The organism is Streptomyces sp. NPDC057565, assembly GCF_042801455.1.
Classification (GTDB): domain Bacteria; phylum Actinomycetota; class Actinomycetes; order Streptomycetales; family Streptomycetaceae; genus Streptomyces; species Streptomyces yanii.
The window spans coordinates 1-57671 of record NZ_JBHVFU010000009.1 but is presented as its reverse complement, the minus strand read 5'-3'; the positions used below and the strand labels follow the sequence as shown (position 1 = coordinate 57671).

Here is a 57671-nt window from a genome sequence, read left to right as displayed (position 1 = left end):
CAGCCCCAGGTCAGCGGGAAGGTGATCAGCGAGGCGAGGACGCAGCCCCAGAAGATCAACTGGTGGGCGGCCCAGCGGGCGTGGGAACGGGCGCCCAGGAACTTCTGGAAGCCCAGATAGGTGGCGATCATCTTCGGTAAAGCGGTGGGAGCCTTGCGGAAGTTGGCCACCGAGAAGAAGGCCCGCCAGCCCTGCCGGAACAGGCGCCGGGCGCCTGGCGCGGAGATCCAGACCGTGTAGCGGTAGGCGACGCCGAAGGCGAGGAAGACCGTGGCGACCGCGTACGGAAGGAGGGCGGAGTCGAAGTTCTCCAGAAGCCGGCTGCCGAAGACGATCGCGAGGATCAGCAGGACGGAGACGACGACGCCGGCCACGGTCGCACGGAAGGTGACGGACAGGGGAACGCCGGCACCGCCCGCGGCGGGCGGTGCCGGTGCACCTGTGGCTGCGGCTGCGGCTTCTGGTGGCTCGGTCACTCAGCCACCGTAGGGACGAATGGGGTTATTAGTCCTGTTTTAGCCAGCGGCAGGGTGAGCCCGTCGCCCGGACGGCGCGCAGCCGGGTTTTCGGGCGGCGCGCAGGCCGTGCGACGCGAAGGGACGAAGCGGACGGTGGACCTCCTTGGCCCGCGTCTTCCGACGTCGTCCGTACGCGACGTCGTCCGTACGCCTCTCCATCCGCCGCTGTCCACGGGTGAATGCATTCGCAAGAATCTCCGGGAGGCTTTCCCCGATCGGGCTGCGCGTCCCGGCGCCCGCCCTCGGGGCGGTCTGTTGTGCTGGGGCGCATGCCCCGGATGACCGCTCGCAGCCGCACCGAGGAACACCGCGCGTCGACCCCGCTGGAGCTCTTCTTCGACCTGTGCTTCGTCGTCGCCGTCGCCCAGGCGGGCGGGCGTCTCGTGCATGCCGTCGTCGAGGGGCACCCCGGCACCGGGGTCGCCGGCTACCTGGCGGTGTTCTTCGCGATCTGGTGGGCCTGGATCAACTTCTCCTGGTTCGCCTCCGCGTACGACACCGACGACGCGCTGTACCGCGTGGTGACGTTCGTCCAGATCACCGGCGTACTCATCTTCGCCGCCGGGGTGCCACGCGCCTTCGACAACGGGGACTGGACGCTCGGCGTCATCGGATATGTGGTGATGCGGCTCGCACTGACCAGCCAGTGGCTGCGGGTGGCCCACTACGCCGAGGGCGCGGAGCGCACGGTCGCTCGGCGGTACGCCGCCGGCATCGTCCTGCTCCAACTGGGCTGGATCGGCATGCTGTTCGTGCCCGCCGGTGCGAACGGCGCCCGTTCCGCGGTCTTCGTCGTACTCGCCCTGTGCGAGCTGGCGGTCCCGACGATCGCCGAGCGCGACCTCGGGACAAGCTGGCATCCGCACCACATCGGCGAGCGGTACGGGCTGTTCACCATCATCGTGCTCGGGGAGACGATCGCCGCCGCGACGGTCGCCGTCCAGGAGGCGGTCGACGAGCACGAAGCGCTCGACGAACTGCTGCCGGTCGCCGCGGGCGGGCTGCTGCTGGTCTTCGCCGCCTGGTGGATCTACTTCGCCGTGCCGATCCACAGCTATCTCCGCGGCAGCAGGCATGTGTTCGTCTGGGGATACGGCCACTACGTGATCTTCGGCTCCGCCGCCGCGATCGGCTCGGGCATCGAGGTCGCGGTGGAGGAGGCCATCGGCAAGGCGCACGTGTCGACGACGGTCGCCTCGGCCGCCGTGACGGTGCCCGCCGCGGTCTATCTGCTGACGGTGTGGCTGATCCACGCCCGCCACTTCAAGCGCGACCTCGCGGAGCAACTGCCCCTCCCCCTGGCCGCGGTGGCCGTCCTTGGCTGTACGTTCGCCGGGGAGTGGGCGGTCTTCGCGGCCGGTCTGGTGGCGGCCGCGACAGTGGCCGTCGGGGTGTCGCTGTCGCGGCGCCCGGCACCGGGCACACCGGGCGCCGTTGTTTCGCCGAACCGGATGTGAGGAGCACGCGATGACCGGACAGGATGCACAGTTCCCGCTTTCACCGGCGGCAGGGGCGATGGACGCGCTGACCGATGTCGCCGGGCTGCGCGTCGGTCATGCGCAGGTGCCGGGCGACGGCGCGCTGAGCGGCACCACTGTCGTCCTCGCCCCCGAGGGCGGCGCCGTCGCGGCTGTCGACGTACGCGGCGGTGGCCCAGGCACCCGGGAGACGGACGCACTCGACCCGCGCAATCTGGTGCAGCGGATCGACGCCGTCGTCCTGACCGGTGGCAGCGCCTACGGTCTGGACTCGGCGTCCGGTGTGATGGCCTGGCTGGAGGAGCAGCGGCGGGGTGTGCGGGTCGGCCCCGATCCGTCGCAGGTGGTACCGGTGGTCCCGGCCGCGTGCATCTTCGACCTGGGGCGGGGCGGCGACTGGCGGGCCCGCCCGGACGCCTCGACCGGCCGCGCCGCCGTGGAGGCCGCAGCCGGTACGGCGCCGGGGGCCCCGGTCGCCGAGGGCGGGGTCGGTGCGGGTACGGGCGCGGTCGCCGGTCAGCTCAAGGGCGGTGTGGGCACGGCGAGTGTGCGGCTGCCGTCCGGAATCACGGTCGGCGTGCTGGTCGTGGTGAATGCGGCGGGCTCCGTGGTCGATCCGGTGACCGGGGTGCTGTACGGGGAGTACGGCGCCGCGGAGCCGCCCGTGCACCCTGCGGCGGGGATCCACGAAACCGCCGTGCGCCGCCTGGCCGAAGCACGGGAAGCGAACGCGCTCCCCACGCTCAACACCACGCTCGCCGTCGTCGCCACCGACGCGGATCTCACCCGGGCGCAGGCACAGAAGCTCGCGGGCACGGCGCACGACGGGCTGGCCCGCGCCGTGCGGCCCGTACATCTGCTGACCGACGGGGACACGGTCTTCGCGCTGGCCACGGGCGAGCGCCCGCTGCCGCAGGAGAACCCGATCGCTCTGAACGAGCTCCTGGCAGCGGGCGCGGACACCCTGACCCGCGCCGTCGTGAAGGCCGTACGGGCGGCGGAGGGCGTCGACCTCCGCCCCGGAGCGGGCGTCCACCCCTCGTACAGCGATCTCTACGGCCCCCGCTGACCCACCTGCCGCAGCCGGGCGCCCACCGACTCGCCATCCGCAGAAGGAAGTTCGAACGAATCGCCAGGAACCTTCCGCCCGCGTCATACGTTTTCAGGAACCCCGGTCACGATGTCGGACCCAGGGACTACGTTAAGCACGCAGCAAGTAACACGCGGCGACGGCCTGGAGACAGCACCTTGAGCGATCCGTACGAGACAACCGAGCAGCATCTCGACCGACTCCTACGACGGGCACTCAACTCTTTCGACCTGCCCGACTGGACCGTCGAGCAACTCGGGACCGCGCTGGCCCACAGCAGTTCCCTGCACTCCTCGCACCACAGTTCCGTGCTGCATCGCGAGACCTACCAGCACACCTACCTGCTGGCCGACGGCTCCGCGCTCACCTTGTGGGAGCTGGTCCACAGCACCGCCAGGGGCGCGGCGGACCCCCGGTCGCGGAGGCAGCCCGTCCTCCAGCACCACGAGTTGTACGACGACGAGGCGGACGTCCAGGTCGCCGCCGCCCGGCTGTCCGGCAGCTTCTCCGACGTACCCGTGTTCGGCGAGGACGGCTCGCAGGCCGACCTGGAGACACTGACGGTCCTGATGGCCGCTCCACCGGCCCCGCTGCCCCGGATGTACGCGCCGGACAACTCCGCGGACCACGCCCGCCGGGTCCTGCGCCGCGCGGAGAACAACAACGGTCCGGGCGAGGAGACCGCGCGCCTCCTGCGGGCCGCCTTCGCCCACCACATCACCCAGATCTTCGGCAGGCAGTGCCGGGTCGACGGGCGGGACGCCGGATTCTCGCTGTACGAGCACGCGTTCCTGCTCCTCGACGGCAGTGAGACGAGCCTCTGGGAGGTCGAGCACACGGCTACGCCGGACGGTCGCCACATGTGCGAGGTGTACGGGGACGAGAAGACGGCACGCGAGGCGATGGAGAGCCGTACGCGCATCTGCTGACCGCTGCGCCGCCACCCGTTCGCCGAGGAAGGCTGCCGCCGAGCCGCACGCGAAGGTGCCCGCGCCCCCGAGGGGGTGCGGGCACCTTCGCGTGCGGGCATGCATCTTCAGGACGTCAGCACGGGCTCCTTGGCCACCTCGCCCGGCGCACCGTCGGCGTCCTGGACGTCCTCGCCGCCCTCCACGTGCAGGCGCGGCCGGGCGGGCAGCGCGAACATCACCAGGAAGATCACCACGAGCACTCCGGCCACCCACCACAGCGAGTGCTGGAACGCCTCGGCGAACGCCGGACCCACCGCCTCCGGCGCCAGCCGGTCGCTGATCGACCCGAAGAAGACGACCGAGACCAGGCCGAGCCCGAGCGCGTTGCCCATCTGCTGCACGGTGTTGATCAGCCCGGACGCCGCCCCCGAGTGCTCCTTCGGCACCTCGGACAGCACCGCGTCCGTCAGCGGGGCCACGATCAGCCCCATCCCGATCCCCATGACCACCAGCGGCAGAGCCATCTGCCAGGACTCGATGGACATGCCGTACCGGTCGGACTCCCAGATGTAGAGCAGCAGCCCGGCGACCATCAGCAGCGCGCCCGCCTGCAGGACCTTCCGGCCGAACCGGGGCACCAGCTTCTGTACGGAGATCCCGGCGGCGAACGAGACGGCGATCGAGAACGGGATGCCGGTCGTGCCGGCCCGCAACGCGCTCCAGCCGAGGCCGATCTGCATGTACAGCGTCCAGACCAGGAAGAAGATGCCGAGCCCGATGCCGAAGGTCAGCTGGACGGCGATACCCGCCGCGAAGCTCTTGACCCGGAACAGCGAGAGCTCGACGAGCGGCGAGCCGTCCTTGCGCGCCTTCTCCCGCTCGAACAGCACCAGGACCAGGAAGACCAGCGCGCTGCCGGCCATCAACGCGTACCCCCACAGCGGCCAGCCCAGCTCGCGCCCACGGGTCAGCGGGTAGAGCAGCATCAGCAGCCCCAGTGTCACCAGCGCGACACCGACCAGGTCGAGCCGGAGGGCCTTCGGAGCCTTGGACTCCGTGATGAACTTCCGGCCCAGGACCAGTCCCGCGATACCGACCGGCAGGTTGATCAGGAAGATCGGCCGCCACTCCAGACCGGCGATGTTCCACTCGGTGAGCAGTGCGCCCAGCAGCGGTCCCGAGACGGCGCCGAGGCCGACGATCGCACCGAAGAGGCCGAAGACCTTGCCGCGCTCGTGCGCGGGGAAGGTGGCGTGCACGATCGACAGCACCTGCGGGACCATCAGTGCGGCAGTGCCGCCCTGCAGGATGCGGGAAGCGACCAGCATCTCCGGGTTCGCGGCGAAGCCGCAGAGCGCCGAGGCCAGCGTGAAGCCGCCGATGCCGATGAGGAAGAGCCGCTTGCGGCCGTAGATGTCGCCGAGCCGACCGCCGGTGATCAGACCGGCCGCGAAGGCCAGGGCGTATCCGGCAGTGATCCACTGGATCGAGCTGAACGTGGCACCGGTGTCCTGCTGGATGCTCGGAATGGCGATGTTGACGATCGTGACGTCCACCAGGTCCATGAAGGCCGCGGTCATCACGATGGCGAGCGCGAACCACCGGCGCCGGTCCGACGGGTCCGAGGACACCGCGGGAGCGGCCGCCGTGGACGGCAGAAGGGATTCGGAAGAATTCATACGATGAAGCTAGAGGCCTATTAGGTCAGGTCATGACCCAATGGGCGGGCATCCTGGATCCATGACCGATACCCCGGCACGACTGCTGAATCTGCTGTCGCTCCTGCAGACGCCTCGCGAGTGGCCGGGCAGCGAGCTCGCCGAGCGGCTCCGGGTCAGCCCGCGAACCATCCGCCGCGACATCGACCGGCTCCGCGACCTCGGCTACCCCGTCGAGGCGTCGCGCGGCTCGGTGGGCGGCTACCGCCTGGTCGCGGGCGCCGCCATGCCGCCACTGCTCCTCGACGACGAGGAGGCGGTGGCCATCGCCGTGGGGCTGCGGGCGGGCGCCGGCCATGCCATCGAGGGGGTCGACGAGGCGTCCGTGCGGGCGCTGGCGAAGCTGGAGCAGGTGCTGCCGTCACGGCTGCGGCACCGGGTCTCGGTCCTGCAGAACGCGACGGTGCCGCTGGCCCGCGGCGACGGTGCGACCATCGACCCGCAGACACTGACGGTGATGGCGGCGACGGTCACCGGGCAGGAGCGGCTGCGGTTCACCTACCGGGCGGGGGACGGCGCCGAGACGAAGCGGCTGGTCGAGCCGTACCGGCTGGTGAGCACGGGGTGGCGGTGGTACCTCGTGGCGTACGACCTGGGGCGCGAGGCATGGCGTACGTTCCGCGTCGACCGGGTGAGCGAGCCGTTCGCCACGGGGGCCCGCTTCACCCCGCGCGAGCTGCCCACGGGCGACGCCGCGGAATTCCTCACCAGCTCCATCCAGCGCCGGCAGCCGGAGCTGGCCGTCGAAGTAAGCTTCGCGGCCCCGGCGGAGTTCGTCACCGCCCGGCTGCCCTCGGCGTTCGGCCCACTGGAGCCGACCGGCGAACACAGCTGCCGGCTGCATGTGGTCATGGCGGACTCACTGGAGTGGGTGGCGCTCCGGCTGGCGCTGGTCGACTGCGAGTTCACCGCTCACGCGCCGCCGGAGCTGGTGGCGCACCTGAGTGAGCTGGGTGCCCGTCTGACCCGCGCGGCCGTGCCGCCGAAGTCACCACCAGCGGAGCGGCCTGCACAGCCCGGCGCAAAAGAATGAGCCCCGGCGCCGGGGGGGGGTGGGCGCCGGGACTCAGCTCAGGGGGTCCGTACGAAGCGACCCATATCGGAGGCTACTGGACGCGGGGTCACGCCGCAGCGTCAAAACCCGTGTCGTGAGCCATTCGCTTCAGTTCGAGCAGCGCGTGCTTCTCGATCTGACGGATCCGCTCCCGGGTCAGCCCATGCTGCTTGCCCACCTCGGTGAGGGTCCGCTCACGGCCGTCCTCGATGCCGTACCGCATTCGGATGATCGACGCGGTGCGGTGGTCGAGCTTGCCGATCAGGTCCTCCAGTTCCTCGCTGCGCAGCAACGTCATGACGGACTGCTCGGGCGACACCGCGGAGGTGTCCTCCAGCAGATCGCCGAACTGGGTCTCGCCCTCGTCGTCCACGGACATGTTGAGGCTGACCGGGTCGCGGGCCCAGTCGAGGACGTCACCGACGCGCGTGGGCGTGGAGTCCAGCTCTGCGGCGATCTCCTCGTGCTCCGGGTCGCGCCCGTGCTCACGATTGAACTCGCGCTGCACACGGCGGATCCGGCCGAGCTCCTCCACCAGGTGGACGGGGAGCCGGATCGTACGGGACTGGTCGGCTATGGAGCGGGTGATGGCCTGACGGATCCACCACGTCGCATACGTGGAGAACTTGAAGCCCTTGGCGTAGTCGAACTTCTCGACCGCGCGCACCAGGCCCGCGTTTCCCTCCTGAATCAGGTCCAGCAGGGGAAGACCTGCCCGTGGGTAGCGGCGGGCGACAGCAACCACGAGTCGGAGGTTGGATCGGATGAAGATGTCCTTGGCACGCTCGCCCTCGGCGACCAGCGCCTCCAGCTCCTCACGCGTCGCCCCACCGGCTTCGCTCTCCACCGCACCGTCGAGGATCTGCCGCGCATAGACGCCCGCCTCGACGGTCTGCGACAGTTCGACTTCCTTGGCGGCATCGAGCAGCGGCGTGCGCGCGATCTCGTCCAGGTACATGCCGACCAGGTCGCGATCGGCGATCTCTCCGCCCACGGCGCGAACACTGCTTGCCCGGTTGGTCCCGCCACTGGCGGACGAACGACGGGCGACGGCACGGGTTGCCATGCGTGCTCCCTTGCTGAGTAGGTCGCGACACCCTTTCGGGTGCCCTGCATCCGATGGAAACAACGACTGGAATCCGGACAGAATTCCCATGGCGCGCACTCATTTTCGCGATCATGCAGTACCCTGTCCGGTCGCGAGGGGAGTGCACATGCCGGGATTCCGTACAGAAGTGCAGGTCAGGCCCGGCACCGAGGGCGATCTGGCGGCTCTCACGGAGATCTACAACCACTACGTACGTGAGACCGCGCTCACATTCGACACCGCCCCCTTCACACCCGAACAGCGGCTGCCGTGGCTACGCTCCCACCCTGAAGACGGCCCGCACCGCCTTCTGGTTGCTCAGGATGTCCGCATTGCCGGTCCCGCATCACTCCTGGGCTACGCCACCAGCAGCGCCTTCCGCCCCAAGGCGGCATACGCCACGTCGGTCGAGGTGAGCGTGTACTGCGCGCCGTGGGCCACCGCACGCGGGATCGGCACACTCCTCTACACGTCGCTCTTCGAGGCGCTCGCCGACGAGGACCTGAACCGCGCGTACGCGGGCATCACCCAGCCCAACGACGCCTCGGTCGCACTGCACAAACGGTTCGGCTTCCACCATGTCGGTACGTACACCGAGGTGGGCCGGAAGTTCGACACGTACTGGGACGTGGCCTGGTACGAGAAGCGGCTGGGACCGGAGGCCTAGGACCCGGTGGGGTCGCGGCGTAGGTCCGCAGCCCGTTACCAGCGGCGGGCCCCGCGCCTAGCGTGTTCCGGCATGACCGACACGACAGGCAGGGCAGACTCCACAAGCGCACCGGACACGGCGCCGGTCGACCCCACCGGCACGCTCGACGAGGCGCTGGACCGGCTCCACGCCGCGGGTCCCGAGCGCAACGGCTGGCTGAGCAACCATGGCCCGATGGCCGTCGAGGCGCTCGTACGGCACGGCCAGGCGCCGGCCGTCCACCGTTGGCTCGATAACTACAGCCACAAGCTGGAGGACATGCCGGCCCCCGCGACCCGGATCACCGCGGAGAACTGGCACGAGGCCCTGGGCGACCCGCGGAGGATCGCCGACTGGACGATGTACTTCGCGCAGGAGACGGCCGGGCGGCCCTGGCAGGACGTCCTCACCGAATGGTGGCCGCGGCTGCTGCCGGGCATCGTCGCAGGCGCCACCCACCCCGTGATCCGGGTCGGCCACGCCGTGCGCACCCTGCTCGCCGGTGGAGCGAACGCGCCCCGGGTCACCGAGCTCGCGCACGGCCTCGGCTACTGGGCCGCGCGCCACCAGCCGCTGCCCGCGCTGAACCCACCGGCCTCGCTCGTGCCCGCGACGAGTGCCGCGGCCGCGCTGGACGCCGTACCGCCGGTGGCCGACCAGAGCGGCGGCATCCGCGACCGGCTGGCGCAGCTCACCGCGTTCCCGCTGTGGCCGCAGCAGTTCGCGGACGACCCGGACGTGGCACGCGCACGGCTGGCGGAACTGGTCGGAGCCGCGACCCACCGCTACGCCACCCACGGCCATGGCGAACCGATCATGCTGGTGCACGCCGCGACCGCACCCAACGCCGTGCTGCGTACCCTGCCCGCCCTCCCCCGTGAACTGTGGCCGCAGAGCCTGGCCGCCGCCTGGGCCGCAAGCGCCGCGGTCACCGCCGCGTACAGCCCGGCCGACCCCGTCCCGTGCACCGCATCGCCGTCGACATCCTCCGCCGACGAGATTTTCGCTCGGGCGGCGCAGCACGGTGACGACCACACCATCAAGTTCACCGACACCGCACTGGACGTCGGCGACCCGACGGCCCTGGCCGCCGCGCTCCGCTCGATCGAACTGAACCCCCCGGCCCTCTGACCACTCAGCCGAACTGCACCGACCGCTTCGCGAGCCCCATCCAGAACCCGTCGATGATGCTGCGCCCTTGATCCAGCTGGCCCTCCGAGGCACCCAGCGTCACGAAGAGCGGCGCGAAGTGCTCGGTGCGGGGGTGGGCCAGCCGCCCGGCCGGGGACTTGCGCTCGAAGTCCAGCAGCGCGTCGATGTCCTGCGCCTGCAGCGCCCGGTGCCCCCAGTCGTCGAACTCCACCGACCAGCCGGGGTTGCCGCCGCCCGCGTGCCGCAGGGCTGCGAGGTTGTGGGTGAAGAAGCCGCTGCCGACGATCAGGACGCCCTCGTCGCGCAGGGGCGCGAGCTTGCGGCCGATGTCCATCAGCTTCTGCGGGTCCAGCGTCGGCATGGAGATCTGGAGTACCGGGATGTCGGCGCCCGGGAACATCTCCACCAGCGGAACGTACGCCCCGTGGTCGAGCCCGCGGTCCGGAATGTCCTGGACCGGCGTACCGGCGCCGCGCAGCAGCTTGCGTACGCTCTCCGCCAGCTGCGGGGCACCCGGAGCCGCGTACTGCACGCGATAGTAGTGCTCCGGGAAGCCCCAGAAGTCGTAGACGAGCGGGACGGTCTCGGTCGCACCGACAGCGAGCGGAGCCTCCTCCCAGTGGGCGGAGACCATGAGGATCGCGGTGGGGCGCGGCAGCTCGGCGGACCAGGCGGCCAGCTGACCGGGCCAGACCGGGTCGTCGGCCAGCGGCGGCGCACCGTGGGAGAGATAGAGGGCGGGCATGCGCTCCGCGGTGACAGTCATGACACTCCCCATCCACTACTACTCAAGCTAAGTCTTTGCGGCGGCGGGATCCAGCTCATTGAAGCTTCAAGTTCCCATCCCAAGAGACCTTAGCTCTATCTAGTTCAACTTTCAAGAAAAGGTCGTACAGTGGAGTACATGACCACGGCATCCACCGGCGGGACCCGCTGGCTCTCCGACGAAGAGCAGAGCGTTTGGCGCGCCTACCTCCACGCAACCACGCTCCTGGAGGACCACCTCGACCGCCAGCTGCAACGCGACGCCGGCATGCCGCACATCTATTACGGACTGCTCGTCCAGCTCTCCCAGGCGCCCCGCCGCCAGATGCGGATGACCGAGCTGGCCAAGGACGCCAAGATCACCCGCTCCCGCCTCTCGCACGCCGTCGCCCGGCTGGAGCGGAACGGCTGGGTGCGCCGCGAGGACTGCCCGTCCGACAAGCGCGGCCAGAACGCGGTCCTCACCGACGAGGGGTACGAGATGCTCCGCCGATCCGCGCCGGGTCATGTCCGCGCCGTACGCCAGGCGATGTTCGACCGGCTCACACCGGAGCAGGTGCGCTCGTTCGGCGAGATCATGCAGGTCATCGCCACCGGCCTGGAGCCCGAGGGTACGGACGCCGACCTGCCCTGGCTCCGCTGAGCCGCGCTCGCGCACCGATACGGGTCTGCCCCGGTTCCGCCGAGCGGAACCGGGGCAGACCCGTGTTCACATCACTTCACCTCGCGCGTCCCGCGTCAGTGCGCGACGACCGGCACCCTGAACTCGTCCTCGACGCCATCGGCGTCACCGGAGCCGGCCGGGGCGGTCGACGGACGCCCGGCGTTGATGAACGTCACCGCGATCGCGGAGGCCACCACCAGGATGCCGACCGCCCACCAGATGGCGCCGGTGAAGCCGTGCACCATCGACTGCAGCTTCAGCAGCTGCGGGTCGGTGGCGCCGAGCGCGGCATGCGAGGTGGCGTATGCCGTCGCGGCCGAGGCGGCGATCGTGTTCAGCAGCGCGGTACCGATCGCGCCGCCGACCTGCTGCGAGGTGTTGACCATCGCGGACGCGACACCCGAGTCCCGCGGCTCGACCCCGTGCGTGGCCAGCGACATGGCCGGCATGAACGCCGTACCCATGCCCAGCCCCAGCAGGAGCTGCGCCGGGAGGATGAGCGCCGCGTACGAGGAGTCGATCTCCAGCTGCGTCAGCAGCAGCATGCCCACGGCGGCGGTCAGGAAGCCCGGACCCATCAGCTTGCGGGCCGGGACCCGCGTCATCAGCCGTGCGCCGATCTGCGTCGAACCGGTGATCATGCCCGCGATCATCGGGAGGAAGGCGAAGCCCGTCCTGATCGGCGAGTAGCCCTTCACGACCTGCAGGTAGTACGTCAGGAAGAGGAACAGCCCGAACATCGCGATGATGGCCAGACCCAGCGAGAGGTAGACGCCACCGCGGTTACGGTCCATCACCACGCGGAGCGGCAGCAGCGGCGACGCGACCTTGGCCTCGGTCAGGACGAACGACAGGAGCAGCACACCGGAGGCGACGAACATGCCGATGGTCAGCGGGTCCGACCAGCCGGAGGACTCGGCACGGGTGAATCCGTACACCAGCGAGACCAGACCCAGCGCGGAGAGGACCACACCCGGGATGTCGAGCGGGGAGCGGTTGCGGCTGCCGACCGGCTCACGGATCACGAAGTACGCGCCCGCGGCGGCGATGACGGCGAACGGGATGTTGACGAAGAACGTCCAGCGCCAGTTCAGCGCCTGGGTGAGGAAGCCGCCGAGGATCAGGCCGACGGCGCCACCGCCACCGGCGATCGCCCCGTAGATGCCGAACGCCTTGGCGCGCTCCTTGGCGTCGGTGAACATCACGGCGAGCAACGAGAGTGCGGCCGGGGCGAGCAGGGCGCCGAAGACACCCTGGAGCGCACGCGAGCCGAACAGCATGCCCTGGTTCTGCGCCGCGCCACCGAGTGCGGAGGCCAGCGCGAAGCCGATCAGACCGACGACAAAGGTGCGCTTACGGCCCCAGAGGTCGGCGATCCGGCCTCCGAAGAGCAGCAGTCCGCCGAAGGCGAGGGCGTAGGCCGTGATGACCCACTGCTTGTTGGCGTCGGTGATGCCGAGTGCCGTCTGGGCGTGCGGCAGCGCGATGTTCACGATCGTGGCATCGAGCACGACCATCAGCTGCGCGAGCGCGATGAAGGCCAGCGCTTTCCAGCGACTGGGGTCGGGAAGTCGGACATCAGCTGTTTTTGACATGGGGGTAGCCACCTAAGGACGCGCATGGACGCGAGGAGTCGTGATCCGTGACCGTGAAGACGTGCACCCGGTCAGCGGTGAAAGCGGGAGAGGTGAGGGTGAGGGGAGTGGACGTGAGGTAGGTCGGGTGGTGAGGGCATGGCGGACAGACGGCCCGGAGCCTGTCTCAGGAGCCGGGCACGGGCGTCATGAGCGATGCCGCAGATCCTCCAAGGTCGCCGCCGTCCCGGGCAGTTCGGACCGGGCCGGAGCCTCCAGGCCGTCCAGGAAGAGCTGGAGATGACGGTGGGTGAAGCGGTCGATGTCCAGGCAGACGATGCCGGGCAGCGGCCGGGTGAGCTGGGAGAGGCCGACCAGTACGTCACCGACGGCGATGTCGGTGCGCAGGCGCCCCGCGGACATGGCGCGCGCCACGAGCCCTTCGACGGCTTCTTCGAGGCGGCGACGCTCGGCGAGCAGTTCGGGATGGTCCTTGTCGAAGCCGCCGGACAGCATCGGGCAGAGCGCGCCTATGCGTTCGTCGGCCGCCGCGTGCACGAAGCGGCAGAGCGCGGCGAAGGGGTCGGCCTCCTCGGCCACCGCCTCCTCCGCACGGTCAGTGGTGCGGGAGGTGACCGAGAGGACGACCTCATGGGTCAGCGCTGCCCGGTCGGGGAAGTTCCGGTAGAGCGTGGCGTTGCCGACGCCTGCGCGGCGAGCCACCTCGTCGAGCGGCACATCCGGACCGAACTCGACGAACATCTCGCGCGCGGCCACGACGATCCGCTCCCGATTGCGCAGCGCGTCGGCCCGCGGGCGGGGCGTACGGCGCGACACGGTTCCGGCGGCGGTGCGGGCAGCGGTTTCCACGAGACAGTCCTTCTCTTCCTCTTCCGGATCTTCCTGGTCGTTCCTGCGAAGGCCCCTGTGCGCACAGCTTCACGCAACCGGGGACCGCCTCCCCGTTTAGCGGGGGACACCAGGTTCAAACGGGGAATCCATCCCCGGTTATTTCCCACCCCAATGTGACCTGCGCCACATCTCATGGCAGGGAAATTACACCGATCGGCGCACCCAACGGGCGGCGCCGTACCGCCCGCCCGAGGGTGATCAGAGAGGGCAGTCAGGGTCGGCCGACTGCCGCGGACCCCGAAGGCGCCTCTATGCAGCAGCCCCGCCGCCGGATACGCAGCCAGCGCCACCCGGTCGCACTGGCGGGGGCAAGTGCCCTGGTCATCGGGGCACTGGCCTCGGCCAGCAGCACGCTCCCGCCGCCCGGCCGCGCCAGCGCGGGGCCAGTGGGCAGCACCGAGGTGGCAGGGGTCGGACCGTGCCGGATATCCGCGACGATGGGCGTGCAGATGTCGGAGGGGATGCCGACACCGACGGGGTACGCCCATTCCACGGGCCAGATCCACGCACTGAACCTGATGATCGACTTCCCGGACGCGCCGGGAGCGGGGTCGGCGATGAAACGGCTCGCCGAATTCTTCCCGCAGACCACCAACTGGTTCCGGACCAGTTCGTACGGCCGGCTCGTCTACCGGCCCGAGGCCCCTGTGAAGAGCTGGCTTCGGATGCCTCTGCCGTTCTCGGCCTACGGGATAGACCGCGGCTCACCGTACGAGCCGGGCTACCGGCACCTGGTCCGCGACATCGTGGCCGTCGCCGACCGGAAGGTGGACTTCGGCGCGTACGACCTGGTCAACATCCTCGTCACACCGAACGCCGGGCCCTCCGCCCTGGACACCGTCCTGTCCGTGACCTTCTCCGGCAACGACGACGCGCCGCTCGCGGACGGCGCCCCGCTCTCCAACACGTCCTTCATCTACAGCCGCCAGGACGACGGCTCGGGCTCGTACGCACAGACCGGCTACCGCGTCCTGCCGCACGAGAACGGCCATATCTTCGGCCTGCCCGACCTCTACACCACGGAGGGCGGCGGTTCGGTCGGGCACTGGGACATCATGTCCGAGGACTGGGGGGCCAACAACGACTTCCTCGGCTGGCACAAGTGGAAGCTCGGCTGGCTCGACAAGAACCAGGTCAGCTGCGCGTCCAAGCCAGGCACCACCGACCACGTCCTCACGCCCCTTGCCACCCGCGGCGGCCGGAAGCTGGCCTTCGTGCCCCTGACCGCGGAATCCGGCTACGCGATGGAGGTACGGACCCAGGCGGGCAATGACCAGGCGATCTGCCGACCCGGCGTGCTGATCTACAAGGTCAGCTCCGACGTCGACACGGGGCAGGGTCCGATCTCCGTCGCGGACAGCACCAAGGACAGCGGCGGCTGCACGCGGCTGCCCAATGTGCATGCCGAGCTCTCCGACGCCCCGTTCCAGCCCGGCCAGACCTTCACCGACCGGACCAACGGAATACACATATCCGTCGTCGACAAGGACTCCAGGGGGAACTACCGGGTCCGCGTCACCCGCTCCTGATCACGCCCCCTCCTCGCTGCGCCTGAGGGCGCCGACCTCCTCGTCGACCACCCCGCGCAGCTCACGCTTGAGGATCTTCCCGGTCGGGTTCCGGGGCAGTTGCGCGTCCCGCACGAGGACATGGGCCGGAACCTTGAAGGCGGCCAGGCTCCGCCCGACGTGCGCCCGCAGCTCGTCGGCCGTGACGGTGGCACCGGGCCGCAGCCGGACGACCGCGGCGACCTCCTCTCCCAGGGCCGGATGCGCCACCCCCAGCACCGCCGCGTCCTCGACGTCCGGGTGCTCGTGGAGCGCGGCCTCGACCTCCACGCAGTACACGTTCTCGCCGCCTCGGATCACCATGTCCTTGATCCGGTCGACGATGCTGACCCGCCCGTCGCGCACCAGCGCGAGATCGCCGCTCCGGAACCAGCCGTCCGTGAACGCCTCGGCAGTCGCCACCTCATCGCGCCAGTAGCCACGGACCAGCGACTGGCCGCGCAGCCACAGCTCGCCGATCTCCCCCTCGGGCAGCGCCTCGCCCGCGGGACCTGTGATCCGCACCTCGGTGACGGGTGTCGGCCGGCCGACACTGCCCGGATGGAGCCGGTAGTCGGCGCCGAAGTTGGCCAGGACGCCGCCGCTGGTCTCGGTCAGGCCGTAGCCGTTGCGCGGCTCGATCCGCTCGCCGTAGCGGGCGGTGAGCCGTGCGACCAGGTCGGGCGGGGCGGCGGCGCCACCGGTGTTCAGCATCTGGAGGCTCTCCAGCCGGTCGTCCGCCCGCTCGGCGGCGGCAAGCAACTGAAGGGCGGTGACCGGGACGCCGGCGTAGTGCGTGACGCCGTGCTCCCGGATCAGCCGGAGCGCCTCCTCGGCGTCCCACTTCCGCATGACCACGAGCGAGCCGCCCGCCGCCATCGCCGCGTAGAAACTGGTGAACGCGGCGACATGGAAGAACGGGAAGGTCATCAACGTGACCGGGGCGGGCCCCTGTCCCGGAATGACCCCGCGGCCCAGCGCGGAAGCGGCCGCGTGGAACCGCGGGTTGAGTGCGGCCCCCACCTGGGCGAGCTGGGTGGCCACAGCGCCCTTGGGCCGCCCGGTGGTGCCCGAGGTGTACATGATCGTCGCGTCGTCCTCGGGCCGGATCTCGACCTCGGGCGGTGCAGCAAGCGGGTCGGGCGCGGGCAGGTCCTCGTACCGCTCGGCCCCCACCGGCATCGCGCCGTCCCGGTGGTGGAAGACGACGACGCGCGCCCCGGCCTTCTCCGCCCAGGCGGCGACCCGCGGCAGCCGCTCACCGTCCACCAGCAGCACCCGCGGCTCGCAGTCGTCGAGCGCGTACACGAACTCGCCCTCCGTCCACCAGGCGTTGACCGGTACGGCGACCAGACCGGCCAACTGCGCGGCCCAGAAGGCGATCTGCCACTCGGGGTGATTGCGCATCGCGACGACGGCCCGGTCGCCGGGGCGAAGCCCGTACTCCTCGGTCATCCGGCATGCCAGTGCGGATGCGGCGGCGAAGAACTCCCCGTACGAGTAGCTGCGCTCGGCACCGATCAGGAACGCCTGGTCCCCGAAGGCCCAGGTGGTCTCGGCGAACTCCCGGAGGGTCCTGGGCCCGCTCGCGTAGACGAGAGAGCCCGCCTGCGCGCCGTCCTGGGCCCGCACGACAGCGAACGGCGCGCCGGGTCCGGTGAGCGCGGCGTCGATCCGCGCGGCGGATGCTGCGGCAGCGGAGGGCGAGTCGCTGGAGGACGGGGAAGCCGCCGAAGCGGCGGCGGGGGTCGGATCGGTGTGCGGCACGAACGACCTTTCCAAGCGCCTGCTCAGGACTCCGCGACGCTATGCCCGCCCCCACCCCCCGTCAAGACACCGCCCCGCCCCGCGCTCCCCCTCGATCGGACCGCACGTGAGCGGCGACAGCCTGGAGAAGACAACGAAGCGCAGACGCCCGAATCGCCGACACTGGAGCTGGGGATCAACCAAGCCGCCGCCCGATCTGCTCCTGATCCACCAGCTCACCCTCGCCGGGAGCAGGCACCCGACAACCCCAAGTGCAGACCACACCCCACCCGCTACACTGTCCGCGGCGGCTCAGCCCTCTTCAGCTGCGCCACCGCAACCCTGTGGGAATCTGCATGACTCGTTCATCAGTTCGATCGAGTTGAGACACAGTTTCCAACAGATCCCTGCCTTCGTAGCTCAGGGGATAGAGCACCGCTCTCCTAAAGCGGGTGTCGCAGGTTCGAATCCTGCCGGGGGCACAAGCGTGACCAGGGGAAACGCCCCGGGCCGGGATGGTCCGGGGCGTTTTGACGGCAACGACCCACAGCTGGCAAGCAGGCGACCGCTACGCGACACGGGTTGACTGACACCCGAATCCTTCGGCACCACAACGCGCTTCGGCCGATGGACTACGGCCACGGCGTCCTTGACGCGTCCGCGCTCGGGTAGGCCCGCTCCCGGAGCCGATCGCAAATGATGGACACCGCCTCCCGGGGCAGGCACCGAACGCGCACAAGGCGGGGACCCAATCCTCAAGGCCCGCACGCCGGTCGATCAGCGTGTTGTCGAGGTCGAAAAGTGCCGGCACGCAGCGAAACCACGGGGCGGGCCATCCGTCACGCACTACAGCCTCGAGGCCGCCGGCATTCGACGCGGGACCCGGACAACTGGGTCATGGATCACAGACTTTCCCTACGTTCATCGAGCAGCGCGAGCGCCTGTCGAGGGTCAGGCACCGTCGCGGGGTCCAGCTCCTCTTCCACCTGCTCAGGCGCCTTCCACTGGACCTGGGGGGGGAGGGTTCTGGGGCAGAAGCCCGGCGTCGACCGCGTAGCCGAGCGCGTTGTGGAAGATCGCTCGCTTCCTGCGAATGGTCGAAGCGGATGCCGTGGCGCCGCGACCACAGCCACGGCGGCCATGAGTCCGGCCAGCGGCAGGAACGCTGTGAACCGGTGGGGGATCAGGACTTGGTCGACCAGGTTCTTGAAGAGCCACACCGAAGCGACTTCACCCGCGGACCCCGCGATGAGGAGGACGACACTCGCGGCGAGCCAGTACCGGTCGGGGCGTGCCCACGGCCAGAAGCGGCGGAACGCGTCGGCCGAAGACACGGCCGCCGCAAGGGGCACTGGACTGTCCTCGGCTGCCGGGGCCACGGGCTTGATGTGAGCCGAGTCGGCATGTGTCGCGTCCACCAAGCGGGGTCACCTTCTCGGGAAGGGAGCCGGGTGGGGGCATGCGGCGGAAGGGGGGCGACGGACGGGACGCGCCGTCGCCCCCCGATGACGATCCTCGGGTGAGGCGGCGATGCTTAGTAGCCGCCGCCGAAGCCGCCGCCGTAGCCGCCGCCGAAGCCGCCGCCGTAGCCGCCGCCGAAGCCGCCGCCGTAGCGGCCACGGCCGCCACGGCCGCCACGTCCGCCACGTCCGCCGTAGCCGCCACGGCCGCCGTAGCCGCCGTAGCCGCCACGGCCACCACCGCGGCCACCACCTCGGCCACCGAAGCCGTTGAAGATCGAGAAAGCGCTCATGACGTACCTCCTGTGTGACTGGATGTGCCGGAAGGACTTCGCAGCCCATTGGTTGCCTGAGATCGGCCCCAACGGCACCGAAGACATTCATGCAGCTGGGGTGGGACCCCTTGGGCAATCCGGCGTGGACTGGGGTGATCGATCAGAACCCTCTATGAACGTACCTAGATCAGCCTAAGAGTGCTCGTTCATGCACAAACAGTGACAGCCCTCGTGTGGGTGTGTGACACCTCGGCGGATGTCTCCCGAGGGCGGTAGAGAAGCGACCCAGTTCGCGGCGCCGCCACACGGCTGCCGAACCTGCCTTTGAGGCCGTGAGATCAATGCCTGACGTGAACTCAGTAGCCCTGCGCCAAATACAGGCTGACGCCACATCATGTGTCGTCGGACGGGATGCGCCGTTGACCGCCGCCCGCTATGGGACCGCGCTCGGGCAGCATCGGAGCAGGGTGCCACGACCCTTGGGCAGCGTCGGAGCGGGGGCCACGACCCTCGGGCACGTGATCGGAATGGTCGGGAATCGCGGCAGCCATTCAGGTGACGTGACCACCTGAAGAACTCTGTCGCCGGAGGACATCGAGACCGCTGGTCTGACTGCAGTCTTTGACGGCAACACCGGTGCACCCTGCCGTACCAGGAAAGTCGATGCCGGACGCTGCGCAGGACGCCAGCGAGCCGCATACCCGGCCCTTGGGCCGCCGGAAGGAACTCCTAAAGCGGGTGTCGCAGGTTCGAATCCTGCCGGGGGCACCAGGCAAAAGGCCCCGGACCGATCATGGTCCGGGGCCTTTGACATGAGCTTCTGACGGCAACCGCCCAGGTGTCCGAGTCGATGACGGTCAGGGCCGAGGTCGTGACGCCAACCGAGGGGTTTCCGGACGCGCAGTGCTCGTGATCGTCGCCCGGCCCACCTGGTGGCGAATCTGCCTCGTCGCCGCGATGGGCGTGGCGTTCCTGATGGTGCTCGCCGTGCCCTGGCTTCAGGACTTCTTCGCGCTGAAGCTGGTCGGAGTGACAATGCCGTGGGTCGCGGTGGATATCGCCGTGGTGGCGGCGGCCACCCTGAGCTCGTGTGGAGGTGGGTCGACCGCCGCTTTCCCGCGTAAATCCGTTAATCCGTTACGGGCCCCGCGTCTACGGGACCATGGGCTACTTCACGTCGGCTTGCCTCGCGCCGACATACTTCACGCCGACTTACTTCACGTCGATGTAGTCACCCGCGGCGCTGACCGTCGCGGTGGACGCGATACCCGCGTAGGTGAAGCGGTAATAGCCATCGGTGGACGCCGTGACCGTGGTCTTCAGCGCGCCGCCCGTGGTCGACTTGATGCCCTTGACGTTGGTGTAGTTGGTGGTGCCCGCCTTGCGGAACTGCAGCACCACCGACTGGCCGCTGAGGCCCACGTACTTGTTCGACTCCCAGTCGGCACGGGTCAGCGCGCCGGTGACCGTGATGGTCTTGCCCTTCACCACCGGCTCCGGGGACGCGTTGACCGTCAGCTTCGACATGCGCTGCAGGCTGAAGCCCTTGGCGTTGTCCTTCTGGACGTAGTCGGCGTCCGTGCCCTGAGCGATCGCCCAGACCTTCCAGCCGCCGGCCAGCTTGTTCAGCAGGTCGTAGTTGGCGTCGACAGTGAAGGTGTGCTTGCAGGTGGAGGTCGTGTCGTTGACCTTGGTGCAGACGGCCTCGTCCTCGTTGGGCACCACGCCGCCGTCGAGGCTGTCGAAGGTCGAACCGTGCCACAGCACCGCGGTCGCCCATTCGATGCCCGAGTCGTCCGTGGCGGTGAAGCTGACCGTGAAGGTCTTCTTCGTGGTCGCACCCATGACGACGGCCTTGCCGCCGTTTACGACCACGTTCGAGATCGTGGTGTCTCCGCTGACGTCGTCGGCCGGGTCGACCGCCGCGTCGGCCTCGACGCTCTGCGTGAACGAGGAGACGGTGTTGCTGTCATCCGCCTGCGCCGCCGGAACGGCGAGGGCGGAGAGGGCCAGGGCGCCTGTCACTGCGGCGACAGAGGCACGAATGCGCATGTGTTTCCCCACGTCTGAAAAAGGGGCGCACGGGACAGCTCTGTTGCATGCTTCCGCGGCGCCCGATCCAGTCAGTCTCTGAAGTCTGCTGACTCCACTGATCAGACATGGGGCACCAGTGAATGGTTGTGCGACTCCGTGAAATTTTTTCGAGTAAGCATTTATGCGGGTTATTACGGAGTCCGCCACCCATAGCCATTAACCGACTATGGGTAACGGATCGGGAATTACAGATTACGGGTTACGGAATACTGCACGTCGAATTACTCGGTGGCGACGTCCCGCCGACGGAGCGAGGGGCACCGGCTCCGGGGTCTTCGCCCCGGCCGTCGCAGCCGTCGCCTTCGGTTTCGGCCCGCTGCGCGCCGCCCCTGCCCGCCGCTCCGCCCTCTACGCCCTCATGACCGGGCCGGCAGCCCTTCCGGTGGACATCGATCTGTACTGAACCGCCATGAGCCGGTGCCGTCCTCACTTCGTGGAGGCCGTCGGGGGGTGCGGGACGGCGTTGCTCGCCTCAGGCATCAGCGGGGCCGGGTGACCATGCCGTCGGCGTAGCCAGACGTACAGCACCAGGGTCGGCAGCAGCAGTCCGACGACCGTGAGGTCGAGGAACGCTGTGAAGCTGTCGATGTGCCTGACCAGCCAGGCGAAGTTCTGCCCGAAGAAGCCGACCACGAAGGACAACGGAAGGAACACGGTCGCGACGATCGTGAGCCGCTCCATCGTGGCGCTCTGCTGGAGGTTGATCTTGTTCTGCTCGACGGAGACCACCGCGATGTTCGCCTCCAGGACGGTGGTCAGCAGGTCGCGCTGAGCGGCGACCTCCTCGTTGACCAGCAGCAGGTGATCGTGAACGTTGTGGAAGTACGGCAGGAGCTCGGCCGGGTACTTGCCGGGCTGCAGCTGCCGGGAGAGCACGGCAAGCAGCGGGTGCACGGCGCGGTAGAAGTCGGTGACCTCACGACGCAGGAAGTAGATCCGTTCGGTCGGTGCCACCACCCCGGAGAACACCGTGGCCTCGATCTGCTCGATGTCGCGGTCGAGTTCCGCGACGACCGGCGCGTAGCTGTCGACGACCTGGTCGAGGATCGCCCACAGGGTTGAGGCGGTACCGGCCCGCAGCAGCTCGGAGCGGCGCTCGAGCCGGGCACGGGCGCCGTGCAGCTCGCTGGCGATGCCCTGGCGAACGGTGATCACGAAGTGTTCCGCGAGGAAGACGCTGATCTCGCCGGTGTCGATCTCCTCGCGCTCGTCGTCGTAGCGAGCGGTGCGCAGGATGATCAGCTCGGTGCCGTCCTCATACCGCTCCGCCTTCGGCCGGAGGTGGGAGGTCCGGGCATCCTCGACGGCGAGTTCGTGCAGTCCGAAGCACTTGCGCACGTTGTCCATTTCCTCCTGGCCGGGCTCGAAGAGGCCCAGCCAGACGAAGCCGCCCTGCCTGCAGCGGGCGGCGGCCTGCTCCAGTGGCATCGAGCCCTCCTGCTGCCGACGCCCGTCGCGGTAGTGCGCGCAGTCGACGATCATGGCGTTCCTCCTCGCGTCCGGCCGACGTGCACCACCGCTCGCCCACCGACGGCGCCCGCCGCGGCTGCCCTACATCCATGGTTGCCTCCGACCGGTCACGGCGCAGGACAGAAGGCGGGCGCAGGCGGTGTCACCTCGACGGGATCCGCGTCCTTCGGCTCGCTCTCGGTCGGCGGGCCCGGCGGCTTCGGTGGCTTCGGGGAGGTGCCGGCCGGGGGATCAAGCGGGGCCGGGCGGACGGTCACGTGCTGAGGTTCTGTACCTGTGCGTACGTCGGTACGTCTCCGCTCACCGCCCGGCCCGCCCTGATCTCCGCCGCCGCCCCCAGCGCCGCGCCCAGCGCCGCCCGGTACAGCAGCGATCCCAGGCTCACCCTGCTCACCCCCAGGTCGCCGAGTTGCGCAACCGTGGGGCCGGACGGGGAGTAGAGGATGTTGAGCGGCGCGTCGAGGTCCTTGACCAGCGCGGCGATCGCCGCCGCGTCGGTCAGGCCGGGGACGAACACTCCGTCGGCGCCCGCCTGTTGATAGGCGTCGAGCCGGTGCATCGTCCCGGCCGTCAGCTCTGCGCCCAGCCAGTGCGTGTCGGTGCGCGCGTTGACGAAGAGGTGCGGCACGGCGGCTTTCACCGCCGCGATCTTCGCCGCGTGCAGGTCCACGGGGGCGAGCGTGCCGTCGGCCCTGCCGTCCTCCAGATTGATGCCGACCGCCCCCGCGTCCGCCAGGTCCCGGGCCAGCTCGGCCACCTCCGACGGATCGTCGCCGAACCCGCCCTCGGCGTCCACCGAGAGGAAGTACGGGCCTGCGCCCAGCCGCCGGGCCAGGAGCAGGGTGTCCGCTCGCGTCACCCCTGTGCCGTCCGGCAGTCCGGCCGCCGCGGCCACCGCGAGGCTGGTGGTGCCGATGGCGGGGAAGCCCTGTTCGGCCAGGGCCGTCGCGGAGGCGTGGTCCCAGGCGTTGGGCAGCAGCAGTGGCGCCGCCTCCGGCGTGCGGTGCAGAGCGGTGAACGCCGTGAAGGCGGCGGAGGCGGTGATGTCGCCGGAGTCGGTCATGGTTCAACGCTAGGGGGGCGACTCTTCGGCCGTCGCCGAAGTGTGTCGCGACGCGCCGCTCAGGACGACGTCATGCGTCTCGCTCCCGGGCGGCGGCCCGGGAGCGATGCAGGCCGGGCACCAGTGGCCCTCCTGCTGGATGTGGACCCGGCCGAGCTCCGCGATGCACGGGGAGGTGGCCTTCGCGCTGTGCAGCACGTGGCCCCCGCTCTCCCGGTCGCGCCGGGACGAGCCGTCGCCACGCTGTGCGGGAATCGCCCGTCGGGCCCCCTCGGCGCTCCTGCGCGCCGACCGGTTCGGGCCGCGCCTCACCGGCCGCGTTCGACCTGCGGGCGGGTGTGGGCTCAGCAGCCCCGTGCCCTCAGCGGCAGGCCACCTTCATCTGCGCGGCGGCGTGGTGTGCGCCCACCAGTTCCTCGTCGCCCCAGTCGCGCCCCCGGTCGACCAGCTGCACCGCGAAGGTGTTGCCCTTGACCGGGTAGCTGCTGACGTCGACGGGTCTGCCGCGGTGCGCGGTCTGGCGTACGGCGAAGCCGGTGTAGGCGGAGTCCGCGTCGTCGGGGTCCGAGAGCACCCGGTACACGGTGGGGTTGCCCGCGACATCGCGGTCGCGGCCGCTGCTCGGTACGAAGACCGTCAGCGCGCACTCCCGGTAGCCGCTGCCCAGGTGCCAGGACCAGGTGGCGGTGTTGCCCCGGTCCTCGGTCGGGCTGCCGGACATCGGCAGGGCGCTGAACCGTCCGTCGCACGAACTCCCCCGGTATCCACCCGAGTCGACCGTGTACCAGCCGTCGTCATCGTCCTCGTACCGGCCGTGTTCGCGGTACGCGCCCGTCGTGCAGCCGGGGCCCGCCCAGGCGGTGTACGCGTAACCCGCCTTCCCGGGCGACGGCTCGGGGGGACGGGAGGGACTCGGTGACGGGCTCGGCGATGCCGGGGAGCCGGAGGGTGCCGGGGTCGGGTCCGGGTCCGGGCTCTCCGTGCCCGACGGGCCGATCCGGGTGGGGGCGCCGCCCCCGAGGCCGTCCTGCGGTTCTCCGACGCGGCCCATCGCCCCTGTACGCGTGCCGCCGCCGTCCGACGCGAGGAGCGAGCCACCCGTGACGAGTGACCCCGCCACCACGACAACTCCTGCCGCCAGCAGGGCCTTTCTGCGTCGCGGCAGCGTGGATATCCGGCCCGCGAGTGTCTCGCGGGCGATCCAGGAACCGTCTCCGCCGACGGAGCGGGCCACCGATCCGCAGTCCGGACAGACCAATCCCGGCAGCGAACCTCGCTGTTCGCCACCGCACTGTTGGCACCTCATGGCAGCACACCATGCCAGGGCACGGGACCCAGAGGGAGAGACCGTGCACGATCTGCCTGCCGTCTTCCTGTCTGTGCCCTCGTCCGCGCCCGCTCAGCGCAGCTCTTCCGGGCACGGGGTGCCGGGCGAGAGCTGGTACGGCGCCGCCAGCCGGTACACCCCGGCGCGCGGCGCGAGCAGTTCCGTCCACTCGTCGCCGTCCGCGTCCTCGTCCACCTTGATCAGGCAGCCGTTGGTGTTGACGAAGGTCCGCGGGCTGTCCTGGTCCGTGCGCTGCTTGGACGCCTCGGTCTCCTGCGGGCGTTCCACGCTCTTGCCCTCGTCGTCGACCAGGGCGAGCCAGCGCGAGTACGGAATCCGGATCAGCACCCGGCCCGCCCGCTTCACATGGATGGTCAGCTCGCCCGCACCGGCCCGGTCGACGGTCGCCGGCGGATCGGCCAGCGGCACCGGGCTGTCGACCTCGAAGAGCTGCCAGTTGGAGTCGGACCAGACCTTGCGCAGATACGGCTGCCCCTTCCGGACGAGCTCCGCCTCCTGCACCGCGCCGGTGGCGTCCGGTTCTCCCTTGGGCAGCACCACGTAGTGCACGGCCCAGCGGTCGAGCCACTGGCGGTAGTTCACAGGGTTCAGGGTGTCGTCGTAGAAGAGCGGGTTGCGCTCCATGTCGGCCTGCCGGTTCCAGCCGCGGGCCAGGTTGACGTACGGCGCGAGCGCGGACGCCTCCCGGTGGCTGCTGGCGGGCACCACCTCGACCCTGCCCCGCTCCGCGCCGATGGTCTGGAGCTCGTTGACGAGCGGCGCCAATTCGCGCGTCCAGGAGGCGGCGGGGGCGGTGCGGACGATGTCGTCGGCACCCTTGATACCGATCCAGACGTTCATGCCGACGAACGCGAGGAGGAGCGCGTACCAGCGGCGGGATCGCGGCACCGCGTACGGCAGCGCGGCAAGCAGCGCCACCCCGGCGAACAGCATCGCCATCCGCGTGACGTTCGACCCTATCTGCGAATCGATCACATAGGTCAGCAGCGTCCCGACCCCGTAGACGGCAGCGGCGGTACGGACCGTGCTCCACTCGCGGGGCACGAGGAAGAAGACGAGGACGGCGAAGAGGAACGGCAACGACAGCGTCGCGATCGACATCGGCTGTGTACCCGAGAACGGGAACAGCCATGAGGACAGCGCCACCACCGCGACCGGTGCCAGTCCCAGCGCGTACGCCCCCGGGCGCCGCTTGTTCAGGAACAGCGCCGCCGCCACCACGCCGAGGAAAAGTCCCGCGACAGGGCTGCCCGCGGTGGCGAGACCGGCGAGCGGCGCGGTGACGGCCGCCTTCGCCCAGCGCTTGTGGCGCCACCGGTACGGCCAGCAGAACACCGCGGCCACCGCGCCCAGGGCGAACATCATGCCGAGCCCGAACGTCACCCGCCCGGACATTGCGTTGCACAGGAACGCGAACACCCCGGCGAGCGAGCAGGCGAGCGGGTTACGGACGGCCGGGACCCGGACCAGGATCAGCGCGGTCAGCCCCGCCGACACCGTCCCGGCGATCATCATCGTCGTACGGACGCCGAGCACCGACATCAGATACGGCGACACGACGCTGTACGAGACGGGGTGCATGCCCCCGTACCAGGCGAGGTTGTACGCGGTGCCCGGATGCCGGCCGACGAACTCGGCCCAGGCATCCTGCGCCGCGAGGTCGCCGCCGCTGTTCGCGAAGAAGAAGAACCAGAGGATGTGGGTGACCGCGGCGGCCGCCGTCGCGATGGTGACGGGGTGACGCAGCAGCCGCTGGGCGCGGGTCCGCCGCGGCACCTCGGCCCGGGGTTCGGGGGTACGCGGGGCCGGCAGCCGGACGCCTGTGTCCCCGCCACCGCTGCCGCTCGTCACGTCGCCTCGCACATCGCTGCTCCCGGCCGCTGTACGGCCGGATCTCGGCTCCGCGGTGGTCACTACGGTCTCTCCCCGTCTCCGCCGGCCCCGTACCCCTGTCCCCGTACTTCGTGCCCGTGCCCCCCGTGCCCCCATTCGGTACACGTGTGAGGACGCGGTCCGGCGCTGCCCGGTTGTCCGGGGACGCTAACACGTGCGCAACGGGAAAGGGGGTGCCGGGATCGGCACCCCCTTCCCCGGCCCGCGTCAGCTGATGCGGGTCAGCTTCTGGCCGAAGCCGGGCTCCGCCAGATCGCTCTGCAGCGCCACCGCGACCTTCACCTGACTGGTCCCCTCACCGACGGTGAGCGTGCCCACATGGGTTCCGGCGGCCGCCGAGTGCGGGATCGTCCCCCCGTCGTCGGTCAGTTCGATCCTGACCGTCAGACCGGGCCAGCCGACCGCCTCCACGTCCTCGGTCGCGACGACCGGGACCGTACCTCCGAGCCCGTCGTCGACCCTGCCGACGACATCGCCCTTCTTGACGACCTTCCCGCTCTTCAGCAGGTCCTCCGTCGCGACCATCACTTCCTTGCTGACCGCGTTGACCGTGTCGATGATGGGCGGCCTGTGCTGGCCCAGCACCGCGCCGACGATCAGCTGATCGGTGTCGCCGATCATTTTGTGCGCGGCGAAGAGCAGGTTGCCGCCGGCCTTGGTGGTGGAGCCGGTCTTGATGCCGAGCGCGCCGTTGTACGGGACGAGGGTGTTGTAGTTCCGCCAGTTCCTGCCCGACGGGTCGGTCCACGAGGGCAGCTGCGTGATCGCCATCAACGCCGGGATCTCCACCAGCTTCTGACCGAGCTTCACCTGGTCCTCGGCCGAACTCACCGTCGTCTCCTTGAGCCCGGACGGGTCGGTGTATGTGGTGTTCTTCATGCCGAGCGACTTGGCGGTGTCGTTCATCTTCTTGACGAACGCCTGCTCGGAACCCGCGTCCCAGCGCGCGAGCAGCCGCGCGATGTTGTTGGCGGACGGGATCATTATGGCGGCCAGGGCCTGCTGCTCGGTGAGTTTGTCGCCGGCCTTCACGGTGTTGAGGGTCGACTCGCCCGCCGAGTCCAGCTTGCCGTCCGACTCCGCCTTGGCGTCGACCGTGATGGACGGACCCGCCTTGCCCTTCTTCAGCGGGTGGTCCTTGAGGACGACGTACGCGGTCATCGCCTTGGCCACACTGCCGATCGGCACGGCCTTCTGCTCGCCGAACGAGTCCACTGTGCCGAGACCGGTCGCCGCCATGTAGCCCTGGCCCTCGCTCGGCCACGGCAGCGACGGCTTCCCGCCCTCGAAGGTGTACGTCGGCTTCGCCGTCAGCTGCAGCTCGGGGGCCGGCAACGGGCGCACGGCCTGCACGATCGCAAATACGACCAGGAGGAGCAGGACCAGCGGGGTCCAGATCTTGACCCGGCGAACGGCGGTACGGACCGGCGTCTCCGGGGGCGGGGGCGTGTTCGTCAGCTCGGCCAGCAGGTCGAGCGGCGGCCTGGGCGGCATCGGCTGCTGCCGGGTGCGCTCGGCTCCGCTGAGCGAGGGAGCGGGGGCCGAGGCAGAGCTCGGCCGGGCGGCCGGGGCGGCTGCGGATCCAGTCGTCTCGGGCTTGCGGGGCGCCGGGGCGGGGCGGGCGTCGTCGCGGCGGAGCGGTACGAACTGGCTGGTGCGCTCGGCGGGGCTCTCGGACTCCGGCTTCTCCTCGGGCTTCGCCGAGGGGCGGGTGACCTTCAGCGCGGTCGTCGGCTGGTCGATCCGGTCGCGCCGGATCGCCTTGAAGACGGCCGTGGGCTGATCGATTCCGCGCTTGTCCGCAGGGGGCTCGGTGCCGTCGGCGTCCTCGGCAGGGTCCGCGACGTCCGCGCCGGTGACCTCGGCGCCCTTGGCCGCGTCGTCATCGGCGTCGTCATCGGCGTCGTCGGCCGCCGCGGGTTCGCTGTCACCGGCGTCGCCGGCGTCCTCGGCGGGGTCCACGACGTCGGCGTCCGCACCCTTGGCCGCGTCGCCACCGGCGTCGTCGGCCGCCGCGGGCTCGCTGTCACCGGCGCTCTTGTTGCCCTCGGAGTCCGTCGCGTCTTCGGAGACCTCGGAGTCCGAGGCACGGTTCTCCTCGCGCCCCTCGGAGACACGGGTCTCGTCGGAGGCGTCGCCGGAGACCGCAGGCTCGTCCTCGTCCTCGTCCTCGCCCTCGCCCTCGTCCGCATCAGTGGTTGCGGCTGCGTCCTCGTCAGCGGCTGCGGCTGCGGCTGCGGCATCACCGGACGCCGCAGGCTTGTCGGCGGCCTCGTCATCCGCATCGTGATGGGTGTCGGCGTCTGCTTCCGCGGCGTCGTCCGCCACTTCAGCCGCATCCGCCGCGTCCGCGCTCGATGCAGCCGCTTCGTCCGCGGTCGCGTCGGCGGAGTCCGTCGCGCTCTCGCCCGCCTCGTCCGCCGGCGCGGGCGTGTCGCTCTCCGCGACCGTCTCGGGCTTCGCAGCGTCATCGGCGTCATCGTCGGCCTCGGCGGCCTCGGGTTCCTCGGCAGCAGCGCCTGCGGCGTCCTCGTCACCCTTCCCCACCCACGCAGCCACCGCCGCACGCAGCCGCGCGTCGCCCTCCTCGGGCTCGGCGGGCCCGGATGGCGTGGAGGCCGCCTCGGGGCCCTCAGAGGCGTTCTCCGTGCCCTCGACGCCCTCGGCGTGCTCCGCGTCCTCACCGTTCTCGACCGGCTTCGTACGGAAGACCGCCGTCGCCGTGTCCTGCTTGCCGCCGGACTCCGCCGGGGAGGCCGGTTCACGGAAGACGGCAAGCCGCGGATCGCCTTCGCTCCGAGCCGTTCCCGACGACTTCTGCTGCTCCGACTTGTCGGGGGACTCGCCCGCCACCGATGCCTCCTCCTGCGCTGCGGGGTCCCCCCCGCGCTGTCCGAACCATCTACCAGTGTCCTGTGTGAACCCTCGGCCGCGCTGCTAGACGAGAACGACATACCTACTGGTTCCCGTACGAAGCACCCAGGCACTCTCGACAGACCAATGTGAGAGGGGTCACCCTGTCATTCATCCACGCGGGGAGGCATGGATGGGCAGGAGCCGCAGAACAATTCCGGAGGAGCTTCTGCTGCTCGCTCTGGACCCGACCACGGGTACCACAGCGCAGCCGCAGTCGCTCGACCTCGGCCTCGCCGGAGCTCAGCTAGTGGAGCTGGCTCTGGCAGGACGGATAGCCCCTGACGGGGATCGTATCGCCGTGGTGATGCCACGGCCGACAGGAGATCCGACACTGGACTCCGCACTGGAACTGCTGCGCCGACGCGGCAGCCCGGTTCGGGCCGTCCACTGGATAGGCGGGCCCCGACTGGGGTTGCGCCAGACCTATCTCTCGCATCTGGAGCGGTGCGGCATGGTGCATGCCGTGGCGGGCCAGATGTGCGGGGTTCTGCCGACGACTCGCTACCAGGCGACGGACACGGCGATCAGCCGGGAGATCAGATCCCGGCTGGACAGTGCGATCCGCACCGGTGTACCGCCGGACCCGCGGACCGCGGCGCTCGCCGCACTGGCCCACGCGGTCGGACTCGGCAAGCACCTCTACCCCGGGAACGAGGGGCGCTCATCGCGCTCCCGGCTCCGGGACCTGATCAGACACGACCCGATGGGCGGTCTCGTGGCGCACGCCGTGATGGACGTCCAGAACGGGGCGATCGCCCAGCCGCGCCGCAACCAGGCGGCGGGAGGGCCGTTGCAACCGCAAGTGCAGTCGCAGTCCCGTCGCGACAGCATGGTGCACACCGTTGCCCACTAGGGCAGCGCACCGCACCACCGCACCAACAGAACCGCATACCGCCGCACCGACGTCCCCAAGACCCGGTTCGGGAGCCGCACCACGCGCGGGGCAGCCGTCCACCGGCTGCCCCGCGCGCCTGCGTGTGGCCATTTCCCAGCGCAACCGGCCCCACGGGTGGCAATCTGCTGAGCAGTAGATACGCACAGCTACACAGCCGGAGGTGCCGTTTCCGTGCCGTCCAACGTCAATCCCACCGTCAGGCGACGCCGGTTGGGCCAGGAATTGCGCCGACTGCGCGAACTCAAGGGCATGACGGCCGAGGAGGTGGCGGAGCGACTGCTGGTCTCGCAGTCGAAAATCAGCCGCCTGGAGAACGGCCGCCGTTCGATCAGCCAGCGCGATGTCCGCGATCTCTGCGGGGTGTACGAGGTCGAGGACCACCGGATCGTCGACTCGCTCATGCAGATGGCCAAGGACTCCCGCCAGCAGGGCTGGTGGCATGCCTTCGGCGACATCCCGTACAGCGTCTACATCGGTCTGGAGACCGACGCCGAGTCACTGCGGGTGTACGAACCGCAGGTGGTCCCCGGCCTGTTGCAGACCCGGAGTTACGCCGAGGCACTGATCAACGGCGCGCTGCCGGAGGCACCGCAGACCGACATCGACAAGCGCGTCAGCGTCCGTGCGCGCCGCCAGGACCGGATCACCACCCAGGAGGGGCCGCTGCGGCTCTGGGCGGTCGTCGACGAGGCCGCGCTGCGCCGGATGGTCGGTGGCAGGCAGGTCATGATCGAGCAGCTGGAACAGCTCGTCGAGCTGTCGCACCTGCCCCATGTGACGATTCAGGTGCTGCCGTTCGACATGGGCGCCCACCCGGGCATCAACGGGCAGTACGCCATTCTGGAATTCCCGGATACCGCGGACTCCAGCGTCGTCTATATCGAGGGCGTCACCAGCGACCTCTATCTGGAGAAAGCCAATGATGTGCATCGGTACAGCGTCATGTACGAGCACTTGCGGGCGCAGGCACTGAACGTGGAGCAGACCCGGCACTACATCGCCGACATCGCGAAGACGTACGCCCAGCTCAGCACCGACTGACCGACTGAACCAGAAATTCCGCAAAGTCCGGTATGCGGGAAAAGGAACGATGTTAAGGGTGAGGCGACGGCACGGTACACCGTCGCCGCATCAAAGCGGAAGACCCGTATGGAATATGCCATCCGGTCGAGTGAACACCCCTCTCACCCAGCGATGTTGGCGAGTAGCGTCGATCACGCCAACAGATGCGCAGTTGGTGCGAGTCACACAACTCTCTGAATCCGAACCGGAGTGAACATGGCTATTCGTCAGGGCGCCACGGACAATTGGACGAAGTCGTCGTATTCCGGGGGCAACGGCGCTTGCGTCGAGGTCAAGTCCCCCCTCGTCCAGTCGATTGCGGTCCGCGACTCGAAGGCCCCCGAGGGCCCTTCGATCACCTTCGTGCCCGGTGCGTGGAATGCCTTTGTGTCCGACATCGCCAAGGGCTCCGTCGACGTCTGACCCATGCCCACCCACAGAATGCGGTGCGGCACCGAAACGGTGCCGCAGGAGGCCCTCTCGACCGGTCCGCCGTCCTGGCCGAGGGGGCCCACCGCCGGACGGTCCGTTCAGCGCAGCTGATTCACGTACCTGTCCGTGCCGGGCACGGTCGGGATGAACGGCGCCACCAACTCCACCCGCCCCAGGCCGGATTCCGCAACCGCCGCGTCGAGACCGGTGAAGTGCTCCGCCCAGCACTCCCGCGGGTCCTCCTGGAGGAACCAGAGCAGGGTGAGCCGGGTGTCGACGCCCTCGACCTGCTTCACATAGGTCATCCGGTCACCCGGCAGCGGCGTGGGGCGGAAGACGGTCACCATCGCCGCCGGTGAGCCGCCGAGCCGCTTCGGCAGATGCCGGGAGCGCAGCCATTCCAGCAGCTCCGACCGCTGCCCGGCCCCTTCGGCGTCGATCACCTGCAGCACGAGCCCGCGGTACGGGTGGTCGAGGGCGTGATGGTCCCGGGGGCCGGCGGCGCCGTCCCGGTAGACCGTCGCCTCGTGGTCCTGGAACGCGGTGAACACATGCGTGCGGTCCTGATAGACCCGGCCGTCCCGGTTCAGCCGCTTGTTGATCCCGACAGTCCACTTCATGTGGTCGTCGTAGCGCCCGTCCGTCACCCAGTACGTGGACAGATAGCACCCGGCGCCGACCGGCTGCGCGACCGCGGACTTCTCCGGATAACGCAGCTCCTGGAGCTCCCGGGTGGCCACCCAGCGCCGCCCGGCGAACATCCAGGGCATCGCCATGGCGCCCGCGTAGTAGTGGTCGTCCTCGTACCAGCGGTTGTACGCGTACTCATGGCCCGGGTGCGGTTCCACCATGGTGATCAGCGCGTGGCCGGGATGGACTCCGTACGGCCCCAGCGCGGCCAGTTCGGCGTACGTATCGCTGCGCGTCTCGTCGCTCATGCCGTTCCCCTTCCGTACTCCGCTGCAGCGTCCTACTCTGACGCCCCGTCAGAAGAACTGCCAGAGCCGGGAGGCACCCGATGCTGCTCGCGGGGAAGACCGTCATCGTGTCCGGTGTGGGCGCCGGGCTGGGTCATCAGATCGCAGCGACGGTGGTACGGGACGGCGGGAGCGCCGTCCTCGGAGCGCGTACCGCGGCCAATCTCGCCAAGTCGGCCGCCGAGATCGATCCCGGGGGCCGGCACACGGCCCATCAGGCCACCGACATCACCGACGAGGCGCAGTGCGAGGCGCTCGCCGGGCTGGCGCTGAGGCGGTTCGGGCGGATCGACGCGGTGGTCCATGTCGCGGCCTGGGACAGCTACTTCGGCGGGGTCGAGGACGCGGACCTCGCCACCTGGCAGTCGGTGATCGACGTCAATCTGCTCGGCACGCTGCGGATGACGCGCGCCTGCCTGCCCGGACTGAAGGAGCGGGGAGGCTCCGTCGTCGTCATCGGCACGCAGTCGTCGGTCGCCGCGCCCTCCCAGGTGCAGCAGGCGGCGTACGCGGCGTCGAAGGGCGCGCTCACCTCGGCGATGTACTCCATGGCGCGGGAATTCGGTCCGCACCGGATCCGCGTGAACACCGTGCTGCCCGGCTGGATGTGGGGTCCGCCGGTGCAGGCGTACGTGCAGTTCACCGCGCACACCGAGGGCGTGCCGGAGGCCGAGGTGCTGGGCAGGCTCACCGAACGGATGGCGCTGCCGGAGCTGGCCACGGACGGCGATGTGGCGGAGGCGGCGGTGTTCCTGGCCTCCGACCGGGCCCGGGCGATCACCGGGCAGTCCCTACTGGTCAACGCCGGCGAACTGATGCGCTGAGGCGCCGCGGCGACGAGGGCGCTGATGCGCCGATACCGGCAGCGGCGATCGGCGACAGTCCCGGTTCCCCTCGGTCCCTCCTGTTCTCCCGCTCTCCTCCTCTCGGCCGCACGGGACCCGCATCCCGTGCGGTCTTTCTGCGCTCTCCAGTGCTCGTGATTGCTCTGCACAGCCTGACGAAGTGCCCGCTCATCGTGTGGCCGCCGTCACGTTCACGACAACGCCCCATTAGGTCAAGAACGAGTAAAATCGTTCGACTTACTGATTGATGTTCACATCCCTGATCGCCGAAGACCTTGACCGAGGGACCGAGCAGGCGGTTCAATCCCCAATGTCCCCGCTCCCGCACGGGGCCCCGCTGGGCGGCCGTACTGACGAAGTGCGCACCCCGTTCACAAGGCGGACCCCAGGAGGGGGCACATGAACAGTCTCGACTGGGTCGTGCTCATCGGCTACTTCGGCGTGATGATCGCGATCGGACTCTGGTCCCACAAGCGTGTGGACAACGTCAGCGACTTCTTCACGGCCGGCGGCAAGATGCCGTGGTGGCTGTCCGGCATCTCGCACCACATGTCCGGCTACAGCGCCGTGATGTTCACCGGGTACGCCGGTATCGCCTACCAGTACGGCGTCACGTCGTTCGTGACCTGGTCGCTGCCGATCGCCATCGGCATCGGCATCGGCGCCCAGCTCTTCGCGCCCCGGCTCAACCGGCTGCGCTCGCGGCTGCATGTCGCGTCGCCGCTCGAATACCTGAAGAACCGCTACAACATCCAGACGCAGCAGGCGCTCGCCTGGTCCGGTCTGCTGCTGAAGATCGTGGACGTCGGCGCCAAGTGGGCGGCCATCGCCACCCTGCTCTCCGTCTTCACGGGTATCACGATCACCCAGGGCATCTTCATCACCGGCTGCATCACGGCCGTCTACTGCACGGTCGGCGGCCTGTGGGCCGATGCCCTCACGGAGCTGGGACAGTTCGTCATCCAGCTCTTCGCCGGTATCGCGATGCTCGTCACCGCGATGATCAAGCTCGACGGCGTCAGCACCCTGTGGACGGTCTGGGACAAGCTGCCCGAGGGCCACACGAACCCGACGGCCGGCCCGTACACGGTGACCTTCCTGCTGGCGTACCTCTTCATCAAGACCTTCGAGTACAACGGCGGCATGTGGAACCAGGCCCAGCGCTACATGGCCACGGACTCCGCCGCCTCCGCGACCCGCTCGGCCCGGCTCTCCGCCGTGCTGTGGCTGGTCTGGCCGACGGTCCTGTTCTTCCCGATGTGGTGCGCCCCGCTGCTGGTCCACGCACAGAAGCCGGACGCCTCCGACAGCTACGCCCTGATGACCGAGCAGCTGCTGCCGCACGGTCTGCTGGGCCTGGTCGTCGTCGGCTTCTTCTCGCACACGATGGCCATGTGCTCCTCGGACGCCAACGCCATCTCGGCGGTCTTCACACGGGACATCGCCCCGGTCATCTCGAAGGCGGCCCGCAGCTGGAGCAGCCGTACGGGTCTGCTGGCGGCCCGAGTGTCCACGCTCGGCTTCCTCGGTCTGTCGATGGCGCTCGCCACCCAGATCAACTCGCCGACGTTCAAGGACATCATCTCCGTCGTCATCAAGTGGGTGGCCGGTCTGATGGGTCCGATCGCGATCCCGTTCATGCTGGGCCTGCTGCGCAGGTTCCGTAAGTCGGGCCCGACGGCCGCGCTCGTCAGCTGGGCGGCGGGTCTGCTGGCGTTCTACTTCACCAACTACAACTTCGACGGTTCGGTGAAGACGGATGTCGCGCTCCAGTACCAGGTGGCACTGCCGCTGGCGATCTCGCTGGTGCTCTACGTCCTGATCGGCTTCATCAAGCCCGAGGACACCCCGGAGCGCGACGCGCTGATCGAGAAGATCAACACGGACGGCGACGGGGACGCCGCGGGCGCAACGCTTCCGGCGCAGGCCGGTTCCGGCGACGCCGCGGTCGCGGAGGGTGTGAAGGACTGATCCCCTCAGCCAGGTGCGAGGGGCGGGGTACGGACGCGGCGGCGCCCGCACCCCGCCCCTTTCCCGTGCCGTCCGTACGCGGTCAGCCGCGCGGGTAGCGGGTCAGCCAGCCATGGGCGGCAGCCGACGGGCTGTGGAGCGCCGGTCCCTGGGTCATCTCCATGGCGAAGTCGTCGGCGAGTTCCAGGAGCGTGGCCCGGCCCTCCAGTTCGGCGAGCCAGGCGGGCGGCAGTGCGGTCTCGCCGTGCAGCACACCGAGCAGTACCCCGCAGAGCGCCCCGGTGGCCGCGGACGGGCCGCTGTGGTTCACCGCGAGCCGCAGCCCGTGTCGGACGTCCTCGCCGACCAGTGCGCAGTACACGGCGACGGCGAGGACCTCCTCGGCGGAGTCCGTGTCACCCAGCGCCTCGATGAGGGCCGGGCCCGGGATGCCCTGGCGCACGGAGCCGAGGGCCTGCTGCAGGGCGTCGGTGACCTGTTCGTGGCCGGGGCGCTCGGCGAGCAGCGCCAGGGCCTGCTGGACGGCGCCGTCCAGCGTCTCGCCGCGGGCCAGCCCGTGCACCACGACGGCGAGGGCGCCCGCGGACAGGAGGGCGGTGGGGTGGCCGTGGGTCTGGGCGGCGCATTCGACGGCCAGTTGCAGGACGAGCTGCGGTTCCCAGCCCACCAGCAGGCCGAAGGGGGCGGAGCGGGTGAGTGCGGCCGAGTCGCGCGCGGCAGGGTTCTTGGGCTGGTCGAGGGTGCCCATGGTGGTGTCGCCGAAGCCGTTGAGGCATTCGCGGGTGGGGGCACGGCGGGCGTAGAGCCACTCCTCCTGGGCGAGCCAGCCGTTCTCCGTGCGCCGCTCGTCCGGACCCCAGTCGCTCTGGGTGGCGGCCCAGCGCAGATGGGCACGGTGCACATCGGTGGGCGGGTGCCAGGCGCCGGTGTCGCGGCGGACCTGGGCGCGGATCAGTCCGTCGACGGTGAACAGGGTGAGCTGGGTGACGGCGGTGACCGCACCTCGTCTGCCGTGGACGGGCACGAAGTCGGTGACGGCCTCGACGCCATGGGCCGCGCGGATCTCTTCGAGCGAGAGTCCGCTGACGGCCGCGCCGAGCGCGTCGCCGATGGCACCGCCCAGCAGACAGCCGCGCACCCGGCTGCGGAAGTCCTGCTGTTCGGCGCGGCCCCAGATGGCTGTGGCTCCTGTGCTCACCGCGCCCCTTCCCCCGTCCGCGTACGACTGCGCAGCACTGTAATCGAACGGGAACGGCTGGTTCAGGGGCGGAACGGTATGTACGGAGTGGCTCCGGCGGTCACTTTTGAACAGCTATCTCCGAGGTCCCGGCCACGGTCGCGGACGCGGGACATCCGTGACCTGAAGCGGAACCTGCCCGGCGGCCGACGGCCACCCGCAGGCGTCCCCGGACGGCCGGGTGTCTCCGCCCGCTGCCCGGCCGGCGAACGCGGCCGGGCAGCGCGCGAACGGATCAGTCCGGCAGCACCGGCAGCAGCTCGGGGAGGTGTCCGTCGGACGTGGCTGCCGCCCGCTGCCGTTCCTCGGGGACTTCCCCGTACAGCGTGTTGCGCGGCTTCGCCGGCCGGCCCGCCAGTTCGGCGATGGCGACCAGGTCCTGGATCGAGCGGTACGAGCCGTAACTCGACCCCGCCATGCGGGAGATGGTCTCCTCCATCAGCGTGCCGCCCAGGTCGTTCGCACCGGAGCGGAGCATTTCGGCCGCGCCCTCCGTGCCGAGCTTGACCCAGCTGGTCTGGATGTTGGTGATGTGCGGGTGCAGCAGGAGCCGGGCCATGGCGGTGACGGCCCGGTTGTCACGGTCGGTCGGGCCCGGGCGGGCGATGCCCGCGAGGTAGACCGGCGCATTGGTGTGGATGAACGGCAGCGTCACGAACTCCGTGAAGCCACCGGTCTCCTGCTGGAGGCGGGCCAGGGTCCGCAGATGGCCGAGCCAGTGGCGGGGCTGGTCGACATGCCCGTACATCATGGTCGACGAGGAGCGCAGCCCCACCTCGTGGGCCGTCCTGATGACTTCCAGCCAGGTCGCCGTCGGCAGCTTCCCCTTGGTGAGGACCCAGCGGACCTCGTCGTCCAGGATCTCCGCCGCCGTGCCCGGGATCGAATCGAGCCCGGCCTCCTTCGCGGCGGTCAGCCAGTCGCGGATGGACATGCCGGTCCGGGTCGCGCCGTTGACGACCTCCATCGGGGAGAAGGCGTGCACATGCATGCCGGGGACGCGCTCCTTCACCGCCCGCGCGATGTCGAAGTACGCCGTGCCGGGCAGGTCCGGGTGGATGCCGCCCTGCATGCAGACCTCGACGGCACCGACGTCCCACGCCTGCGCGGCCCGGTCGGCGACCTGGTCCAGGGAGAGCGTGTACGCGTCGGCGTCGGTGCGCCGCTGGGCGAAGGCGCAAAACCGGCAGCCGGTGTAGCAGACGTTGGTGAAGTTGATGTTCCTGGTGACGATGTACGTGACGTCGTCACCGACCACGTCACGACGCAGCGTGTCCGCGATCCGGCACAGTTCGTCGAGCGCCGGGCCGTCCGCGTGGAGCAGGGCGAGGGCCTGGTCGTCGGTGAGCTTCGTCGGGTCGTCGGCGGCCCGGCCGAGCGCCGCCTTCACGTCGGTGTCGATCCTGGACGGGACCATTCCGGGGGCGGCGGCCTCGCGGAGTGCCTCCCAGTCCCCGTAGACCTCGTCGAAGTCGTCGCGGCGGTCGCCGGTTCGGCCCTCGGTGTCGATGGTGCGGTGCAGATCGGTGCGGCCGGAGGCGTTGAAGCCCTCGTCCGGCTCCTGCCACGGCAGACCGGCGGGGATCGCCTCTTCCTTCGCCAGCCCGGTCTCCGGGTCGGCGAGCGCCCGGACGTGCGGGAGGAGGCGGGGGTCGAGCCAGGGCTCGCCGCGCTGGATGAACTCCGGGTAGATGGTGAGCCGTTCACGGAGTTCGAAGCCCGACTCGGCCGTCTTCGCGGCGAGTTCGTCGATGTGCGGCCATGGACGCTCGGGGTTCACATGGTCCGGGGTGAGCGGTGAGACGCCGCCCCAGTCGTCGATCCCGGCGCCGATGAGCAGTGCGTACTCCGCGTCGACGAGGTTCGGCGGGGCCTGGATGCGGGCGGACGGGCCGAGAATGTGCCGGGCCACGGCAATGGCGGCGGCCAGTTCCTCCAGTTCGGCGTCCGGCATCCCGCGCATCGCCGTGTCCGGCTTGGCGCGGAAGTTCTGGACGATGACCTCCTGGATGCCGTGGTAGGCGCGGGCGGTCTTGCGCAGCTCGAAGAGGGAGTCGGCGCGCTCCTCGTACGACTCGCCGATCCCGATCAGGATGCCGGTCGTGAACGGGACGTTGGACCGGCCCGCGTCCTCCAGCACCCGCAGCCGTACCGCCGGCTCCTTGTCCGGGGAACCGTGGTGCGGGCCGCCCGGCTCGGACCACAGGCGGGTCGCCGTCGTCTCCAGCATCATGCCCATGGACGGGGCGACGGGCTTGAGGCGCTGGAGGTCGGTCCAGGTCAGCACGCCGGGGTTGAGGTGCGGAAGGAGTCCGGTCTCTTCGAGTACCCGGATCGCCATGGCGCGTACGTACGCGAGGGTGTCGTCGTATCCCTCGGCCTCAAGCCACTCCCGCGCCTCGGGCCAGCGGTCCTCGGGGCGGTCGCCGAGCGTGAACAGTGCTTCCTTGCAGCCCATGGCCGCGCCCTTGCGGGCGATGTCGAGAACCTCGTCGGGCGACAGGAACATCCCGTGCCCGGCCTTGCGGAGCTTGCCGGGGACAGTGACAAAGGTGCAGTAGTGGCACTTGTCGCGACAGAGCCGGGTCAGCGGGATGAAGACCTTGCGCGAGTACGTGATGACGCCCGGCCGACCCGCGGCTTCGAGGCCCGCGTCCCTCACCCGGGCGGCGGACGCGGCAAGGTCCGTCAGATCCTCGCCGCGTGCCTGGAGCAGGACGGCCGCCTCGGTCACATCGAGGGCGACACCGTCACGGGCCCGTTTGAGCGCGCGCCGCATGGAGTTGGTGGTCGGGCGTGCGCGCTGAGGATCGGTCATGACCCGAGCATACGAGCGAGGTGGGCGGGCCGATGAAGCCCGTCCGGGGTTCGGGGGCGAAACGAACGCCGCCGCCGTGGCCCGTCCGGCGACGCCCCGGCCCCGGGGCGCCCCCAGCCCGTCCGACTGAACGTCCCACCCGAGCAACGGTTCCGTCGTCGAACGCCGGACAGGCCGAAAAGGGCCTCCGGGCGCGCGCCCGGAGGCGAGGACCGGTTGTCAGTCCTCTTGGTCGGCGCGGAGCGACAGGTTCAGCCGGTCGCTCGCCAACCGCATGTGTTCGGCCATCGCCGCGTCCGCCGCCTCGGGATCGCCCGCCCGGATCGCGTCGAGCACCGCCCCGTGCTCATGGAGCGTCCCGCTCACCGTGCCCTCGATGTCGCCCGCCCGTTCCATCCAGACCTGGAGCAGCGCCCGGATGGAGTGCAGGATGTCGCTCAGCACCGTGTTGCGGGCGATGTTCGCGGTCTCCAGGTGGAACGCGATGTCGGCGTCGACGAACGCCTTGACGTCCGTGCCCGCCTCCCGCATCCGCGCCAGATGCCCTTCGAGCCGTTCGACGTCCGCCTGCTCCGCCCGTTCCGCGGCAAGGCGTGCGGACATGCCCTCCATGAACGTACGGACCTCCACGAGGTCCTGCGTACGGCGCTGACCGAGCATCAGGCCCCAGTTGATCGCCCGCGGCAGGAACTCCGACGTGCCGTCGCGCACGTACGACCCCGAGCCCGGCCGGATCTCGATGATGCCGAGCACGTCCAGTGCGGAGAGGGCGCCCCGGACGCTGGACCGGGCGACGCCGAGCGCCTCGGCGAGCTGCCGTTCGGCGGGCAGTCGAGTGCCTGGCTTCAGGTTGCCCTCGGAGAGGTGGTCGAGGAGCCGCTTGGCCACCTCGCTGACCGAGGACTCGCGTACGACGGGGCGCAGGAGCGAGGTGAAATCGGGCTCTTCGGGCTGCGTGGACACGTCGTCCAGTACATCAGACGTCTCCCGATGATCACGGGCCGGGCGGACCATATCGCGCTCATCGGTCCTTTTGGTGTGCTCGTCGGAGCGACGTACGTCACTTTGGTTAATTGGTGACCAATTTTGTTTTCAGGTCTAGCGTGTGAGCTGTTCGCCGGTCGGACCCGCCGCGGCTACTGCCGGCCCCGCCCGCTGCCGACAGTGACCAGAGCCGGACAAAGCTGTCCGGGAAGCGAGGAGTCTCCATGGGCGCCACTGCGCATTCAGTCGAGAGATCTGCCGTCGAGCGGTCGACGATCAAGAAGGTCTCGATCCGGCTCGTCCCCTTCGTGGCCCTGATGTTCTTCGTGAACTATCTGGACCGCACGGCCGTGTCCTTCGCCGAGCCGAACGGCATGGGCCAGGACCTCGCGCTCACGGCGGCCCAGTTCGGCTTCGCCTCGGGCGTCTTCTTCATCGGCTACATCATTCTCGAAGTGCCGAGCAACATGGCCCTGCACAAGTTCGGCGCCCGCCGCTGGCTCGCCAGGATCATGGTCTCCTGGGGCATCGTCGCCCTGCTCTTCACCTGGGTGCAGAACAGCGAGCAGCTGTACACGCTCCGCTTCCTGCTCGGTGTCGCCGAGGCCGGATTCTTCCCCGGCGCGATCCTCTTCCTGAGCCAGTGGGTGCCGTCCCGGCACCGGACGAAGGTGCTCGGCCTCTTCTACCTGGCCCAGCCGCTGACCACCGTGATCGGCGCCCCGCTGGCCGGCTGGTTCATCAATCAGCACGGGCTGTTCGGCCTCGAGGGCTGGCGCGTGATGTTCCTCGGCGTGTCCGTCCCCGCGATCCTGCTGGGCGTCATCGCCTGGTTCTACCTGATCGACAAGCCGGCCGACGCGAAGTGGCTGACCGCCCCGGAGAAGGAGTGGCTGACCGCCGAGCTGGCCGCCGAGAACGCCACGAAGACCGGCGCCGACGAGAAGTCCGGGCACGGGCGCGAGGCGCTGAAGGCCGCGTTCACCAACAGCCGTGTCTGGACCCTCGCGCTCATCTACTTCGGTTTCATCTACGGCCTGTACGCCCTCGCCTTCTTCCTGCCGACGATCATCAACGGCTTCCAGGAGCAGTTCGACACCTCGTTCAGCGTCATGGACAAGGCCCTGATCACGGCGATCCCGTATCTCCCGGCGGCGATAGTCCTCTTCTTCTGGTCGCGTCACGCCACCAGGCACGGCGTCGGCAAGTGGCACATCGCCGGCCCGGCCGTCGTGGGTGGTATCTCCATCCCGATCGCCCTCTACATGGGCTCGCCCGCCGCGACGGTCGCCGTCATCACCGTCACCGCGTGTGCGATCTTCGCCGCGCTGCCGGTCTTCTGGTCCGTGCCGTCCCAGTTCCTGACCGGCGCCGCCGCTGCGGCCGGTATCGCTCTGATCAACACCGCGGGCAATGTGGCCGGTTTCGCCGCCGGCTACGTCACCGGCTGGCTGAAGGACTTCAGCGGCGACTACTACCTGCCGCTGTTCCTGGTCGGCGCCTTCATGCTCATGTCCGCCGCACTGATGCTGTGGCTCGCCGGCCGGTCCAAGGACCGCGACGCGGGTCAGGGCCGGTCCCTCGTGGAGGCCCACTGATGACCCGCCTGTTCAACGACCCCGCCGCCTTCGCCGACGAGGCACTCGAGGGGTTCGTCGCCGCCCACCCCCACCGGGTCCGTCAGGTCCCCGGCGGGGTGGTCCGGGCCACCCGTACCGCCCCCGGCCAGGTCGCGGTCGTCGTCGGCGGCGGATCCGGCCACTACCCGGCCTTCTCCGGCCTGGTCGGCCAGGGCCTCGCGCACGGCGCCGCGGTCGGCAATGTCTTCGCCTCGCCCTCCGCCCACCAGGTGCGGCAGGTCGCGAAGGCCGCGCAGACCGGCGGTGGTGTCCTTCTCGCGTACGGGAACTACGCGGGCGACGTCCTGCACTTCGGGCAGGCGGCCGAGCAGCTGACCACCGAGGGCATACCCGCCCGGACGCTCGGCGTCACCGACGACATATCGAGCGCCTCCGCGGCCGAGGCGCACAAGCGCCGCGGGGTCGCGGGCGACCTGGTGGTCTTCAAGGCGGCCGCGGCCGCCGCCGAGGCGGGACACGATCTCGCCGAGGTGACCCGGATCGCCGAGCTGGCCAATGCCCGCACGCGTTCCTTCGGTGTCGCGTTCTCCGGCTGCACGCTGCCGGGCGCGGACCACCCGCTGTTCACCGTCCCCGAGGACCGGATGGCAGTCGGGCTCGGCATCCACGGCGAGCCGGGCATGGGCGAGCAGCCGGTCCCGAGCGCGGACGAGGCCGCCGAACTGCTGGTGAGCACGGTGCTGGGTGAGCTGCCCGAGGGTGTCGACTCCCCGTGCGGGCAGCGGGCAGCCGTCATTCTCAACGGCCTCGGCTCGGTGAAGTACGAGGAGCTGTTCGTCGTCTACCGCCGGGTCGCCCAGCTGCTTCATGAAGCCGGTGTGGAGTCCGTCGACCCCGAGGTCGGCGAGCTGGTGACCAGCTTCGACATGGCGGGCGTCTCGCTCACCCTGTGCTGGCTGACGGACGAACTGGAACCGCTGTGGACAGCTCCGGCGGATGCCCCCGCGTACCGCAAGGGCACGGTCGAGGCTGCGGACCTGATCTCCGAAGGTCCTGCCGAGCAAGCCGTCGAGGAGCCGGTCCCGGCCGCCACCGAGGAGTCCCGCGCCGCCGCCCGTACCGTCCTCGCCGCCCTGCGCACCCTGAAGTCCACCGTCGACACGCACGCCGACGAGCTCGGCCGGATCGACGCGGTCGCCGGTGACGGCGATCACGGCATCGGCATGCAGCGCGGATCCACGGGTGCGTACGAGGCAGCCGTCCGCGCGGAACAGCTCGGCGCCGGTGCCGAAACGCTCCTGCACCGGGCCGCCGACGCCTGGGCCGACAAGGCGGGCGGCACCTCGGGCGCCCTGTGGGGCGTCATCCTCCGCGCCATCGGCACCGCCCTCGGCGACACCGGCCGGCCCACCGCCCCCGTGGTCGCCGCCGGAGTCGCGGAGGCGGCGGCGGGCGTGATGCGCCTGGGCGGGGCGGAGGTCGGCGACAAGACGATGGTCGACGTCCTCGTCCCGTTCGCCGAGGCACTGACCACCGCCACCGCCGACGGGCAGTCGCTGTCCATCGCCTGGGACACAGCGGCGAGCACCGCAGCCGCCGCCGCGGCCGCCACCGCCGACCTGCTGCCCCGCATGGGCCGGGCCCGTCCGCACGCCGAGAAGAGTCTCGGCACCCCGGACGCCGGGGCGCACTCCCTCGCCCTGATCGTCCGCGCCGTCCACCCCGTTCTCGCACCCACCCTGGAGATCCGCTGATGTCCGACAAGCTCCGCATCGTCGTCGGTTCCGACGACGCCGGTTACGCGTACAAGGAAGCCCTCAAGAAGGACCTGGAGGCCAGTGACCTCGTCGTCACCGTCACCGATGTGGGCGTCGACGCCGACGGACACACCGCGTACCCGAAGGTGGCCATCGCCGCCGCCGAGTTGGTCGCCCGCGGCGAGGCGGACCGCGCCCTGCTGGTCTGCGGCACCGGTCTCGGTGTCGCCATCGCCGCCAACAAGGTCAAGGGCATCCGTGCGGTGACCGCCCACGACTCGTTCTCCGTCGAGCGCGCGGTCCTCTCCAACAACGCCCAGGTCCTCACGTTCGGGCAGCGCGTCGTCGGTCTCGAACTGGCCCGTCGGCTGGCCGCCGAGTGGCTGACGTACCGCTTCGACGAGACGTCCGCGTCCGCCGCCAAGGTCGCCCTCATGCAGGACTACGAGAACCAGCAGGAAGCAGCAGCCTGATGCCCGCCGCTTCCACCGCTCCGACGCCGATCACGATCGGGGTGAGCCTGAAGATGTACTTCGGCCACCACCAGACCCTGAACTGGGCGCGCCGGATCGCCGACACCGCCGCCCGGCACCCGGCCGTGACGACCGGCGTCGCCGAACTGTTCGTGCTGCCCGCGTTCCCCGCGCTCGTCCCCGTCACCGGCATCCTCGCCGGCACGGGGGTGCGGACCGGAGCGCAGGACCTGGCGACCGAGGACACCGGCCCCTACACCGGCGAGGTCAGCGGCGCCCATCTCAAGGAGATCGGCGCGAGCTACGCCGAGGTCGGCCACGCCGAACGCCGCCGGCTCTTCGGCGAGGGCGACACGGTGGTCGCGGCCAAGACGGCCGCCGCCCTGCGCAACGGCCTCACACCGGTCCTGTGCGTCGGTGAACTCGACCGGGTCTCCCCCGCCGAGGCGGCTGCCCGTACGGTCGCCGAGGCAGAGCGCGTCCTGGCCACGGCAGCCCATGACGGCGCCCCGGCCCCGGTCGTCCTCGCATACGAACCGCAGTGGGCGATCGGCGCCCCCGAACCGGCGTCGTCCGAGCACATCCGTACCGTCTGCGCGGCCCTGGCCGACTGGCTGTCCACGCAGCCCGCCCTCGTCGGCAGCAGGGTCATCTACGGCGGCAGCGCGGGCCCGGGACTGCTCACCGAACTCGGCACCGGGGTCGGCGGCCTCTTCCTCGGCCGGTTCGCCCACGACCCGGCGGCGGTGGAACGCATCCTCGACGAGGTCCTGGCCCTGCACGCCGAATCGCCGGCAGGAGTGTCCTGATGGCCTACGGACTAAGCACCTACGCCTTCTTCTGGCGGATCTCCGAGCGCGCCCCGCAGCCGCTCACCGTGCACGACATGCTCGCGCAGACCCGTGACCTGGGCGGCGAGGTCTTCCAGATCTGCGACTACCCGCTGATCGAGACGTTCGACGACACGCAGCTGGACGCGGTACGCGCCACGGCGGCGGAGTACGGCATCACGCTGGAGCTCGGCACCCGGGGGGTGCGCCCCGCGCACCTGGCCACGTATCTCCGTATCGCGCAGCGTCTGGGCGTCACCCTGGTCCGCTCGATGATGAACACGGCCGACCACCGGCCGAGCGTGCCCGAGGCGACGGCCCTGCTCCGCGAGGCCGTCCCCGGCTACGCCGCGGCGGGTGTGACGCTCGGCCTGGAGACGTACGAACAGGTCTCCACCGACGACCTGCTGTCCGTCGTGCGCGGCGTCGACAGCCCGTACCTCGGCGTCGTCCTCGACCCGGGCAACAGCGTCGCCCGGCTCGAACGCCCGGTGGACGTCGTCGACGCCACCGCCCCCTACGTGGTGAACATCCACGTCAAGGACTTCTCGTTCTCCCGCCGTGACGGCTGGGTCGGCTTCACGTTCGCCGGCTGCCTCCTCGGCGAGGGCCTCCTCGACTACGACCACATGATCGACAAGGTCCGGCCGGCCGAGAAGGGCATCAACCAGATCGTGGAGCACTGGCTCCCCTGGCAGGGCGACTTCACCGAGACCGCCCGCCTGGAGGACCAGTGGACCCGGCACAGCATCAACACCCTTATGAGGAGCAAGTAATGGCCACCGAAACCACGACCGCATCCACCACCGTTGCCGTCATCGGGGCCGCCGGCAAGATGGGCCAGCGCGTCTCCAACAACCTGGTCAAGAGCGACTTCACCACCCTCTTCGCCGAGAACTCGCCGAAGGGCCAGGAGCTGATCCGCGAGCTCGGCCGCGAACTGACCGACGGTGCCGAGGCGGCCGCCCGGGCCGATGTCGTCATCCTCGCCGTGCCGGACGTCGTGCTCGGCAAGGTCTCCGAGCAGCTCGTCCCGGTCATGAAGCCGGGCGCGATCCTGCTGACGCTGGACCCGGCCGCCGCTTACGCGGGTCTGCTGACCCGCCGCGCGGACGTCCACAACGCGGTGGCGCACCCCTGCCACCCGTCGGTGTTCCTGGAGCGCACGACGAAGGAGGAGTGGGCCGACACGTTCGGCGGCATCGCCGCCCCGCAGGAGGTCGTCGCCTCCTTCGAGCCCGCCGCCGAGGCCGCCGACCCGAAGGCCCAGGAGCTGGCCGAAGCAGTCATCTCCACGATGTACGCCCCGGTCGTCGAGGTCCACTGGGTGACGGTCAAGCAGCTCGCGGTCCTGGAGCCGACCCTCGTCGAGACGATCGCCTGCATGGTCGGCGCGCTCCTGACCGAGGCGCTGCACGAGACCGTCCACACGGTGGGTGTCCCGGAGAAGGCGGCCCGCGCGATGCTGCTGGGACACACCCAGGTGGCGCTGGCCAACACTCTCAAGGGCTCCAACCCGTTCTCCGACGCGTGCCTGATCGCGATGGACTACGGCCGTGAGTCGATCGTCCGCGACGACTGGAAGAACGTCTTCAACGACGACGAGCTCGACAAGGTCATCACGCGGATGCTCAAGATCAAGGAGATCAAGCGCTGACCCGGCGCCTGCCGGTACCCGTACGGGCCGGGCCCCCCGCCACGGACGGGGCGCCCGGCCCGTACGCGTATCGGCGGGCGGGCGTTCGCCGGCTCGCGGTCCACGGGAAAGGCCGGGGCCCGGTCACCGGGAAGCGGCCAGGACGTCGATGCCGGCTGTCGGCTCGTCCGCGGCCTTTGCCGCCGGGTGCGCCTTGGTGAGGGTGCAGACTCCGTCCACACACTGGCGTTCCAGACGGCCGCGGGAAATGGTCTGCGTCAGGCCGACCATCCAGCAGGTGGGACAGCCGCGGAAGGCGATCAGGGCCAACGGGGCCGCCAGCAGGGTGGCCGGGCCGGCGACGGGCACCAGGCCGATCGAGCCGATGATCAGCCCGAAGCCGATGGCGCCGCGCGCCAGGTGGCGCGGGACGGACTTGCTGGCGAAGTTCTTCTCGGGCGCCGCGGACTGTGCGGTGGCCCGGGCCTTCTCCCCCTGCGCGGGCTTCACGGTGTTCACGGTCATGAGTCTCCTCCGACTGGTTGGTCGATGGCTTGATCGGTCACTGTCAGTGAGTGACGCAGTGCTGCGCGCGCTCTGTGCAGCCGCGATTTCATCGCGGCGTTGCTCAGACCGAGCGAATGGGCGACGGTCTTGCCGGGCAGACCCTGTACGTCCCGCATGATCAGGACCTGCCGCTGGTCACCGGGAAGGGCACAGACCGCAGCCGCGATCCGCTCCACCTCCAGCCTGTGCAGCACCGCGTCCTCGGCGGACGGTTCCGCGGACGCCTCCGGTTCGGCCGACGCGTCGTCGCTCCGTGAGACGAGCAGCCGCACTTGCCGGAGGCATTCGTTGCGCACAATCCGGAACATCCATGAGGCAAGCGCGCCGGTGGCCCGCAAGGTGCCGATCTTCCGGTAGAGGATGATCAGCGCCTCCTGCGCCGCGTCCTCCGCGTCCTGCGGTGAGGCGCACAGCGATATGGCGAACTTGCGCACATGGGGCTGCGATTTCATGACGACGGTGGTGAGCGAGGTGACGTCGCCGTCCTGAGCGGCCTTGATCAGCCGCTCGTCCGGCCAGGGGAAGCGTTGGTTCATGTGCTACTCATATTCGGAAGGCGCTCCGTGCGCAGACGCTGGTCAGCTTCGGCTCCTGTAACGCCGCATCAGGTGCCAGCTGCACGCGCCCACGAGCAGGGCTCCGATCACTACGAGGCCAGTGACCATCATTGATGTTTCCTCCCGGTTCTGCCGGCCCGTTCGGCCGGTACACAGATAAGAGGCGGGGAGGTCCGGAAAGGATTCACCTCCCAGCGCTGTTGCAACTCGTGATCTCGGATTGATGCCGATCAGGCGAGGTTCAGAAGGTCGAGCGGGCGGCGGAAGTCCGTGCGCTGATTCTCCGGGCGGCGGCCACGTGCCGTCACGGACGACGCGGGCGGCTCCGGCGACGGATCCGTCCCGGCAGACATGCCCCGACGCACATCCCACCGGAGACCGCGCAATGACCGCTCAACAACCCCTCACGTACGAATCGTTCGTCGCACTCGCCGTGGCCGACCCGGCCGTCGTCGGCCTCGTCCTCAAGGGATCCCACGCCCATGACGGCATGGCGACCGAGCACTCCGACCATGACCTCTACGTCGTCGTCGCCGATGGTGCCGCGACCGATCTCGTCCGGTTCGCCGGCCACCGCACAGCCGAACTCGACCTCGTCGTCCTCCCGCTCGCCGACTTCCGGGCGGCCGGAATGCCCGGATTCGAGCGCTACGCCCTGGCGCGGGCCCGGGTCGTGCTCGACAGGCTCGACGGGGGCATCGCCGAGATCCTGGCCGCCAAGGCACGGCTCGACTCCGCTGAGGCGTTCCGGGACGCCGATCAGTGGCTCGACGCCTACGCCAACTCCCTCTACCGCTCCGTCAAGAACAACCGTGACGGACATGCGCTCGCCGCCCGCCTCGACGCCGCCGACAGCATCGGATTCCTGCTGGAACTGCTCTTCGCCCTGGACCGCCGTCCCCGCCCCTACAACAAATACCTGGAGTGGGAACTCAGCCGATACCCGCTGCCCGGCTGGGACACCGCCCCGCTGCTGGAGACCTTGGACCGCATCTCGGCAACGGGCGGCGTGTCCCTCCAACGGAGCCTCTTCGCCCGGATCGAGGCAGCGGCCCGGCACGCCGGCCACGGCGCGGTGCTGGACGCGTGGGGCGAGGACCTGGAACTGATGCGACCGCGATAGCGGGGCTCACCCGCGGGGCTTCGGCCAGTCCTGGGTGTCCGCCCATGCGGCGTACGAGGTCCAGGGGACAGTGGGGAACTGCGCGCGCAGCGCCTCCAGGTCCACCTGGTAACCGGTGGTCTCCAGGAAGCTGTACATGGCGAACATGTCGGGGTTGACGGTGCGCAGATCCTCCAGTGCCGTCTGCCGGAACGCGACCGTGCCGCCCGCGGCCCGCCCGATCTCCTCGGCCATCCGGACCGGTGTGGGGTCGTCGCCCGCCACTTCGATCCGCTGCCCGATCCACCGGTCCGGATCGGCCACGACCGCGGCCACGACCCGGCCCAGATCCTGCCGCGCCACCTGCTGGAGAGGGGTGTCGCCGGAGAGCGGCATGGTGAGGAGGCCGGCGGCGACCTCGTCCAGCGCGCCCAGCGCGTTGTCGTAGAAGTAGGTCGGTGCCACCACTGTCGCCGGAAGTCCTGAGCCGGCCAGCAGCTCTTCTGTCCTGGCCTTGGTCTCGAAGTGCGGGACGCCGGTGCCGCGGTCCGCACTGGCGACGGAGGCCAGCACCAGATGCGGCAGCGCGGCGGCCTCGGCGGCCCGTACGATCGCCTCGCCCTGGGCCACCTCCGCGTCCAGACCGTTCTGGAACGGCGTGGTCACGGCGAACGCGGCCGTCGTGCCCCTGAACGCCTCGGCGAGCGAGTCCGCGTCGAACAGATCTCCGGGGACGACCTCCGCTCCGGCCACGGCCAGTGCCCTGGCCCGCCCGCTGCGGGGATCACGCACCACGGCGCGCACGGCACGCCCCGCCTCCAGCAGGGCGGCGGCCACCGCACCACCCTGGCCACCGGTCGCTCCGAGTACCGCGATGGGCATGGCTTCTCCCTGATCGTCGACAGACATGGGTCCATGCTTACCAGCAGTGGCCGCGCCTGCCACCGGGAGGACCCCGGGCGGTGGGCGTCGGTCCTGTCTCGTGTCCGTCTCGATGACGACCGGCACATCGCTCGCCCGGACCGTCTTGCCCACGACCCGGTCGGTGGCTCCCCAGGACGTGGACGGCGCCTCGACCGGACGCAGGCCGTACCCCGACTCTGCGCCACTCGTCTGCGCACACCGCTGCGGCCCCTGCTCACCCAGTGCGTCCGACACCTCGATACGGAGCGTGTCCGCCAGGTCGAGATGCCTCGGCTCGAAGTCCCGCCCCTTCACGCGCCCGTGCAGCACCGCGTTCGCCGCCAGTTCGGCCACGACCGAGGTCGGCGCTCCAGCCGGAGGTGGTTCTCCGCGCCCCGGCCGCGCCCCCGGCGTGGACGCGTCGTCGAGGTGCCGCTGACCGGATTCGCCGGCCGGACGCGCTCGAAGCACAGCTGACGCAAAGGACTTCCGCGCCGTCGGGCTCCCGTGCTTAGGTGATGGCCGCCATCACCGGAACCAGGACGAGGTGTCATATGCGGTTCGGAGCAAGGAAGTTTGCCGTGATGGCAGCAATAGCCCTCGTGGTCGGCACAGTCGGCGGGCCGACTGCGGCCGCCGAGCGTGATCACGGGCTGCCGCTCGGGCCGCGCGGCCTTCCCGAGACCCGTACCGTCGAGACCCTCCAGCCCGGCGTCACCCTGACCACGATTGTTCGCGGCGAGGCCGATCCTGCCGACGGCTGGACCGTCGAGGTCGCCGTCCCCGGTGGCGGCAACAACCCGGACCCCGACGCGCCGCCCACAGCCATCGCCGACCGGGCGCATGCCGACGCTCTCGCCGACGCCTTGTCCGGCAAGGGATTCGTCACTCGCGTCGAGGAGGTCACGACCCCTGCCGTGGCCGACTTCGCCGGCGGCACGCTCGGCTTCCGGGTGCGGATCGGGCTCGACGCCGACAAGGCAGCCGCCAACACCCTCCTCGCACGGGTGCGGGCCGCGGGTTTCACCGCCTCCACCGTCTTCACCGGGTGGGACGGCGCCTCGACCGACCGCGGTCCGTGGCGCGTTCAGGTGCTCACCATCGACCCCGACAAGTTCCGCGGTGACCTCGCCGGCGACTTCGGGCCGGACATCGAGCGGCGCGAGACCACCAGCGCGCTCGCCCGGGCCCGGAACGCGACTGCCGGGGTCAACGCCGGGTTCTTCGTGCTCGACCCCGCCGCCGGTGCGCCCGGCGACCCCGCCGGCCTCGGCGTCTACGACGGACAGCTGCGGAGCGAGGCCACCAACGGCCGGCCGGTGTTCACGTTCACCGCCGACGCGCGGCACGCAGGCGTCAACCGGTACAGCTGGACCGGCGAGCTCAGGGGCGGGCGCACCACGCTGACCCTCGACGGCATCAACCGCGTCCCCGGCCTGATCCGCAACTGCGGCGGAACCCACGACGACCTGCCCACCAGCCACCCGCTCCACGACACGACCTGCACCGACCCCGACGAGCTCGTCGCCTTCACCGCGGACTACGGCGCCTCCACCCCGGCCGGCCCCGGCGTGGAAGCCGTCCTGGACCGGCAGGGCCGGGTGACCGAGGTCCGGGAGACCCGCGGTGGCGCGCTCCCGGCGGGCGCCCGCTCGGTTCAGGGCACCGGCACCGAGGCCGCCGCCCTGCGCGCGATCGCCAAGCCGGGCGCCCGCCTCGCCGTCAGCGGCCACCTGACCGATGGGCAGGGCCGACCGGCCCACAGCCCGCAGATGGCTGTCAACGGCGGCCCGGAGCTCGTCCGCGACGGCCGTCCCCATGTGACACCGCAGACCGATGGCATGGTCCGGCCCGGCGACCCGAGCTTCTACTACGGCTGGGCGGCCAAGCGGAATCCGCGCACGATCGCCGGTGTGGACGGGCATGGCCGGATCATGCTGGCCACGGTCGACGGCCGCGCCGTCGACAGCCTCGGTCTGTCCATCGCGGAGAGCGCCGCGGTGGCCGACTCCCTCGGCATGGAGAACGCCGTCAACCTGGACGGCGGCGGCTCGACCACGATGGTCGTCGACGGCAAGGTGATCAACCGCCCGTCCGACGCGGCGGGCGAGCGCCCGGTCGGCGACGCGATCCTGGTGCTGCCCTGAGTTCGGCTGCCTGATCGAGTCGTCCTTCGCGGTCGGCAGCCGCGTGGGCTTCGTCGGCTACGGCCTCGAAGGCGAGCGGATCGTGCAGGTCTACGGCGACATCGAAGTGTTCGATCCACTCAGGGAGTTCACCTGCGTCCAGCATCCGGGAGCGGCGCACAACGAGAAGCACGCCGAGGCCGGCTGCCGGATGGCCCACCGGCTGACGCCTCACGACGGCATGACGGAACTCGAACCGACCGTCGACCGGTGGAGCGAGGGCAACCCGGCCTACCAACACGCCGCGACCGTCGGAGTCCCTATCCTGTCCGGATGGCCACTCCCCTTGAACTCGTCATATTCGACTGCGACGGCGTGCTCGTCGACAGCGAACGAATCGCTGTGCGCGTCCAGGTCCAAGTGGGCGCCGAGCTGGGGTGGGCACTGACGGAGGACGAGGTCATCGAGAAGTTCGTGGGCCGGTCGAACACGTCCATCGGTGAACTGATCGACGCCCGACTGCCTGGCCGGGCCCCGGTATGGCAGGAGCGGTTCGAGCAACTCCACCGCGATGCGGTGGACACCGAACTCATCGCGGTCGACGGCATCCACGAGGCGCTGGCCGCCCTCACGCTCCCCAGCTGCGTGGCGTCGAGCGGCAGTCACGAGAAGATGCGTCACACCCTCGGCCACACCGGGCTCCACTCCCGCTTCGAGGGCCGGATCTTCAGCGCCAGTGAGGTCGCACGCGGCAAGCCCGCCCCCGATCTCTTTCTCCACGCGGCCCGGCGGATGGGGGTCGAGCCGTCCGCCTGCGTCGTCGTCGAGGACAGCAAGTACGGTATCCAGGCCGCCCGTTCGGCCGGGATGCGGTCGCTGGGCTACGCCGGTGGGCTGACCCCCGCGCACTGGCTGGAAGGCCAGGACACCGTGGTCTTCGACGACATGCGCAAACTGCCGATGCTCCTGTCCGAAATCTGAGCGTCACGTCTGCATGAGGCCGCGGAGCAGCAGGCGGACCATACCCGTACACAAAAGGGCCGGGCGCACCTCCACAGGTGAGGCGCCCCGGAAATCCCCGGGACGGAGCGCGACGGCCCCGTCGGAAAGTGGAGGCGGGACTACTCCCCCAGCACCGCCTGCATCACGCTTTTCGCGATCGGCCCGCCGAGGCGTCCGCCCGAGATGTCCGAGCGGGAGATGTCCATGTCCGTCGGGTCGATGAAGACCGCGACCGCCACCGACTGCCCGTCGGCCTTCTTGCCGTACGAGACGAACCAGCCGTACGGCACCTCGTCTTTGACGTTCACGCCGCGCTGCGCCGTGCCGGTCTTGCCGCCGACCGTGACCCCGTCGATCAGGGCCCGCTGCGCGCTGCCTTCCTTGGCGGTGAACTCCATCATTTCCTGGACCTTCTTCGCCGTTCCCTCGGACACGGCCTGGCTCTTGAGCTTCGGCTCGTGCTTCTCCAGGGTCGACAGGTCGGGGCCGCGCAGCTCTTCGACGAGGTACGGCTGCATCAGCTTGCCGTCGTTGGCGAGCGCGGCGGTCACCATGGCCATCTGCATCGGTGTGCTGGTCAGGCTGCCCTGGCCCATTCCGGTCAGCGCGGTTCCGGGCTTGTCCAAACCGGTCGGGTAGAGGCTCCTGGTGGCGAGCATGTCGCCGAACTCATCGGAGTAGACATCGGAGTTGAAGCCGAACCTCTCCGCCGTCGCGCGCATCTTGTCCGCGCCGACCTTGGACGCCGCGTCGAGAAAGACGTTGTTGCAGGAGTGCTGCATGGCGGTCTTCATCGACGCCTTGTTGCAGACGGCGTCTCCCGCCTCACTGCCGATCCTGTTCGAGGAGAGCGGCAGGGGGTACGGGGAGACCGCGTCGGACGCGGCGTCGACATCCGTGACCACCCCGTTCTCCAGGGCCGCGGCCGCGGTGAGGATCTTGAAGGTCGAGCCGGGCGGGAAGGTCTCGCGCAGCGGACGGTTGGCCAGCGGCTTGCTCTTGTCCTTGACGAGCGCCTGGAACCTGTCGCCCTCCTTGAACGTGTTCCCGGCGAAGACGGACGGGTCGTACGAAGGCGTGGAGACGAGCGCCAGGACCTTGCCCGTGCGCGGATCGAGCGCGACGACCGCGCCCCGGGCGCCGAGGTCGGTCAGTCCCTTGTAGCCGGCCTCCTGCGCCTTGGGGTCGATGGTGGTGATCACATCGCCGCCGCGGCGCTGCTCCCCGGTGAGGATGTCCTTGGCGTGCCGGAAGGCGAACCGGTCGTCCTGGCCGCTGAGGATGGTGTCGTACGTCTTCTCCAGGAGGGACATGCCCTGTGCCTGGGAGGCGTAGCCGGTGACGGGGGCGTACATCGCGCCCTGCTTGAAGGTCCGCCGGTACCTGAAGTCCGTGCCGTCGACCGCCTTGGAGCCGGTGATCGCCTTGCCGCGGACGATGATGTCGCCGCGCGGAGTGGCGAACTGGGCGATCTTCACCCGGTGATTGTGCTCGTCGGTGGAAAGCGCCTCACGCTGGAAGTGCTGGAGCCAGTTCGTCCGCAGCAGCAGGGCCATTATCAGCAGCCCGCAGAAGATGGCTATGTGCCGCAACGGCCTGTTCATCGTTCCCCCGCTCCCCGGAACCGGTTCGATCTTCAACAGGGGAAGATGCGCATACCGGGCGAGCGGTTGCACCGGGGGCGGGCCCGCGGAAGGGGGCGCGGGCCCGCCCGGCCGGGGTAGTCGATCATTCCCGATCACCGACCCCCGAGAGACGTGGCGCGCCCGTCCTCCCGGAGGTGCGGAGCGGACATCACCCGAGCGGTCCCCGCCCGCGGTGCCGTCCCGGCCCTGCCTCGGTCACAGATACTGTGCGTAATCGTCGAGGGTGCGCAGGACCTCTGCCGCCCCTGCCGGGGGAAGCTGCAGGACGACCTCCTCGATGCCCAGGTCCGCGTAGTGCGCCAGCTTCCCCGCGCTCGGCAGCACCGCGTACGGCACCACCTGGAGCTGCTTCGGGTCCCGGCCCGCCGACTCCCAGGTCTCGCGCAGAACGGGCAGCGATTCCGTCAGCCCCCGGCCGCCGATCGGGAGCCAGCCGTCCGCGTACTCCGCGATATGGGCGAACAGCTTCGGGCCGGCCGCGCCGCCGATCAGGGTGCGCGGGCCGGACACCGGGCCGCGCGCCTCCTGGACCGGCTTCGGGTACGCGTGACTGGCCCGGACGGACCCGAACTCACCCTCGTAACCCGTGGGCTCGTCCGCCCACAGGGCGCGCATCAGCGCCATCCGGTCGCGGCCCAGCTCCCGCCGGGTCCGCCAGGTCACTCCGTGGTCCGCGGCCTCCTCGACATTCCAGCCGAAGCCGAGGCCGAGCGTGAACCTGCCGCCGGAGAGGTGGTCGAGTGTGGCGATCTGCTTCGCCAGGTCGATCGGGTCGTGCTGGGCGATCAGGGTGATGCCGGTGCCGAGCGCCAGCCGCTCCGTCACCGCGGCCGCCTGGCCGAGGGCGACGAACGGGTCGAGCGTGCGGCCGTACTCGGGCGGGAGGTCGCCGCCCGCCGGATACGGGGTGTCCCTGCTCACCGGGATGTGCGTGTGCTCCGGCAGATAGAGCGCCGCGAATCCCCGCTGTTCGAGCTCGCGCGCGAGCCGTACCGGCGTGATCGTCTCGTCGGTGAGGAAGATCGTTGTGGCGATCCGCATTCGAGGACACCTCCGTCGTCGTCTGACCCCAACCTATGCGGTGCGGATCAGGACGCCCAGGACTCCCGCGTCGCCGTTCCTGTCCGTGAATCCACTTCCTTCTGCGGTGAGTTCATGGCCCCCTGGCAAGGTTCTGGTACGTCGCCCTCGTCGCTCACGACACCCTGGGGAGCCACTCGTACGACCGGATCGGGCACCCCGCACAACGGCCCGCTCGGCAGGCGCGGTCTTCTCGTCGGGACCGCCGCCACCGCCCTAACGTTGTCCACTGTGAGCTTCGCGAACGCCTCACCCGGCAATGACGGCGCTACGGACCGGGCCGACCTGACGAAGACCGTGCGCGGCACCCTGCCGACCGGGTCGCCCGACTTCGTCTATCTGCCGGTCGACGTGCCTCACGGCGTACGGGAGATCGCGGTCTCGTACGCGTACGTGAAGACGCCCGTCCCGGCCGGTACCCAGGGCAACGCCCTCGACATCGGCATCTTCGACGAGCGCGGCACGGAACCGGGCGGGCGCGGGTTCCGGGGCTGGTCCGGCGGGGCGCGTGCCGGCTTCTTCATCCGGGCGGACGAGGCGACACCCGGTTATGTCGCGGGTCCGGTACGGGCCGGGACCTGGAACATCGCGCTGGGCCCGTACACCGTCGCGCCCGAGGGTCTCCCGTACGAGGTGACGATCACCCTCCGTTTCGGCGAATCCGGCACCACTCCGGCGCCCGTGTACCCGCCCGAGCGCGCCAGGGGGCGCGGCCGCGCCTGGTACCGCGGAGACTGCCATCTGCACTCCGTCCACTCGGACGGCAAGCGCACCCCGGCCGAGATCGCCACCGCCGCGCGCGCCGCCGGGCTCGACTTCATCAACAGCAGCGAACACAACACCCACACCGCACACAGCGCCTGGCAGGGGCTGTGGGGCGATGATCTGCTCATCCTGACGGGCGAGGAGATCACCACACGCAACGGTCATGTGATCGCGCTCTCCACCGACCCCGGCACCTTCGTCGACTGGCGCTACCGGGCCCGCGACAACCGCTTCGGGCACTACGCGAAGGCCGTCCGCCGGGCGGGCGGCCTGGTCGTCCCCGCCCATCCGCACGCCACCTGCATCGGCTGCCACTGGAAGTTCGGCTTCGACGAGGCGGACGCGGTGGAGGTGTGGAACGGGCCGTACACCCCGGAGGACGAGATCGCGCTCGCCGAGTGGGACAACTCCCTCGTCGCAGCCGTCCGCGCATCGAAGCCGTGGGTCCCGGCGATGGGCAACAGCGACGCACACCGCGAGCCGGACACGGTGGGGCTGCCGCAGACCGTCGTCCTCGCCGAGGAGCTCTCGCGCGACGCGATCCTCGCGGGCATCCGGGCCGGGCACTCGTACATCGCCGAGTCGTCCGCCGTCACCCTCTCCTTCGGCGTATCGGGCGGGCGCGGCGGGCACCCGGGGATCGGTGAGCGGCTGCGGGCCGACGCGGACAGTCCGGTCACCGTACGGCTGGAGGTCACCGGGGTGCCCGGCTGCACCGCCCACTTCGTCACGGACCAGGGCACGCTGTTCAGCTCCACGCTGCCGGAGTCGGGCACGGGCACGGTGGAGTGGCGCACGACCCCGAGGTACGCCGCCTATGTCCGCGCCGAGGTCCGCCACCCGGCCACGGTGCCGGGGCTGCCGGGGGCCCTGGCGGCGCTCACCAATCCGGTGTTCCTGGACATCTCCTAGTGTCCTGAGTCTTTGATTCGGTTTAGATATCCGGTGAGGCGTTCGAAGATCTCGTCGGCGGTCTTCGTCCAGACGAAGGGCCTGGGGTTGT

General features: G+C 70.1%; 47 protein-coding genes, 1 tRNA gene and 1 pseudogene (1 of these 49 running past the window's edge). 25 read left to right on the top strand and 24 right to left on the bottom strand.

Annotated features, from left to right (window positions below):
• Nucleotides 1–476, bottom strand: the beginning of a protein-coding gene (locus ACFU8W_RS19440; protein WP_384038562.1) for an MFS transporter. The gene continues 625 nt to the left of window position 1, outside the view; 476 of the gene's 1101 nt are visible here — the first part of the coding sequence; its start codon is at nt 474–476; the stop codon falls past the left edge of the window.
• Nucleotides 477–787: 311 nt separating this feature from the next.
• On the opposite strand from ACFU8W_RS19440, the gene ACFU8W_RS19435 reads away from it, so the two are divergent.
• From ACFU8W_RS19435 to ACFU8W_RS19425, 3 genes are all read left to right on the top strand, one after another.
• The gene (locus tag ACFU8W_RS19435; protein ID WP_384038559.1) at nt 788–1975 is read left to right on the top strand and encodes a low temperature requirement protein A; all 1188 of its coding nucleotides are present in this window, start codon (nt 788–790) and stop codon (nt 1973–1975) included.
• Nucleotides 1976–1985: 10 nt separating this feature from the next.
• Entirely contained in the window at nt 1986–3065 is a 1080-nt protein-coding gene (locus ACFU8W_RS19430; protein WP_384038556.1) for a P1 family peptidase, read from the top strand.
• Nucleotides 3066–3244: 179 nt separating this feature from the next.
• On the top strand, nt 3245–4015 hold the full coding sequence (locus ACFU8W_RS19425; RefSeq protein WP_384038553.1) for a DUF6227 family protein: 771 nt from the start codon (nt 3245–3247) through the stop codon (nt 4013–4015).
• 107 nt (nt 4016–4122) lie between these two features.
• On the opposite strand, the gene ACFU8W_RS19420 is transcribed toward ACFU8W_RS19425, so the two are convergent.
• A complete protein-coding gene (locus ACFU8W_RS19420) occupies nt 4123–5676 on the bottom strand; it encodes an MFS transporter (protein WP_384038550.1) in 1554 nt (517 codons plus the stop codon).
• A 61-nt stretch (nt 5677–5737) separates the two neighbouring features.
• On the opposite strand from ACFU8W_RS19420, the gene ACFU8W_RS19415 reads away from it, so the two are divergent.
• Nucleotides 5738–6748: a YafY family protein gene (locus tag ACFU8W_RS19415; protein ID WP_345517647.1), complete on the top strand. Its 1011-nt coding sequence runs from the start codon at nt 5738–5740 to the stop codon at nt 6746–6748.
• A gap of 88 nt (nt 6749–6836) precedes the next feature.
• Here the strand turns inward: ACFU8W_RS19415 and ACFU8W_RS19410 are convergent, their stop codons facing one another.
• Nucleotides 6837–7835 carry an RNA polymerase sigma factor RpoD/SigA gene (locus ACFU8W_RS19410; RefSeq protein WP_266984679.1) on the bottom strand — a complete coding sequence of 333 codons (999 nt, stop codon included), beginning with the start codon at nt 7833–7835 and terminating at the stop codon, nt 6837–6839.
• 148 nt (nt 7836–7983) lie between these two features.
• On the opposite strand from ACFU8W_RS19410, the gene ACFU8W_RS19405 reads away from it, so the two are divergent.
• Nucleotides 7984–8523, top strand: coding sequence for a GNAT family N-acetyltransferase (locus tag ACFU8W_RS19405; protein WP_384038545.1), 540 nt, complete (start codon nt 7984–7986; stop codon nt 8521–8523).
• Nucleotides 8524–8595: 72 nt separating this feature from the next.
• The gene (locus tag ACFU8W_RS19400; protein WP_384038542.1) at nt 8596–9675 is read left to right on the top strand and encodes a questin oxidase family protein; all 1080 of its coding nucleotides are present in this window, start codon (nt 8596–8598) and stop codon (nt 9673–9675) included.
• 4 nt (nt 9676–9679) lie between these two features.
• On the opposite strand, the gene ACFU8W_RS19395 is transcribed toward ACFU8W_RS19400, so the two are convergent.
• On the bottom strand, nt 9680–10462 hold the full coding sequence (locus ACFU8W_RS19395; RefSeq protein WP_384038539.1) for a dioxygenase: 783 nt from the start codon (nt 10460–10462) through the stop codon (nt 9680–9682).
• Between the two features lie 129 nt (nt 10463–10591).
• Here ACFU8W_RS19395 and ACFU8W_RS19390 point away from each other — a divergent pair, with 129 nt between their 5' ends.
• A complete protein-coding gene (locus tag ACFU8W_RS19390; protein WP_327245878.1) occupies nt 10592–11104 on the top strand; it encodes a MarR family transcriptional regulator in 513 nt (170 codons plus the stop codon).
• 95 nt (nt 11105–11199) lie between these two features.
• Here the strand turns inward: ACFU8W_RS19390 and ACFU8W_RS19385 are convergent, their stop codons facing one another.
• Nucleotides 11200–12720, bottom strand: a complete 1521-nt coding sequence (locus ACFU8W_RS19385; RefSeq protein ID WP_384038535.1) for an MFS transporter — start codon at nt 12718–12720, stop codon at nt 11200–11202.
• Nucleotides 12721–12906: 186 nt separating this feature from the next.
• Nucleotides 12907–13569, bottom strand: coding sequence for a TetR/AcrR family transcriptional regulator (locus ACFU8W_RS19380; RefSeq protein ID WP_384038533.1), 663 nt, complete (start codon nt 13567–13569; stop codon nt 12907–12909).
• Nucleotides 13570–13862: 293 nt separating this feature from the next.
• On the opposite strand from ACFU8W_RS19380, the gene ACFU8W_RS19375 reads away from it, so the two are divergent.
• Nucleotides 13863–15140, top strand: coding sequence for a M6 family metalloprotease domain-containing protein (locus tag ACFU8W_RS19375; RefSeq protein ID WP_384038530.1), 1278 nt, complete (start codon nt 13863–13865; stop codon nt 15138–15140).
• Here ACFU8W_RS19375 and ACFU8W_RS19370 read toward each other — a convergent pair whose 3' ends face one another.
• Nucleotides 15141–16925 (bottom strand): class I adenylate-forming enzyme family protein, encoded by a 1785-nt coding sequence (locus ACFU8W_RS19370; protein ID WP_384038527.1) that lies wholly within the window; start codon nt 16923–16925, stop codon nt 15141–15143.
• A 388-nt stretch (nt 16926–17313) separates the two neighbouring features.
• On the opposite strand from ACFU8W_RS19370, the gene ACFU8W_RS19365 reads away from it, so the two are divergent.
• Nucleotides 17314–17386: transfer RNA gene (locus ACFU8W_RS19365), tRNA-Arg, on the top strand.
• 420 nt (nt 17387–17806) lie between these two features.
• On the opposite strand, the gene ACFU8W_RS19360 is transcribed toward ACFU8W_RS19365, so the two are convergent.
• The gene (locus tag ACFU8W_RS19360) at nt 17807–18325 is read right to left on the bottom strand and encodes a hypothetical protein (protein ID WP_384038524.1); all 519 of its coding nucleotides are present in this window, start codon (nt 18323–18325) and stop codon (nt 17807–17809) included.
• 113 nt (nt 18326–18438) lie between these two features.
• Complete coding sequence (locus ACFU8W_RS19355) at nt 18439–18657, bottom strand: hypothetical protein (protein WP_384038521.1); 219 nt, start codon at nt 18655–18657, stop codon at nt 18439–18441.
• An 885-nt stretch (nt 18658–19542) separates the two neighbouring features.
• On the opposite strand from ACFU8W_RS19355, the pseudogene ACFU8W_RS19350 reads away from it, so the two are divergent.
• Nucleotides 19543–19763: pseudogene (locus tag ACFU8W_RS19350) on the top strand (hypothetical protein); the annotation flags it as partial.
• An 88-nt stretch (nt 19764–19851) separates the two neighbouring features.
• Here the strand turns inward: ACFU8W_RS19350 and ACFU8W_RS19345 are convergent.
• From ACFU8W_RS19345 to ACFU8W_RS19320, 6 genes are all read right to left on the bottom strand, one after another.
• A complete protein-coding gene (locus tag ACFU8W_RS19345; protein ID WP_384038518.1) occupies nt 19852–20691 on the bottom strand; it encodes a DUF5707 domain-containing protein in 840 nt (279 codons plus the stop codon).
• Between the two features lie 468 nt (nt 20692–21159).
• Nucleotides 21160–22215, bottom strand: a complete 1056-nt coding sequence (locus ACFU8W_RS19340) for a magnesium and cobalt transport protein CorA (protein ID WP_384038515.1) — start codon at nt 22213–22215, stop codon at nt 21160–21162.
• A 241-nt stretch (nt 22216–22456) separates the two neighbouring features.
• Nucleotides 22457–23266: an isocitrate lyase/phosphoenolpyruvate mutase family protein gene (locus ACFU8W_RS19335; RefSeq protein ID WP_384038512.1), complete on the bottom strand. Its 810-nt coding sequence runs from the start codon at nt 23264–23266 to the stop codon at nt 22457–22459.
• A gap of 361 nt (nt 23267–23627) precedes the next feature.
• The gene (locus tag ACFU8W_RS19330; RefSeq protein WP_384038509.1) at nt 23628–24572 is read right to left on the bottom strand and encodes an adhesin; all 945 of its coding nucleotides are present in this window, start codon (nt 24570–24572) and stop codon (nt 23628–23630) included.
• A gap of 93 nt (nt 24573–24665) precedes the next feature.
• Complete coding sequence (locus ACFU8W_RS19325) at nt 24666–26528, bottom strand: MFS transporter (RefSeq protein WP_384038507.1); 1863 nt, start codon at nt 26526–26528, stop codon at nt 24666–24668.
• Nucleotides 26529–26714: 186 nt separating this feature from the next.
• Nucleotides 26715–29360, bottom strand: coding sequence for a D-alanyl-D-alanine carboxypeptidase (locus tag ACFU8W_RS19320; protein WP_384038504.1), 2646 nt, complete (start codon nt 29358–29360; stop codon nt 26715–26717).
• 193 nt (nt 29361–29553) lie between these two features.
• Between ACFU8W_RS19320 and ACFU8W_RS19315 the strand changes: the two genes are divergently transcribed.
• From ACFU8W_RS19315 to ACFU8W_RS19305, 3 genes are all read left to right on the top strand, one after another.
• On the top strand, nt 29554–30276 hold the full coding sequence (locus ACFU8W_RS19315; RefSeq protein ID WP_266984623.1) for a GPP34 family phosphoprotein: 723 nt from the start codon (nt 29554–29556) through the stop codon (nt 30274–30276).
• A 213-nt stretch (nt 30277–30489) separates the two neighbouring features.
• Entirely contained in the window at nt 30490–31359 is an 870-nt protein-coding gene (locus ACFU8W_RS19310; RefSeq protein WP_384038501.1) for a helix-turn-helix domain-containing protein, read from the top strand.
• Nucleotides 31360–31596: 237 nt separating this feature from the next.
• On the top strand, nt 31597–31803 hold the full coding sequence (locus tag ACFU8W_RS19305; RefSeq protein ID WP_266984619.1) for a DUF397 domain-containing protein: 207 nt from the start codon (nt 31597–31599) through the stop codon (nt 31801–31803).
• 107 nt (nt 31804–31910) lie between these two features.
• On the opposite strand, the gene ACFU8W_RS19300 is transcribed toward ACFU8W_RS19305, so the two are convergent.
• Complete coding sequence (locus ACFU8W_RS19300; RefSeq protein ID WP_384038498.1) at nt 31911–32750, bottom strand: hypothetical protein; 840 nt, start codon at nt 32748–32750, stop codon at nt 31911–31913.
• An 80-nt stretch (nt 32751–32830) separates the two neighbouring features.
• Here ACFU8W_RS19300 and ACFU8W_RS19295 point away from each other — a divergent pair, with 80 nt between their 5' ends.
• Together ACFU8W_RS19295 and ACFU8W_RS19290 are read left to right on the top strand one after the other, a co-directional pair.
• On the top strand, nt 32831–33613 hold the full coding sequence (locus tag ACFU8W_RS19295) for an SDR family oxidoreductase (RefSeq protein WP_384038495.1): 783 nt from the start codon (nt 32831–32833) through the stop codon (nt 33611–33613).
• Nucleotides 33614–34033: 420 nt separating this feature from the next.
• A complete protein-coding gene (locus ACFU8W_RS19290) occupies nt 34034–35605 on the top strand; it encodes a sodium:solute symporter family protein (RefSeq protein WP_384038492.1) in 1572 nt (523 codons plus the stop codon).
• An 82-nt stretch (nt 35606–35687) separates the two neighbouring features.
• On the opposite strand, the gene ACFU8W_RS19285 is transcribed toward ACFU8W_RS19290, so the two are convergent.
• From ACFU8W_RS19285 to ACFU8W_RS19275, 3 genes are all read right to left on the bottom strand, one after another.
• Complete coding sequence (locus ACFU8W_RS19285; RefSeq protein WP_384038489.1) at nt 35688–36803, bottom strand: ADP-ribosylglycohydrolase family protein; 1116 nt, start codon at nt 36801–36803, stop codon at nt 35688–35690.
• A gap of 274 nt (nt 36804–37077) precedes the next feature.
• Nucleotides 37078–39660, bottom strand: a complete 2583-nt coding sequence (locus tag ACFU8W_RS19280) for a bifunctional FO biosynthesis protein CofGH (protein ID WP_384038487.1) — start codon at nt 39658–39660, stop codon at nt 37078–37080.
• 219 nt (nt 39661–39879) lie between these two features.
• Nucleotides 39880–40623 (bottom strand): FadR/GntR family transcriptional regulator, encoded by a 744-nt coding sequence (locus ACFU8W_RS19275; protein WP_345517629.1) that lies wholly within the window; start codon nt 40621–40623, stop codon nt 39880–39882.
• 245 nt (nt 40624–40868) lie between these two features.
• On the opposite strand from ACFU8W_RS19275, the gene ACFU8W_RS19270 reads away from it, so the two are divergent.
• The 6 genes from ACFU8W_RS19270 to ACFU8W_RS19245 are packed head-to-tail and all read left to right on the top strand — an operon-like array spanning nt 40869 to nt 46941.
• Nucleotides 40869–42242: an MFS transporter gene (locus tag ACFU8W_RS19270; protein WP_384038484.1), complete on the top strand. Its 1374-nt coding sequence runs from the start codon at nt 40869–40871 to the stop codon at nt 42240–42242.
• On the top strand, nt 42242–43978 hold the full coding sequence (locus tag ACFU8W_RS19265) for a dihydroxyacetone kinase family protein (RefSeq protein WP_384038482.1): 1737 nt from the start codon (nt 42242–42244) through the stop codon (nt 43976–43978). The genes ACFU8W_RS19270 and ACFU8W_RS19265 overlap by 1 nt, the downstream gene beginning before the upstream one ends.
• Nucleotides 43978–44454, top strand: a complete 477-nt coding sequence (locus tag ACFU8W_RS19260; protein WP_384038479.1) for a ribose-5-phosphate isomerase — start codon at nt 43978–43980, stop codon at nt 44452–44454. The genes ACFU8W_RS19265 and ACFU8W_RS19260 overlap by 1 nt, the downstream gene beginning before the upstream one ends.
• The gene (locus tag ACFU8W_RS19255; RefSeq protein ID WP_384038476.1) at nt 44454–45263 is read left to right on the top strand and encodes a triose-phosphate isomerase; all 810 of its coding nucleotides are present in this window, start codon (nt 44454–44456) and stop codon (nt 45261–45263) included. Before ACFU8W_RS19260 ends, ACFU8W_RS19255 begins: the two co-directional genes overlap by 1 nt.
• Nucleotides 45263–46060 (top strand): sugar phosphate isomerase/epimerase family protein, encoded by a 798-nt coding sequence (locus ACFU8W_RS19250; RefSeq protein WP_384038473.1) that lies wholly within the window; start codon nt 45263–45265, stop codon nt 46058–46060. Before ACFU8W_RS19255 ends, ACFU8W_RS19250 begins: the two co-directional genes overlap by 1 nt.
• The gene (locus tag ACFU8W_RS19245; RefSeq protein ID WP_345517623.1) at nt 46060–46941 is read left to right on the top strand and encodes a phosphogluconate dehydrogenase C-terminal domain-containing protein; all 882 of its coding nucleotides are present in this window, start codon (nt 46060–46062) and stop codon (nt 46939–46941) included. The genes ACFU8W_RS19250 and ACFU8W_RS19245 overlap by 1 nt, the downstream gene beginning before the upstream one ends.
• 123 nt (nt 46942–47064) lie before the next feature.
• Here ACFU8W_RS19245 and ACFU8W_RS19240 read toward each other — a convergent pair whose 3' ends face one another.
• Nucleotides 47065–47445 carry a hypothetical protein gene (locus ACFU8W_RS19240; RefSeq protein WP_384038469.1) on the bottom strand — a complete coding sequence of 127 codons (381 nt, stop codon included), beginning with the start codon at nt 47443–47445 and terminating at the stop codon, nt 47065–47067.
• Nucleotides 47442–48023: an RNA polymerase sigma factor gene (locus tag ACFU8W_RS19235; RefSeq protein ID WP_384038466.1), complete on the bottom strand. Its 582-nt coding sequence runs from the start codon at nt 48021–48023 to the stop codon at nt 47442–47444. The genes ACFU8W_RS19240 and ACFU8W_RS19235 overlap by 4 nt, the downstream gene beginning before the upstream one ends.
• A 406-nt stretch (nt 48024–48429) precedes the next feature.
• On the opposite strand from ACFU8W_RS19235, the gene ACFU8W_RS19230 reads away from it, so the two are divergent.
• Nucleotides 48430–49167: a hypothetical protein gene (locus ACFU8W_RS19230; protein WP_384038463.1), complete on the top strand. Its 738-nt coding sequence runs from the start codon at nt 48430–48432 to the stop codon at nt 49165–49167.
• A gap of 6 nt (nt 49168–49173) precedes the next feature.
• On the opposite strand, the gene ACFU8W_RS19225 is transcribed toward ACFU8W_RS19230, so the two are convergent.
• Nucleotides 49174–50028 carry an NmrA family NAD(P)-binding protein gene (locus ACFU8W_RS19225; protein ID WP_384038919.1) on the bottom strand — a complete coding sequence of 285 codons (855 nt, stop codon included), beginning with the start codon at nt 50026–50028 and terminating at the stop codon, nt 49174–49176.
• 605 nt (nt 50029–50633) lie between these two features.
• Between ACFU8W_RS19225 and ACFU8W_RS19220 the strand changes: the two genes are divergently transcribed.
• Nucleotides 50634–52196 (top strand): phosphodiester glycosidase family protein, encoded by a 1563-nt coding sequence (locus ACFU8W_RS19220; protein WP_384038460.1) that lies wholly within the window; start codon nt 50634–50636, stop codon nt 52194–52196.
• A 312-nt stretch (nt 52197–52508) separates the two neighbouring features.
• Nucleotides 52509–53156: an HAD family hydrolase gene (locus ACFU8W_RS19215; RefSeq protein WP_345517616.1), complete on the top strand. Its 648-nt coding sequence runs from the start codon at nt 52509–52511 to the stop codon at nt 53154–53156.
• A 140-nt stretch (nt 53157–53296) separates the two neighbouring features.
• Here ACFU8W_RS19215 and ACFU8W_RS19210 read toward each other — a convergent pair whose 3' ends face one another.
• A complete protein-coding gene (locus tag ACFU8W_RS19210; RefSeq protein ID WP_384038456.1) occupies nt 53297–54781 on the bottom strand; it encodes a peptidoglycan D,D-transpeptidase FtsI family protein in 1485 nt (494 codons plus the stop codon).
• Nucleotides 54782–55018: 237 nt separating this feature from the next.
• Nucleotides 55019–55864: an LLM class F420-dependent oxidoreductase gene (locus ACFU8W_RS19205; protein WP_384038453.1), complete on the bottom strand. Its 846-nt coding sequence runs from the start codon at nt 55862–55864 to the stop codon at nt 55019–55021.
• Between the two features lie 261 nt (nt 55865–56125).
• Here ACFU8W_RS19205 and ACFU8W_RS19200 point away from each other — a divergent pair, with 261 nt between their 5' ends.
• Complete coding sequence (locus ACFU8W_RS19200) at nt 56126–57580, top strand: CehA/McbA family metallohydrolase (protein ID WP_384038449.1); 1455 nt, start codon at nt 56126–56128, stop codon at nt 57578–57580.
• Nucleotides 57581–57671: the final 91 nt, after the last annotated feature.

Bases quoted from the DNA above. Each gene is read 5' to 3' on its own strand.
- ACFU8W_RS19210 (WP_384038456.1), bottom strand. From the start codon at position 54,781: ATGAACAGGCCGTTGCGGCACATAGCCATCTTCTGCGGGCTGCTGATA.
- ACFU8W_RS19290 (WP_384038492.1), top strand. From the start codon at position 34,034: ATGAACAGTCTCGACTGGGTCGTGCTCATCGGCTACTTCGGCGTGATG.
- ACFU8W_RS19215 (WP_345517616.1), top strand. From the start codon at position 52,509: ATGGCCACTCCCCTTGAACTCGTCATATTCGACTGCGACGGCGTGCTC.
- ACFU8W_RS19395 (WP_384038539.1), bottom strand. From the start codon at position 10,462: ATGACTGTCACCGCGGAGCGCATGCCCGCCCTCTATCTCTCCCACGGT.
- ACFU8W_RS19430 (WP_384038556.1), top strand. From the start codon at position 1,986: ATGACCGGACAGGATGCACAGTTCCCGCTTTCACCGGCGGCAGGGGCG.
- ACFU8W_RS19280 (WP_384038487.1), bottom strand. From the start codon at position 39,660: ATGACCGATCCTCAGCGCGCACGCCCGACCACCAACTCCATGCGGCGC.
- ACFU8W_RS19400 (WP_384038542.1), top strand. From the start codon at position 8,596: ATGACCGACACGACAGGCAGGGCAGACTCCACAAGCGCACCGGACACG.
- ACFU8W_RS19240 (WP_384038469.1), bottom strand. From the start codon at position 47,445: ATGACCGTGAACACCGTGAAGCCCGCGCAGGGGGAGAAGGCCCGGGCC.
- ACFU8W_RS19295 (WP_384038495.1), top strand. From the start codon at position 32,831: ATGCTGCTCGCGGGGAAGACCGTCATCGTGTCCGGTGTGGGCGCCGGG.
- ACFU8W_RS19265 (WP_384038482.1), top strand. From the start codon at position 42,242: ATGACCCGCCTGTTCAACGACCCCGCCGCCTTCGCCGACGAGGCACTC.
- ACFU8W_RS19410 (WP_266984679.1), bottom strand. From the start codon at position 7,835: ATGGCAACCCGTGCCGTCGCCCGTCGTTCGTCCGCCAGTGGCGGGACC.
- ACFU8W_RS19335 (WP_384038512.1), bottom strand. From the start codon at position 23,266: ATGACCGACTCCGGCGACATCACCGCCTCCGCCGCCTTCACGGCGTTC.
- ACFU8W_RS19375 (WP_384038530.1), top strand. From the start codon at position 13,863: ATGCAGCAGCCCCGCCGCCGGATACGCAGCCAGCGCCACCCGGTCGCA.
- ACFU8W_RS19345 (WP_384038518.1), bottom strand. From the start codon at position 20,691: ATGCGCATTCGTGCCTCTGTCGCCGCAGTGACAGGCGCCCTGGCCCTC.
- ACFU8W_RS19415 (WP_345517647.1), top strand. From the start codon at position 5,738: ATGACCGATACCCCGGCACGACTGCTGAATCTGCTGTCGCTCCTGCAG.
- ACFU8W_RS19340 (WP_384038515.1), bottom strand. From the start codon at position 22,215: ATGATCGTCGACTGCGCGCACTACCGCGACGGGCGTCGGCAGCAGGAG.
- ACFU8W_RS19385 (WP_384038535.1), bottom strand. From the start codon at position 12,720: ATGTCAAAAACAGCTGATGTCCGACTTCCCGACCCCAGTCGCTGGAAA.
- ACFU8W_RS19245 (WP_345517623.1), top strand. From the start codon at position 46,060: ATGGCCACCGAAACCACGACCGCATCCACCACCGTTGCCGTCATCGGG.
- ACFU8W_RS19420 (WP_384038550.1), bottom strand. From the start codon at position 5,676: ATGAATTCTTCCGAATCCCTTCTGCCGTCCACGGCGGCCGCTCCCGCG.
- ACFU8W_RS19355 (WP_384038521.1), bottom strand. From the start codon at position 18,657: ATGAGCGCTTTCTCGATCTTCAACGGCTTCGGTGGCCGAGGTGGTGGC.
- ACFU8W_RS19405 (WP_384038545.1), top strand. From the start codon at position 7,984: ATGCCGGGATTCCGTACAGAAGTGCAGGTCAGGCCCGGCACCGAGGGC.
- ACFU8W_RS19205 (WP_384038453.1), bottom strand. From the start codon at position 55,864: ATGCGGATCGCCACAACGATCTTCCTCACCGACGAGACGATCACGCCG.
- ACFU8W_RS19250 (WP_384038473.1), top strand. From the start codon at position 45,263: ATGGCCTACGGACTAAGCACCTACGCCTTCTTCTGGCGGATCTCCGAG.
- ACFU8W_RS19220 (WP_384038460.1), top strand. From the start codon at position 50,634: ATGGCAGCAATAGCCCTCGTGGTCGGCACAGTCGGCGGGCCGACTGCG.
- ACFU8W_RS19230 (WP_384038463.1), top strand. From the start codon at position 48,430: ATGACCGCTCAACAACCCCTCACGTACGAATCGTTCGTCGCACTCGCC.
- ACFU8W_RS19270 (WP_384038484.1), top strand. From the start codon at position 40,869: ATGGGCGCCACTGCGCATTCAGTCGAGAGATCTGCCGTCGAGCGGTCG.
- ACFU8W_RS19260 (WP_384038479.1), top strand. From the start codon at position 43,978: ATGTCCGACAAGCTCCGCATCGTCGTCGGTTCCGACGACGCCGGTTAC.
- ACFU8W_RS19435 (WP_384038559.1), top strand. From the start codon at position 788: ATGCCCCGGATGACCGCTCGCAGCCGCACCGAGGAACACCGCGCGTCG.
- ACFU8W_RS19330 (WP_384038509.1), bottom strand. From the start codon at position 24,572: ATGAGGTGCCAACAGTGCGGTGGCGAACAGCGAGGTTCGCTGCCGGGA.
- ACFU8W_RS19315 (WP_266984623.1), top strand. From the start codon at position 29,554: ATGGGCAGGAGCCGCAGAACAATTCCGGAGGAGCTTCTGCTGCTCGCT.
- ACFU8W_RS19255 (WP_384038476.1), top strand. From the start codon at position 44,454: ATGCCCGCCGCTTCCACCGCTCCGACGCCGATCACGATCGGGGTGAGC.
- ACFU8W_RS19235 (WP_384038466.1), bottom strand. From the start codon at position 48,023: ATGAACCAACGCTTCCCCTGGCCGGACGAGCGGCTGATCAAGGCCGCT.
- ACFU8W_RS19225 (WP_384038919.1), bottom strand. From the start codon at position 50,028: ATGCCCATCGCGGTACTCGGAGCGACCGGTGGCCAGGGTGGTGCGGTG.
- ACFU8W_RS19305 (WP_266984619.1), top strand. From the start codon at position 31,597: ATGGCTATTCGTCAGGGCGCCACGGACAATTGGACGAAGTCGTCGTAT.
- ACFU8W_RS19300 (WP_384038498.1), bottom strand. From the start codon at position 32,750: ATGAGCGACGAGACGCGCAGCGATACGTACGCCGAACTGGCCGCGCTG.